At 59.2% G+C, this 57,671-nt stretch carries 45 protein-coding genes (2 of these 45 cut by a window edge); 19 read left to right on the top strand and 26 right to left on the bottom strand.

Going from position 1 to position 57,671, the window contains the following annotated elements:
* The 3 genes from ACQQ92_RS00735 to ACQQ92_RS00725 all read left to right on the top strand — a co-directional run.
* On the top strand, window positions 1-578 hold the 3' portion of the coding sequence (locus ACQQ92_RS00735) for an amino acid ABC transporter permease (RefSeq protein WP_373094275.1). 256 nt of this gene lie to the left of the window's left edge; the window shows 578 of its 834 coding nt (coding positions 257-834); its start codon lies off the left edge, out of view; its stop codon occupies window positions 576-578.
* A 36-nt stretch (window positions 579-614) separates the two neighbouring features.
* Window positions 615-1,379, top strand: a complete 765-nt coding sequence (locus tag ACQQ92_RS00730; protein WP_427795538.1) for an amino acid ABC transporter ATP-binding protein — start codon at window positions 615-617, stop codon at window positions 1,377-1,379.
* Window positions 1,380-1,466: 87 nt separating this feature from the next.
* Window positions 1,467-2,276, top strand: a complete 810-nt coding sequence (locus ACQQ92_RS00725; protein ID WP_427718223.1) for a gamma-glutamyl-gamma-aminobutyrate hydrolase family protein — start codon at window positions 1,467-1,469, stop codon at window positions 2,274-2,276.
* 70 nt (window positions 2,277-2,346) lie between these two features.
* Here the strand turns inward: ACQQ92_RS00725 and ACQQ92_RS00720 are convergent, their stop codons facing one another.
* Together ACQQ92_RS00720 and ACQQ92_RS00715 are read right to left on the bottom strand one after the other, a co-directional pair.
* Window positions 2,347-4,227, bottom strand: a complete 1,881-nt coding sequence (locus tag ACQQ92_RS00720; RefSeq protein WP_427795537.1) for a diguanylate cyclase — start codon at window positions 4,225-4,227, stop codon at window positions 2,347-2,349.
* 208 nt (window positions 4,228-4,435) lie between these two features.
* The gene (locus ACQQ92_RS00715) at window positions 4,436-5,233 is read right to left on the bottom strand and encodes an alpha/beta fold hydrolase (protein ID WP_427795536.1); all 798 of its coding nucleotides are present in this window, start codon (window positions 5,231-5,233) and stop codon (window positions 4,436-4,438) included.
* Window positions 5,234-5,469: 236 nt separating this feature from the next.
* Between ACQQ92_RS00715 and ACQQ92_RS00710 the strand changes: the two genes are divergently transcribed.
* From ACQQ92_RS00710 to ACQQ92_RS00700, 3 genes are all read left to right on the top strand, one after another.
* Window positions 5,470-6,246 (top strand): radical SAM protein, encoded by a 777-nt coding sequence (locus ACQQ92_RS00710; protein ID WP_427795535.1) that lies wholly within the window; start codon window positions 5,470-5,472, stop codon window positions 6,244-6,246.
* Between the two features lie 169 nt (window positions 6,247-6,415).
* On the top strand, window positions 6,416-7,303 hold the full coding sequence (gene map, locus ACQQ92_RS00705; protein WP_427795534.1) for a type I methionyl aminopeptidase: 888 nt from the start codon (window positions 6,416-6,418) through the stop codon (window positions 7,301-7,303).
* 123 nt (window positions 7,304-7,426) lie between these two features.
* Entirely contained in the window at window positions 7,427-8,368 is a 942-nt protein-coding gene (locus ACQQ92_RS00700; RefSeq protein ID WP_427795533.1) for a D-2-hydroxyacid dehydrogenase, read from the top strand.
* 285 nt (window positions 8,369-8,653) lie between these two features.
* Here the strand turns inward: ACQQ92_RS00700 and ACQQ92_RS00695 are convergent, their stop codons facing one another.
* On the bottom strand, window positions 8,654-10,039 hold the full coding sequence (locus ACQQ92_RS00695; protein ID WP_427793650.1) for a M18 family aminopeptidase: 1,386 nt from the start codon (window positions 10,037-10,039) through the stop codon (window positions 8,654-8,656).
* 161 nt (window positions 10,040-10,200) lie between these two features.
* Here ACQQ92_RS00695 and ACQQ92_RS00690 point away from each other — a divergent pair, with 161 nt between their 5' ends.
* Together ACQQ92_RS00690 and ACQQ92_RS00685 are read left to right on the top strand one after the other, a co-directional pair.
* Window positions 10,201-11,286, top strand: a complete 1,086-nt coding sequence (locus ACQQ92_RS00690; protein WP_427795532.1) for a carcinine hydrolase/isopenicillin-N N-acyltransferase family protein — start codon at window positions 10,201-10,203, stop codon at window positions 11,284-11,286.
* Between the two features lie 140 nt (window positions 11,287-11,426).
* Window positions 11,427-12,506 (top strand): 6-phosphofructokinase, encoded by a 1,080-nt coding sequence (locus tag ACQQ92_RS00685; protein WP_427795531.1) that lies wholly within the window; start codon window positions 11,427-11,429, stop codon window positions 12,504-12,506.
* 513 nt (window positions 12,507-13,019) lie between these two features.
* Here the strand turns inward: ACQQ92_RS00685 and ACQQ92_RS00680 are convergent.
* Both ACQQ92_RS00680 and ACQQ92_RS00675 read right to left on the bottom strand, forming a co-directional pair.
* Entirely contained in the window at window positions 13,020-15,785 is a 2,766-nt protein-coding gene (locus ACQQ92_RS00680) for an FtsX-like permease family protein (protein ID WP_427795530.1), read from the bottom strand.
* A gap of 5 nt (window positions 15,786-15,790) precedes the next feature.
* Window positions 15,791-16,492 carry an ABC transporter ATP-binding protein gene (locus tag ACQQ92_RS00675; protein ID WP_427718202.1) on the bottom strand — a complete coding sequence of 234 codons (702 nt, stop codon included), beginning with the start codon at window positions 16,490-16,492 and terminating at the stop codon, window positions 15,791-15,793.
* A 315-nt stretch (window positions 16,493-16,807) separates the two neighbouring features.
* On the opposite strand from ACQQ92_RS00675, the gene ACQQ92_RS00670 reads away from it, so the two are divergent.
* Window positions 16,808-18,043, top strand: a complete 1,236-nt coding sequence (locus ACQQ92_RS00670; protein ID WP_427795529.1) for a chloride channel protein — start codon at window positions 16,808-16,810, stop codon at window positions 18,041-18,043.
* A 206-nt stretch (window positions 18,044-18,249) separates the two neighbouring features.
* Here ACQQ92_RS00670 and ACQQ92_RS00665 read toward each other — a convergent pair whose 3' ends face one another.
* The 3 genes from ACQQ92_RS00665 to ACQQ92_RS00655 all read right to left on the bottom strand — a co-directional run bounded on the left by ACQQ92_RS00665 (window position 18,250) and on the right by ACQQ92_RS00655 (window position 22,160).
* Window positions 18,250-18,828, bottom strand: a complete 579-nt coding sequence (locus tag ACQQ92_RS00665) for a methylated-DNA--[protein]-cysteine S-methyltransferase (RefSeq protein WP_427795528.1) — start codon at window positions 18,826-18,828, stop codon at window positions 18,250-18,252.
* Between the two features lie 697 nt (window positions 18,829-19,525).
* A complete protein-coding gene (locus ACQQ92_RS00660) occupies window positions 19,526-20,551 on the bottom strand; it encodes an aspartate-semialdehyde dehydrogenase (RefSeq protein WP_154514908.1) in 1,026 nt (341 codons plus the stop codon).
* 220 nt (window positions 20,552-20,771) lie between these two features.
* Window positions 20,772-22,160: an aspartate kinase gene (locus tag ACQQ92_RS00655; RefSeq protein WP_427795527.1), complete on the bottom strand. Its 1,389-nt coding sequence runs from the start codon at window positions 22,158-22,160 to the stop codon at window positions 20,772-20,774.
* A 103-nt stretch (window positions 22,161-22,263) separates the two neighbouring features.
* Between ACQQ92_RS00655 and thrC the strand changes: the two genes are divergently transcribed.
* On the top strand, window positions 22,264-23,781 hold the full coding sequence (gene thrC / locus ACQQ92_RS00650; RefSeq protein WP_427795526.1) for a threonine synthase: 1,518 nt from the start codon (window positions 22,264-22,266) through the stop codon (window positions 23,779-23,781).
* Between the two features lie 203 nt (window positions 23,782-23,984).
* Window positions 23,985-24,866 (top strand): homoserine kinase, encoded by an 882-nt coding sequence (gene thrB, locus ACQQ92_RS00645; protein ID WP_154514914.1) that lies wholly within the window; start codon window positions 23,985-23,987, stop codon window positions 24,864-24,866.
* A 236-nt stretch (window positions 24,867-25,102) separates the two neighbouring features.
* On the opposite strand, the gene yihA is transcribed toward thrB, so the two are convergent.
* From yihA to ACQQ92_RS00600, 9 genes are all read right to left on the bottom strand, one after another.
* On the bottom strand, window positions 25,103-25,693 hold the full coding sequence (yihA, locus tag ACQQ92_RS00640) for a ribosome biogenesis GTP-binding protein YihA/YsxC (protein ID WP_427728102.1): 591 nt from the start codon (window positions 25,691-25,693) through the stop codon (window positions 25,103-25,105).
* A 42-nt stretch (window positions 25,694-25,735) separates the two neighbouring features.
* The gene (gene mtnN / locus ACQQ92_RS00635) at window positions 25,736-26,473 is read right to left on the bottom strand and encodes a 5'-methylthioadenosine/S-adenosylhomocysteine nucleosidase (protein ID WP_427794439.1); all 738 of its coding nucleotides are present in this window, start codon (window positions 26,471-26,473) and stop codon (window positions 25,736-25,738) included.
* 79 nt (window positions 26,474-26,552) lie between these two features.
* Entirely contained in the window at window positions 26,553-27,671 is a 1,119-nt protein-coding gene (locus ACQQ92_RS00630) for a serine hydrolase (protein WP_427795525.1), read from the bottom strand.
* A 227-nt stretch (window positions 27,672-27,898) separates the two neighbouring features.
* Window positions 27,899-28,717: a pyruvate formate-lyase-activating protein gene (pflA, locus tag ACQQ92_RS00625; protein ID WP_427795524.1), complete on the bottom strand. Its 819-nt coding sequence runs from the start codon at window positions 28,715-28,717 to the stop codon at window positions 27,899-27,901.
* 186 nt (window positions 28,718-28,903) lie between these two features.
* Complete coding sequence (locus ACQQ92_RS00620; RefSeq protein WP_427795523.1) at window positions 28,904-29,758, bottom strand: DegV family protein; 855 nt, start codon at window positions 29,756-29,758, stop codon at window positions 28,904-28,906.
* A 550-nt stretch (window positions 29,759-30,308) separates the two neighbouring features.
* Complete coding sequence (gene grcA3, locus ACQQ92_RS00615; protein ID WP_055252439.1) at window positions 30,309-30,560, bottom strand: autonomous glycyl radical cofactor GrcA3; 252 nt, start codon at window positions 30,558-30,560, stop codon at window positions 30,309-30,311.
* A gap of 85 nt (window positions 30,561-30,645) precedes the next feature.
* Window positions 30,646-32,697 (bottom strand): formate C-acetyltransferase, encoded by a 2,052-nt coding sequence (gene pflB, locus ACQQ92_RS00610; protein WP_427795522.1) that lies wholly within the window; start codon window positions 32,695-32,697, stop codon window positions 30,646-30,648.
* A 469-nt stretch (window positions 32,698-33,166) separates the two neighbouring features.
* The gene (locus tag ACQQ92_RS00605; protein WP_427795521.1) at window positions 33,167-34,189 is read right to left on the bottom strand and encodes a 2-keto-3-deoxygluconate permease; all 1,023 of its coding nucleotides are present in this window, start codon (window positions 34,187-34,189) and stop codon (window positions 33,167-33,169) included.
* A gap of 108 nt (window positions 34,190-34,297) precedes the next feature.
* Window positions 34,298-35,047, bottom strand: a complete 750-nt coding sequence (locus ACQQ92_RS00600) for an SDR family NAD(P)-dependent oxidoreductase (RefSeq protein ID WP_427728112.1) — start codon at window positions 35,045-35,047, stop codon at window positions 34,298-34,300.
* A 250-nt stretch (window positions 35,048-35,297) separates the two neighbouring features.
* Here ACQQ92_RS00600 and ACQQ92_RS00595 point away from each other — a divergent pair, with 250 nt between their 5' ends.
* The 4 genes from ACQQ92_RS00595 to ACQQ92_RS00580 all read left to right on the top strand — a co-directional run bounded on the left by ACQQ92_RS00595 (window position 35,298) and on the right by ACQQ92_RS00580 (window position 41,302).
* A complete protein-coding gene (locus tag ACQQ92_RS00595; RefSeq protein ID WP_154514934.1) occupies window positions 35,298-35,747 on the top strand; it encodes a MarR family winged helix-turn-helix transcriptional regulator in 450 nt (149 codons plus the stop codon).
* Window positions 35,744-38,110, top strand: a complete 2,367-nt coding sequence (locus ACQQ92_RS00590; RefSeq protein ID WP_427795520.1) for an ABC transporter ATP-binding protein — start codon at window positions 35,744-35,746, stop codon at window positions 38,108-38,110. The genes ACQQ92_RS00595 and ACQQ92_RS00590 overlap by 4 nt, the downstream gene beginning before the upstream one ends.
* A complete protein-coding gene (locus tag ACQQ92_RS00585; RefSeq protein ID WP_427718168.1) occupies window positions 38,110-39,966 on the top strand; it encodes an ABC transporter ATP-binding protein in 1,857 nt (618 codons plus the stop codon). Before ACQQ92_RS00590 ends, ACQQ92_RS00585 begins: the two co-directional genes overlap by 1 nt.
* Window positions 39,967-40,270: 304 nt before the next feature.
* Window positions 40,271-41,302: a 3-deoxy-7-phosphoheptulonate synthase gene (locus tag ACQQ92_RS00580; protein WP_427795519.1), complete on the top strand. Its 1,032-nt coding sequence runs from the start codon at window positions 40,271-40,273 to the stop codon at window positions 41,300-41,302.
* 412 nt (window positions 41,303-41,714) lie between these two features.
* Here the strand turns inward: ACQQ92_RS00580 and ACQQ92_RS00575 are convergent, their stop codons facing one another.
* Both ACQQ92_RS00575 and ACQQ92_RS00570 read right to left on the bottom strand, forming a co-directional pair.
* Window positions 41,715-43,517: an amidohydrolase gene (locus ACQQ92_RS00575; RefSeq protein WP_427795518.1), complete on the bottom strand. Its 1,803-nt coding sequence runs from the start codon at window positions 43,515-43,517 to the stop codon at window positions 41,715-41,717.
* A 138-nt stretch (window positions 43,518-43,655) separates the two neighbouring features.
* On the bottom strand, window positions 43,656-44,513 hold the full coding sequence (locus ACQQ92_RS00570; protein ID WP_427795517.1) for a LuxR C-terminal-related transcriptional regulator: 858 nt from the start codon (window positions 44,511-44,513) through the stop codon (window positions 43,656-43,658).
* Between the two features lie 574 nt (window positions 44,514-45,087).
* Here ACQQ92_RS00570 and ACQQ92_RS00565 point away from each other — a divergent pair.
* Entirely contained in the window at window positions 45,088-45,738 is a 651-nt protein-coding gene (locus ACQQ92_RS00565) for an N-acetyltransferase family protein (RefSeq protein ID WP_427795516.1), read from the top strand.
* 121 nt (window positions 45,739-45,859) lie between these two features.
* On the opposite strand, the gene aguA is transcribed toward ACQQ92_RS00565, so the two are convergent.
* The gene (aguA, locus tag ACQQ92_RS00560; RefSeq protein WP_154514946.1) at window positions 45,860-46,981 is read right to left on the bottom strand and encodes an agmatine deiminase; all 1,122 of its coding nucleotides are present in this window, start codon (window positions 46,979-46,981) and stop codon (window positions 45,860-45,862) included.
* A gap of 178 nt (window positions 46,982-47,159) precedes the next feature.
* Here aguA and ACQQ92_RS00555 point away from each other — a divergent pair, with 178 nt between their 5' ends.
* Window positions 47,160-47,963, top strand: a complete 804-nt coding sequence (locus tag ACQQ92_RS00555; protein ID WP_427795515.1) for a LuxR C-terminal-related transcriptional regulator — start codon at window positions 47,160-47,162, stop codon at window positions 47,961-47,963.
* A 375-nt stretch (window positions 47,964-48,338) separates the two neighbouring features.
* A complete protein-coding gene (locus ACQQ92_RS00550) occupies window positions 48,339-48,530 on the top strand; it encodes a hypothetical protein (protein ID WP_427794893.1) in 192 nt (63 codons plus the stop codon).
* A gap of 35 nt (window positions 48,531-48,565) precedes the next feature.
* On the opposite strand, the gene ACQQ92_RS00545 is transcribed toward ACQQ92_RS00550, so the two are convergent.
* From ACQQ92_RS00545 to ptcA, 5 genes are all read right to left on the bottom strand, one after another.
* Window positions 48,566-49,975 (bottom strand): APC family permease, encoded by a 1,410-nt coding sequence (locus ACQQ92_RS00545; RefSeq protein WP_427795514.1) that lies wholly within the window; start codon window positions 49,973-49,975, stop codon window positions 48,566-48,568.
* Window positions 49,965-50,147, bottom strand: a complete 183-nt coding sequence (locus tag ACQQ92_RS00540) for a hypothetical protein (RefSeq protein ID WP_427748340.1) — start codon at window positions 50,145-50,147, stop codon at window positions 49,965-49,967. The genes ACQQ92_RS00545 and ACQQ92_RS00540 overlap by 11 nt, the downstream gene beginning before the upstream one ends.
* Window positions 50,148-50,431: 284 nt before the next feature.
* A complete protein-coding gene (locus tag ACQQ92_RS00535; protein ID WP_427747536.1) occupies window positions 50,432-51,637 on the bottom strand; it encodes an agmatine deiminase family protein in 1,206 nt (401 codons plus the stop codon).
* Between the two features lie 305 nt (window positions 51,638-51,942).
* On the bottom strand, window positions 51,943-53,373 hold the full coding sequence (locus tag ACQQ92_RS00530; protein ID WP_427795513.1) for an APC family permease: 1,431 nt from the start codon (window positions 53,371-53,373) through the stop codon (window positions 51,943-51,945).
* Between the two features lie 132 nt (window positions 53,374-53,505).
* Window positions 53,506-54,579, bottom strand: coding sequence for a putrescine carbamoyltransferase (gene ptcA, locus ACQQ92_RS00525; RefSeq protein ID WP_427795512.1), 1,074 nt, complete (start codon window positions 54,577-54,579; stop codon window positions 53,506-53,508).
* A 330-nt stretch (window positions 54,580-54,909) separates the two neighbouring features.
* Between ptcA and ACQQ92_RS00520 the strand changes: the two genes are divergently transcribed.
* The gene (locus ACQQ92_RS00520; protein ID WP_427728556.1) at window positions 54,910-55,875 is read left to right on the top strand and encodes a response regulator transcription factor; all 966 of its coding nucleotides are present in this window, start codon (window positions 54,910-54,912) and stop codon (window positions 55,873-55,875) included.
* Between the two features lie 482 nt (window positions 55,876-56,357).
* Here the strand turns inward: ACQQ92_RS00520 and ACQQ92_RS00515 are convergent, their stop codons facing one another.
* Window positions 56,358-57,671, bottom strand: partial view of an FtsX-like permease family protein gene (locus ACQQ92_RS00515; protein WP_427795511.1) — the 3' portion only. It continues 888 nt past the right edge of the window; 1,314 of the gene's 2,202 nt are visible here — the last part of the coding sequence; its start codon lies off the right edge, out of view; its stop codon occupies window positions 56,358-56,360.

Raw genomic sequence — 57,671 nt, 5'->3', positions numbered from 1 at the left:
CTGGCGCCATCGCGCTGGTGTTGGGCCTAGCCCTTATGCTCGGCCGCACCAGCGACATTAAGCCGCTGCAGCTGGTCTGCCGCGTGCTCACCGATTTCTTCCGCGGCGTACCGAGCCTGCTGTTCATCTACTTCTTCTTTTTGGTGCTGCCTCAGTACAAAATTGCGCTGCCGTCGTTTTGGATGCTCACGCTCCCCGTCGCGCTCGCTGCAGCCGGCGTGCTGGCCGAGATCTTTCGCGCGGGCGTCAACGCCGTGCCGCGCGGGCAGGTCGAGGCAGCCCAAGCGCTCGGTCTCTCCAAAGCTAAAATCACCTTTAAAATCGTGCTGCCGCAGGCGATTCGGTTTATCATTCCCTCGTTGATTTCGCAGCTTGTGGTCGTAGTCAAAGACACCACCGTCGCTTACGTGGTGAGCTACCCCGACCTCATGCAAAATGCCCGCGTGCTCATTACCAACTACGACGCCCTCGTGTCGGTCTACCTGGTAATCGCGGTCATCTACATCCTCATCAACGTCGCGATCAACAAGGCCGCTGTCTACGTTTCGCACAAGACCGGCGCGACCATCATCCGCTAACGCTTTACCATTTCCAGTCATAAGGAGCCGAGCACCATGGCACAGAGCACCTCTTCCACCGGCAATCAGCCGCTGATCGAGCTCAGGCACGTCGATAAGCACTATGGCGATCTGCACGTCCTCAACGACATCAATCTCTCGGTCGACCGCGGCGAGGTCGTCGTCGTGATCGGCCCCTCGGGCTCGGGCAAGTCGACCATGTGCCGAACCATCAACCGCTTGGAAACCATCGACTCGGGCGAGATCCTCATCGAAGGCGAGCCCCTGCCGCAGGAAGGCAAGGACCTTGCCCGTATGCGTGCCGAGCTGGGCATGGTGTTTCAGCAGTTCAACCTGTTCGCACATATGACCGTGCTGCAGAACGTCATACTGGGACCGGTCGACGTGCTGGGCGTCTCCAAGGACGAGGCCCGCGAGCGCGCCATGGACCTGCTGGGCCGCGTGGGCGTTGCCGAACAGGCCGATAAGGTGCCCGCACAGCTCTCGGGCGGCCAGCAGCAGCGCGTAGCCATCGCCCGCTCGCTTGCCATGCAACCCAAGGCCATGCTTTTTGATGAGCCCACGAGCGCCCTTGACCCCGAGATGATCAACGAGGTGCTCGAGGTCATGGTCCGTCTGGCCCAGCAGGGCATGACGATGATCGTCATTACGCACGAGATGAACTTTGCCCGCCGCGTGGCCGACCGCGTCGTGTTTATGGCCGACGGCCAAATCGTGGAAACCGGCACGCCCGACGAGTTCTTCGACCACCCCCAGACCAAGCGCGCCCAGGACTTCCTCAACTCCATCAAGGGCCACTAACCAGCAACCCCGTGGGACAAATCCATTGAAAGTGTTGTCCCACGTCTCTCATGCGCCCTGTCACCTTCAGATTCGAAAGCAGCACCCATGATCGGAACACGTACTTCCTCGTCCTATACCCCGCACGTCGACGTTGCCCCCGCCGACCGCCCGCTCATCCTGGTGGCGCCGCGCTGGGAAGAGGCAAAGCCGTTTTTAAGCGAGACGCTCTCCCCCAACGAGGAAATCGCCAGTGTCTTTGTCGATGCCATCCTTGCCGCCGGCGGCCTGCCGCTGCAGATGTCCATCACCGAGGACATTGAGGTCATCCGTCATTACGTCGATATCGCCGACGGCATCGCCATTCCCGGCGGCCCCGATGTCAATCCCAAACGTTGGGGCGATGATCGACCCTACGACCCCACCCTCTGCTGCGAGATCCGCGATAGCTTTGAGTTTAAGCTGGTCGACGAGGTGCTCCGCGCCAAAAAGCCGCTCTTTACCACCTGCCGCGGCACGCAGCTGCTCAATGTCGCCACCGGCGGAACCCTGTGCATGGACGTACCGAGCCTGGGCGCGCGCGAGGGTCGCACGCAGTGGCGCCATACCCACGTGCTCAACGACCCCGTGCATCCCGTCGAGGTCGTGCCGGGCTCGCTTCTGGAGCGCGCGGTTGGCGGGCACAGGCTGATCCAGACCAACTCCGCACACCACTGCTGCGTCGAGCGTCTGGGTAAGAGCACGCGCTTGGTCGCCAAGGCAACCGACGGCGTTCCCGAGTGCATCGAGGTCGAAGGCCAGCCTTTCTGCCTGGGCGTGCAATGGCATCCCGAGTACACCTGGCAGACGCTCGAGACCGACTTTAACCTGTGGAAGTCGTTTGTCGAGGCGGCGGCCAAGGTAAAGCAGGCCCGCTAGTTCGCGAACCGCACAACAGATAAGGACGCCCCGCCGGCCACATGGTCCGACGGGGCTTCCCTTTGCCTAGCTAAACCGAAGGGAACGCGACAACGTCCGCAGGGCGCTCCAGCGTCTCGGCAATGCGATCGCGCACTTCGAGCAGACACTCGATAAGCAGCGGATTGAAAGCGCCGCACTCACCGTCCAAAATCATCCGAATCGCCTCTTCTTGCGAAATGGCGTCCTTGTACACACGTACGCTCGTCAACGCATCGTACACATCGGCCACCGAGACCACCTGAGCGGCAATGGGGATATCGTCGCCCTTAAGACCGTCAGGATAGCCCGTACCATCCCAACGTTCATGATGCCAGCGGGCGATTTGGTACGCATAGTCCAAAAGGGCACTTCCTTCATGGTTTCTGCCCAGATTGCGCAGCATGTCGGCACCAATGGTAGTATGCGTCTTCATTATTTCAAACTCTTCGGGCGTCAGACGTCCGGGCTTGTTGAGAATCGCATCGTCGATCGACATCTTGCCGATATCGTGCAGCGCCGACGCCAACGCAATCGAAGAACGCTCCTCGTTGCCAAGAGAGTACTTGTCGCTCCGTCGCGCCAAGTCGCCAAGCAGCAGCTCAGTCAACTTCTCGATATGCGTGACATGCCTGCCGCTTTCGCCATTACGGACTTCCATGACGCTCGCCATGATGTCGACGAGTATACGGCTGTTATTGACGCGCGCATTGTACTGCTGCGACAGCAGACTCGTCAGACGACGCTGTTTGGTATACAGTCGAATAATATTGTTGACGCGACGACGCACAATGCGGTCATCGAACGGGCGACTGATATAGTCCGAGGCGCCCAAATCGTAAGCACGTAACACCACGTCGTCGGTATCTTCGCTCGAGATCATAATTACAGGTAGGCTATCGAGGGCTGCCTGACGCGAAAGCTCGGCCAGCACCTCACAGCCGCTCATGTCCGACATGGCAATATCGAGCAGCACGAGGGACAGGTCGCCACCATAACGGTCAACCGCATCGAGCGTGGCGCGACCGCTATCGGCTTCTAGAATGCGATAGTCGTCCTTGAGCATCTCACCGAGGATGGACCGGCTCACTTTGGAATCGTCGGCAATCAGCACCAGGGGCTTTTGGTTCCTGATCGTCTCGCTTGCATCGGCATCCGTCACAACCGTGCCGCGTCTGATCTTCGCACGATTCAAGAGAGTGGCTGCGCGATGCACGCCTTCCTCGATCGTCTCACCGCTCACACGAACGCCGCTCGCACAGGCCGATAGGTCGATCTCCTCATTCCCCGGTACAACAGCAGAGCGAATGGCCTCCGACACATGGCGCAAGCGGCGGGCAAAATCATCGGGGGCAATATCGGGCATGACGACCACAAACTCGTCGCAATCATAGCGCACAAGCAGATCGGTCGAGTGAATGTTATCGCGTATAACGGCCGCGACGACGCCAAGCACCAAATCGCCGACATGATGGCCATAAGCGTCGTTGACCATCTTAAAATCATCGAGGTCAACGATCGCCACGCCACCGGATACATGGTGCGTGCGGAGTCTTTCATCAAAGTAGCGACGATTGCGAACGCCCGTCACCACATCGGTGTAGGCCGCCTCCTCATCTGCCACCTCTTGCTCATTGACCGGGCGTGCCACAAGTAAAACGCGTCGCTCGCCTTCAACCGTCACGGGACGCGCGGAAGCACAGTATTCGATACCGTCGCCCGTCAGTCGCTCAGACACTTCATCGGAACCCCCGAGCACCTTGCGACAATCCTGACGCAAGCAAGGGCACTGATCGCCAAAGAACAGGCAGTTATGCTCGTTATCAATCTGTTCGGCAGAAAGCAGGCGCACCACGGGGTAAATCTTCTCGACACGGGCGACCTCGGCGGCGGCCTCGCTGGCAGTAAGATTACCCCCATATTTATTGAGCATATGCGGCCCTTTCCGTCGTTGGCCTGGCAACGGTACGCCCGTTAAACGTTACTAGAGTAACATCTTGCAGAGCAGGCAGGTGCACAATTGTTGTAATATTTTTAATAGCAATAGAACGGGTCAATTACCTCTGCGAATATGCAGCTCAAGATTGATTTATTGCAAGACACCAATGTTTATTGATTCTCCTGTATGAGTCACCGACGCATCAGCGGCTTAGAATGGCGCGGACGGCGTTGGCGGCTGCGACCGGTCGATCTCGAAGACCGTTATGCGCACCCGGAATTGTTACAACGGGGCAGCCCAGTAACTCCGCAGCCGCTCGTGCACCTGCCGCGCGGGACGTATCGGCCGAAAGCTCTCCCAAGCAGACGGCGGCAACGGTTTTTGATGCGCGAACTCGATCCCAATCGGGACCATACGTCATGACAAGTCCATACTCGTTCGCCATAAAGCCACGTCCATTGCGCATAGCATGTTTGGCTTCCGCTTTGGTTATACCGGGAGCTTCAGGATCGGGGTCTCCAATAGCGCCCAAGAAGACCCTCAGCGCCCTCGAAACTTTCCCCGCCGCAACCATCTCGAGCAAAACCGGGGCTGCGCCCAAGCCAACGCCCTCGCCTGTCACGGCCGGCTCATGCAAAATCGCAGACGACACTGCCGCCGCATCCGCATGAAGGAGCTCAAGGGCAACGAGCGTGCCAGCGCTGTGCGCGAGGACATTTGCCGGGGCGCCGGCATGTTGGATAACAGCTCGCAGGTCGGCAGCCTGAACTGCCAGATCGTAGCGTCCGTCTGCCGCATCGTCGCTCTCGCCGCAACCACGGCGGTCATAGGCAATGACGCGATAGCCACAGGCGAGCTCGCGGGCGATGCCGTCAAAAAATGTGCCGTCGACGCACGCACCGTGCACGCACACCAAGGCGGGCGCATCGGACGATACATCCGGGCCGGCATACTCGCGGCAGGCAATCGTGGTGCCCGCATTTTCGACCGTAAAATCCATGTTGTGATCCTATCGTCAACGCCATCAGGCCGCACCGAGGTGTGACTTGGACAGTCTGGCGCCATGTTGCGCATACTTAAATGCGTTTACTGTACCCGACTCGCACCCTTTCATGACAGGGTTCCGAAAACTCACCAGGCTGCACAGTTTCGGCTTAGACAACAGTGTCCAGACCCGCGATTGGCACGGGGGCCAATGCTATGCTTAAGTACAACTGTCCCGAGGAGCATATGCCTATGTCTACGTTTTTGAATGCCAGCCCCATCTTTGGGCCCGTCCGCAGCCGACGCCTTGGACTCTCGCTCGGCGTCAACATGATGCCTGCCAGCGGCAAGATTTGCACCTTTGACTGCATTTACTGCGAAAACGGACTCAACGCCGAACGCCCCTGCCACGAGCCACACAACACGGCTGCCGTGGTGCTCGACGCACTCGAAGCCAAACTACGCGAGATGACGGTCGAGGGTGAGCTGCCCGATGTAATCACGTTTGCCGGCAACGGCGAGCCCACCGCCGCACCGGAGTTCCCGCAGGCTATCGCCGGCGCTGTCGCGCTTCGCGACCAGTTGGCCCCGAACACCAAGATTGCCGTGCTTTCCAACGGCACGCGCGCCGACCGTCCCCAGGTGCATGATGCGCTCATGATGGTCGACGACAACATCCTCAAGCTCGATACGGTCGATCCGGCATTTATCCAGCTGCTCGACCAGCCCGTTGGTCCCTACGACGTCGAGCACCAGATCGAGACGTTCGCGAGCTTTGAGGGCCACGTTATCATTCAGACGCTATTCCTCACCGGCGAGTACCAAGGCAAGTCTATTGACAACACGGGCGACGAATACGTCGGCCCTTGGCTTGCGGCGCTCGAGCGCATTCGTCCGCAGGAGGCGACCATCTACACGGTGGCGCGCGAGACACCAGTCGCCGGCCTTGCCAAAGCGGCGCCTGAGGTGCTCGACGCCATTGCCACACGCGTGCGCGCCCTCGGCATCCCCTGCCAGGTGAGTTACTAGCACCCGTCTGCCCAAGAGCAGCTAATTTGGGACGGGGCTTTTTTGACTGCTTTTGGGAGCGATATGGGCGGCGCAAGGCCGCGCGGACAAAAGCAGTCAAAAAAGCCCCGTCCCAAATTAGCTGCTCTGCGGGTGGGCTATACTAGCCTCGGATGAAAGGAAGTTAGCCATGTATGACAAAGGACCCGTACCCGGCCGCAACGACGATTGCTGGTGCGGCAGCGGCAAAAAATACAAGAAATGTCACAGCGCCTTTGATGAGCGCCTCGAGCGCCTGTGGGAAGAGGGCTGGAACGTCCTGCCCCGCACGCTCTATAAGACGCCTGCCGATATCGAGGGCATCAAGCGCTCGGCCGCCATCAACGTGGGCGTGCTCGATTATGTGGGTGAGCATATCACCGCGGGCATGACCACCAACCAGATCGACCAGATGATCTACGACTACACCGTCGAGCATGGTGGAACGCCGGCCGACCTCAACTACGAGGGCTACCCCAAGAGCGTGTGTACCTCGATCAATGACGTAGTCTGCCACGGTATCCCCTGCGATGCGGATGTGCTGCACGAGGGCGACATCATCAACGTGGACTGCTCAACGATCTTAGACGGCTATTTTAGCGACTCGAGCCGCATGTTCTGCATCGGCAAGGTCTCGGCCGAGCGCCAGCGCTTGGTCGACGTCACCCGCGCCAGCGTGGAGGCGGGTCTGGCAGCCGTCAAGCCATGGCTGCCGCTCTCCGTGATGGCCGAGGCCGTACAAAAGACGGTCGAGGACGCCGGCTTTAGCGTGGTGCGCGAGTACGGTGGCCACGGCATTGGCAAGGAGTTCCACGAGGACCCGTTTGTGGGCTTTACCACCGAGGCGCCCGACGTGGACACTATCATGGTTCCGGGCATGGTCTTTACTATCGAGCCCATGGTCAACGCCGGAACACCCGACATTAAGATTAGCAAGGGCGATGGGTGGTGCGTGCGCACCAAGGACGGCAGCGACTCGGCCCAGTGCGAGGTACAGCTCGTGGTGACCGAGGACGGCTACGATCTGCTGAGCTGGTAGCCGTAGATGCGCCGGATGCTGACGGGCACGCTCGTCTTGCCTCCGGCGTTTTATTTGAACGTTTTGCCTGATAAAACCTGCCAAAATAAACCTGTCCCTTTTTGGCAGGTTGAGCGGAGAGGAATGCTTGTGAACATCCTAGTTTTGCTGCCCGTCAACGACCGCCATCGTGCAATTCTTGAGTCGAGCGCTCCGGGCGAGAATTTTATCTACACGAGCGCCGGCGACATCACGCGCGAACAGGTCGCCGATGCCGACGTGATCCTGGGCAACATCGACCCTGACATGCTCACGGCATGCGACCATCTCCAGCTGTTGCAATTGCAGACCGCCGGCTATGACGACTACCTTGCCGCCGGCACCGTGCCGGCTGAAGCCAAGCTGTCTTGCTCGATCGGCGCCTACGGTCAGGCCGTGAGCGAGCACATGTTTGCCATGGTCCTTTCCATGATGAAGCGCCTGCCCGGCTATCACGACTTGCAGCGCGAGCATCGCTGGGAGGATTTGGGGCCGGTCACCTCGCTCAAAAACGCCAACGTGCTGGTGCTGGGCGCAGGCGATATCGGTGGCCACTTTGCCACGCTCTGCCGCAGCATGGGTGCGCACGTCCGAGGCATCAAGCGCCATCCGCTCGTCTACCCCATTGTGTTTGAGGACATGGACGGCATGGATGCCCTGTCTGAGCGCCTGGCAGAGGCCGACATCGTCGCATCCTTTATGCCCAGCACGCCCGAGACCCGCGGCCTGGCGAACGCCGAGTTCTTCGCCGCGATGAAACCGGGCGCGTTCTTTGCCAACGGCGGCCGCGGCGATCTTGTGGTCGCCGACGACCTGGTTGCCGCTCTGGAATCGGGACATCTCTCCGGCGCCGCGGTCGACGTCACCGATCCCGAGCCGCTGCCCGCCACAAGCCCGCTGTGGGATGCACCCAACATGCTCATCACACCGCACGTCTCGGGTTGGTTCCACCTGGCCGCCACGCTCAATAACGTGGTCGACATCGCCGCGGAGAATCTGCGTCACCTGCTGGCCGGCGAAACTTTACGTTGTTGGATTGAGCATTAGATTGTTCCGGCGTTTTACCAAACGCCGGAACCCCTCGACGCTGCGAGCCCGCCGTTTGGCCAATCTGCCGTTCAATTTCAAAGGCGCGACCAGAAGGTCAGCGCCTTTTCATTTCACGGCACCTTGGCTCAAACGGCGGGCTCTCGCTGACTTTTGCTCTACCTGCGGCGGTTTCGCTGGCGTCAGCTTCATCTGCAAGCCTTAGCAGCTCCGTCTTACCGTTGACATTGCGGCATTTGCCCAGATAAAACCTGCCAAAATAAACCCGTCCTTTTTTGGCAGGTTTTAGAGCTCCACACTTTCGGCACCGTTGATGTTTAGGTCGCGCTCGTAGAAAGCCGTGAGGGCGCGGATCGCGTACATCACGTCGCGCACGCCACCGGTCTCGTAGCTCGAGTGCATGGCCAGCTGCGGCAGGCCCACGTCCACGGCGTGCATGCTCGCCTGCATATTGGACAGATTGCCGAGCGTGGAGCCACCCGCCATATCGCTCTTGTTGGCAAAGGCTTGCGTGGGCACGTCTGCGTCATCGCAGATGGCCTGGAACACTGCGCGGCTAAAGGCATCGGTGCAATAGTGCTGGTTGGCGGCTTCCTTGATGACGATACCGCCGTTGAGCACGACCTGGTTGTGGGCATCGCACTTTTCGGCGTGGTTGGGATGCACGGCGTGCGCGTTGTCGCAGCTCACGAGCATCGAGGCGGCAAGCGCACGGTGGTACGACTCGTCATCAAAGCCCAGCGACCCGTTAATGCGACGCAACGCATCGGCCAAGAACGTCGACATAGCGCCCTGCTTGGTCTCGGAGCCAACCTCCTCGTTGTCGAAGCAGCAAAAGACCGAGATGTCATGCGCATTCTCGGCACCCAAAAATGCCTGCAGCGAGGTGTAGGCGCAGGCTAGGTCGTCGAGCTTGGGCGTCGAGATAAACTCGTCGGCCCAGCCCCAAATGCGCGCGTCCTGACGATTGACCAGGAACAGATCGCGACCCAGAATCTGTTCGGGCTCGACGTCCAGTTCGTCGGCGATCAGAGCATCAAAGTCGCCCTGCTTAAGCTCGCCGGCGCTGATGAGCGGGCACAGGTCGACAGCGCGGTTGGGTGCAAAGCCCTCATTGACGCCACGGTTCATATGGATAGCAAGGCTCGGAATGATAGCGACCTCGCGCTCGGTGGCAAGCAGGCGGCTCTCAATACGGTCGCCCTCGCGCACCAGCACGCGTCCAGCCAGCGCCAACGGGCGATCGAACCAGGTGTAGTCGATCATGCCGCCGTAGGCCTCGGTGTTCAGGCGCAGCGTCTCGCCCGCGCCGTCGAGCTCGGGCACGGCCTTGACCTTAAACGTCGGAGAATCGCTGTGCGACGCCGTGAGCTGAAAATGATAGTCGCCGGCAACTCCGTCCTCGCCCCACGTCGCGGCCAGGTCCTCGCCCACCTTAAAGGCGATAACGCTCGAGGTGTTGCGCTGCGTGTAATAACGCCCGCCCGGCTCGATGTCCCACGCCGCATTCTCGGGCAGGTAGGTAAAGCCCGCCTCGTCGAGCTCGGCCATAATGGTCGCCGCCGTATGGAACATGCTGGGGCACGCCTCGATAAAGTCGATAAGGTCGTTGGCGGCCTCGATATCGTCGGCCGTCACATGCGCGCGTTCGGGCGTTTCCTGATCCGTCATGCTCTCCCCTTTCGCTGGGTTGATGGTCCCCTCCAGCATACCCCGCCACGCCAGCGCCGCACTCTTCATTCCATGTTTAATCCCATGCCACTCACCAGGTTGAGCCATCATGCCCGCGCTCCTTTTGCGATAATTACGCTAACAGGACGAGAGGAGCCGTCATGAAGCCACGTAACATTGCCATCGTCTGCGGTGTCGCGGGAGTCGCCGTCGGCCTTGCCGCTGCCACCGGTATCGTTTACCGCAAGCAAATCAAGTCCGCCGCATCGCTCAAACGCTTGACCGGCTACGCGGATGGCTATGACCTGTACGCAATCGACATTGCCTACGACTACGATCTTGATCGCATCATCGCCGCTGGCGTGCGCGACGACCAGGCCTACATCGATGCCGTGGTGGCGCAGGTGCTGCCCGGTGTGCCGGCACATGTCCAGGCTCCCCAGTTTGCCTGCAGCGCTTTTGTCGCCGTAGATGCCGAAGGCCGCGTGCGCACCGGTCGCAATTACGACTTTAAGGACGACACCTCGGCGCTGCTGGTGCGCAATCACCCACGCGGCGGCTATGCCTCCATCGGGTTTGCCGCCCTTAACAACCTGGGCGATAACACTCCGCTTGACTCCGTCGCCGGACGCGCCGCCGCACTCATGGGTCCGTTTGCCCAGCTCGACGGTGTTAACGAATGCGGCGTGTCCGTTGCCGTGCTCACCCTTGATTCCAAGCCCTGTGACCAGGACACGCAACGCCCTGTCATCAATACCTCGCTCGCCATCCGTCTGGTGCTCGATCGTGCCGCCACCACACAAGAAGCTGTCGACCTGCTTTCCGCCTACGACATGCACGCCATGGCAGGACGCGATTATCACTTCTTTATCAACGACGCCACCGGTGACGCGCGCGTAGCAGAGTGGGATCCGCACGATCCGGACCGCGCTTTCAAAGCGACTCCTGTACGCCAGGTTACGAACTTCTACCCCTGCTATGGCGACGAAGTGCTGCCCAACCAAAAGAACGGCGAGCTGGGCCATGGTAAAGAGCGCGCCATCGCAATCGCCGATGTCCTTGACGCCCATGTCGGTGCCCAGGACGAAACGATTGCCTGGGAAGCCCTGCGCGCCGCAGCGCAAGAGCCCAATCCGGAAGACATCACCAGCAATACGCAATGGTCGGTCGTCTTTGACAATACCGAACCCGCCGCCGCTATTGCGCTGCGCCGCCACTGGGGCGACGTCGACGCCTTCGCACTGTAAGGAGCTAGGCCCGTCGACCTTACGCTCGCCTGACGTTGTTTACATTTCTATACGCTTGAGCTAACACGTTTTACCCCCGTATCAACAGTGTGCGGGGGTAAACTTATGCGCATGTTATAACTTGCCCGGAAGGATTCATCATGCTTAGGATCGGTCTTCTTACCAGTGGCGGCGACTGTCAGGCGCTCAACGCCACCATGCGCGGCATCGTCAAAACGCTTATGACCAATAGCGAAGAACCTATCGAGATTTATGGTTTTGAGGACGGCTACCAGGGCCTTATCTACAGCAGGTTCCGCGTCATGACGCCCGCCGATTTTAGCGGCATCCTCACCCGCGGCGGCACCATTTTGGGCACGAGCCGCACGCCGTTCAAGCGCCTGGACATTCCCGAGGCCGACGGTGTCGAGAAGGTGCCTGCGATGGTCCACACCTATCACAAGCTGCAACTCGACTGCCTGTTTATGCTGGGCGGCAACGGCTCCACCAAGACCGCCAACCGCCTGCGCGAAGAGGGCCTCAACGTTATCGCTCTGCCCAAGACCATCGATAACGACACCTGGGGCACCGAAATGACGTTTGGCTTTACGAGCGCCATCGACGTCGCCACCAAGTGCATCGACGACATCCACACCACCGCCTCGAGTCACGGCCGCGTGTTCGTTATCGAGATCATGGGCCACAAGGTTGGCTGGATCCCGCTGTACGCCGGCGTCGCGGGCGGCGCGGACGTCATCCTGATTCCCGAGATTCCCTACGACATGAGTAACGTCATCAAGACCATCGAGCATCGCATGGAGACCGGCAGCCGCTTTACGATCGTGGCCGTCGCCGAGGGCGCTATCTCCAAGGAGGACGCGGCGCTGCCCAAGAAGGAGTACAAGAAGAAGCTCGCCGAGCGCACGAGTCCGTCGATTGTCTACGACATTGCCAAGGAAATCGAGGCCAAGACCGGTCGCGAGACCCGCGTCGCCATCCCCGGCCACACGCAGCGCGGCGGTCAGCCCGACGCCCAGGACCGCATCTTTGCGACCCAGTGCGGCGTCGAGGCGGCACTGGGCTGCCTACGCGGCGAGTTTGGCTACATGATTGCCCTGCGTGACGGCAAGATGTGCCACATGCCGCTCGAGGAGGTCGCCGGCAAGCTCAAGTTTGTCGATCCCCAGAGCGACCTGGTACGCGAGGCCAAGGCGCTGGGCATCAGCTTCGGCGACGAATAGCCTCGGCCGAAATCCATCCCATCGGGCCCTCCGACCCCGCCCGACGTATTTCGATTTGGCTCCTCCCTTGACTCCGTCAAAGGTCGCTAATCGAAATCGTCGGTCGGGGTCGGAGGGCCCTGCGTTTACATACTCGCCGAGGCTATTCGTCTTCTTGCTGCGGGTGCCTAGGGCAGGAGGCGCCGTGCATTTTTGGGAGTTTTCAGCAGCCGAGGGTGCCTGCATACTGAATTTTGGGCGAAAGGCAGGCGCCATGGGCCGCATCTTGTAAAAACGAGCGGCTCTTGAGGCGTTGGGAGCTCAGAATCAGGGCTTTCAGCGCAGTTTTGTGCGCCCGCTCCCATACTCGTGGACTCCGGAATGCTGAATTCTCCGGAATTTGCACGCCGCCCCTGGGGGTACCTGCGGGTAAAAAGCAACCGCCCCGCCAAAATATGCATTCTGCGGGGCGGTTTATGCAATAAAGCGACTGCGGCACGTCACAGCTCGCTACAACTTGAATCCAAGAACAGGTTACTCGGCGCTCTTGAGGGCACCGACCATGTCAATCTTGTTGAGGGTACGGTTGGTGGCGAGGTTGACGATAAACGTAAAGCCAAACGAAAGCACCACAGCGAGCACGAAACTCAGCGGCTCGACCTCAACATCAAAGTACAGCGACGGCATCTGAAGAACGTACGTAAAGCTCTCGGCAAGCAGGCCACCCAGCGGCACGCCCAGTGCGGTGCCAATCGCCGTAAGGATCAACGTCTCCTTATTGACGTAGTGGTGCACCTCGCCACGGCGGAAGCCCAGCACCTTGATGGTCGCCAGCTCGCGTTCGCGCTCCGAAATATTCGTATTAGACAGCGTAAACACCACCACAAACGACAGGCACGCCGCCATAAAGGTCACAAGCACTACGACCGAATTGATAATCGTAAAGTTCGACTCATAGTTCTCCCAATGCTCGGCCGTACTCGAAATCGTAAGCCAACCGTCACTCTTAAGCTTCTTGCTAAACGCAATTTGGTCGGCCGACGAGCCCTTAAGCAGCACAAAGATGCCGTTAAGACGCGCGCTTCGGCCGAACGCGCGCTCATAGGTGCCCTGCGTCATATAAAGCGTGTTGCCCAAATAATTGAGCGAGATATCGCTAACCTTGACCTTGGTAACATTGAGCGACGAATCCTGGACCTGCGCCGTATCGCCCGGCTGAATCCCCAGCACCAGCTGTGAACTCTTGCTTAAATACACGTCCCCGTCACGCAGGGCGAGCGGTTCTTTGGACTCATCCTCCAGACGCACGTAATCGTCCAGATCATTCGTGCGGTCATCGGGCACCACGATGAGCTGTACGGTCTCGCTCTTACCGCCAAACGTAAAGGTGACGTTGTCGGTCATAATCGGCAGGATCGAGGTCACGCGCACGCCGGAGTCGCTGGCCGCGCTACGCTCTTCCAGCGCCGCACACGTCTGAGCATAGTCATCGGGATTGGCGACCGCCAGCAAGTCATAGCGCGTGATGTGCCCGTACTGTTTGGGCGAAAGCGCCACCGACGTATCGCGGATGCCCATACCGCAGATCACGAGCGCCGTGCAGCCGGCGATACCGAAGATGGTCATAAAGGCACGTTTTTTGTAGCGGAACAGGTTACGCGCTGCCACCTTGTTCAAAAAGCCCATGCGGCGCCAAATAAAGCCGATGCGCTCAAGCAAGATGCGCGAGCCGGCTCGCGGGGCCTTGGGACGCATAAGCGAGGCTGGGGTCTCGGCCATCTCGTGGCGGCAGGCGATAATCGTGGCACCCACCACGCCCACGGTAAACAGCGCCACCGAGACGATCGAGGACACGATGTCGTACGAAAGCAGCATCTGGGGCAGTGAGTACATGTCGTCGAACACCGTAAACAGGAACAGCGGCAACCCCACAAATCCGATGATGTTGCCGAGTACGCCGCCGAACAGACATGCCCACAGCGAGTAGTCCACGTATTTGGACAGGATTCGCCCGCGTGAATAGCCGAGCGCCTTGTACAGGCCAATGAGCGTGCGCTCCTCCTCGACCATACGAGTGGCGGTGGTAAGGCTGATGAGCACGGCTACGACAAAGAAAATAAATGGGAAAACCGTGGCGATGGCCTCAATCGAAGAGCTGTCGCTCTCGACGCTTGAGTAGCTTGCGATGTTACCGCGATCCTGGATGTACCAAGTGCATTCGCCCAGATCGGAAAGCTCGGCGCGTGCATCGGCAAACTGCTGGTCGGTGGCGGCGCGGCGCTGGTCCAAATCGGCCTGAGCCCGAGCACGCTCCTCACTGCCCTGGGGCATGCGGTTGATGTTGTCCTGCTCAATCCCAAAGAGCATATTCGCCTGGCGCTCGGAGGCATCCAAGCTTGCCGGCGCGTCGACCGTCAGCTCTTGGACGCGCACCTTCTCACGCTCGTCGCGAATCTTCTCGATATTACCCTTGACCTCGTTGATCTTTGTCGTGTAGGCATCTGAATAGGAGTTGAGGCTCTTGGCTCCCTCGACGATCACGTGGACCGCGGAGTAGGAAGAAGATGTCGCGGCATCCTCGCTCACATAGAACTTATAGTCCGCAGCCGAAGCAGCGCGAAAGGCGTTGACTGTCGAGTCGGAGCTCACATCAGTAGGATCGAGGACCTCGGCCGTAATGGTGTAATCACCCGCGGCAAACTGGTCCTTGGCGCTTTGGTTCGACGAGCTCGCGTCATTGGCGGCAAAACTCACCGTGTCGCCGAGCTTTTTGCCCGAAGCCTTCAGGAACTTCGAAGTCACCGCGACCTCGCCGGCGCTCTCGGGCAAATCGCCGCTCACCAGCACCGGTTGATCGATATTCTTCCTGGAAAGGCTCTGAACGACTACACGCTCGCGCGTGGTACCCACGGCGGTGTAGGCGGTCTCGGTGTAGATGCCCTCGGCCGTCTCGACGCCGTCGACCTCTTGAATGGCCGCAAGATCGTCGCGCGTAAGGCCATAGGTCGACTGCACGTTAATGTCATAGACATTCTGCTGGTCAAAATAGACGTCGACCGAATCGCGCAGATCCTCGCAGCCCGCCTTAAGACCGCACATCACGCTCACTCCGAGCGCGGTAATGACCACGATAGATAGGAAGCGCTTAAGACTGCCTCGGATTGTGCGGGAGATGCCACGGCGAAAAACCGTCGGCGCCATATCATTTGAGCTTTGAGCGGTACGGTAGGTCGCGAACTCCCGATCGTGACCCACGTGCTCCGTATCGTGGTTTTGGCTGTTTTGGCGATCTTGGTCCATGGGCGCTACCACTCGATCGTCTCGATAGGCACGGGATTTTGCTGGACCGTCTCGCTCTCCACACGACCGCTCTTAAAGCAGATCAGGCGATCGGCCATGGGCGCGAGCGCGGAGTTGTGCGTGATGATGATGACCGTAATGCCCTGCTTGCGACAGGTATCCTGCAGCAGCTGCAAGATCTGCTTGCCGGTTTTGTAGTCGAGCGCGCCCGTGGGCTCGTCGCACAGGAGCAGCTTGGGGTTCTTGGCCAGTGCGCGGGCGATGGACACGCGCTGCTGCTCGCCGCCCGAAAGCTGCGCGGGGAAGTTGGCGAGGCGCTCGCCCAGACCAACCTGGCGAAGTGTCTGTTCGGCATCGAACGAATCGGGGCAGATTTGCGCCGCAAGCTCAACGTTTTCGAGCGCCGTCAGGTTGGGAACCAGGTTATAGAACTGGAAGACAAAGCCGACGTCGGCGCGGCGGTATTCCACGAGCTGCGCCTCATTGGCGGAACTCACATCGCGCCCATCCACCGTTACGGTGCCGGAAGTCGCCGTATCCATGCCGCCCAGAATGTTGAGCGCCGTGGTCTTGCCGGCACCCGAAGCACCCAAAATGATGGCGAGCTCGCCACGCTCGACCGTAAAGCTCGCGCCGTCCAGCGCGTGAATGCGGGCGTCACCCTCGCCGTATGCTTTGACGACGTCCTTGAATTCGATATAAGCCATCGATTAATTCCCATCTGGTCGGATAACTCTTTAGTATTACCCATTTCGCACCGACCAAAAAGGGACAGGTTTATTTTGGCAGGTTTTATATGGGGAAACGAGGGGTGCGGGCAGGCACCAGGACTGTCCACGGCAACCATTTGACCCAAACCGTATCCACCGCTATGATGCCGCTACGGAATGAATGTCTCCGTTGGGTGCGCCAGCCAAGCTGCCGCGTTACCCTAAACCGCCTTGTTGCTGATGACTTCTGCTGTTACGTGATGCCCCTAGGCATCACGCCGCGGCAGGAGTCTTTTTTGTTTTGGAGGAGAAGTGTCGGAAAGCAGCGCATCGAGCAGAATCAAACGTCTGCTCAACACCTATAGCGGTCTTGTGCTTATGGGTGCCGTCGGAATCCCCGTCGGTATCATCGTTGGCGCCATCTGCGCGCTCTTTGGACGCGTGCTTTTGGCGATCGGCGCCTTCCGCGACGAACACATCACCCTGCTCATCCCCTTCCTCGCCCTTATGGGCCTTGCCATCGTGTTTGCCTACCGCGCTTGGGGCAAGGGCACCGACCGCGGCATGAGCCTGGTATTCGACGTAGGCCACGGGCGTGAGGACACCATCTCGCCGCGCTTGGTGCCGCTCATTATGCTGAGCACGTGGGGGACGCACCTCTTTGGCGGCAGTGCGGGACGCGAGGGCGTGGCCGTGCAGATCGGTGCAACCGTCTCACATTGGATCGGCCGACGTCTACCTTTCCGAGACCCCGGCAACACGTTTTTGCTTATCGGCATGGCCGCCGGCTTTGCCGGGCTCTTTCGAACGCCCCTTGCTGCCACGGTCTTTGCTATCGAAGTACTGGTCGCAGGACGCATGGAATACCGCGCGCTGTTTCCCGCGCTTACAGCCTCGCTCGCCGCAAGTATGACCTCCGGCGCTCTGGGACTCGATAAGTTCGAGGTCGCCGTTGTCGCCTCATGCGCGCTTGATCTCCCCGGTCTTGGACGGCTTGCGGTACTAGGCATCGCGTTTGGCATGGTAGGCGGTGCCTTTGCCTGGTGCCTTGCCCATGCCAAGACCCTTGCGGCGCGGCTGCTCCCCAACCCCTATGCGCGCATCGCCGCTATCGGCATCGCGCTATCGGCGATTCTGTTCGCACTGTGGCAGGGTCGATACTGCGGCCTTGGCACCAACCTGATATCGGCGGCGCTCAACGGTAACGGTAAGGTCGCCATCATGCCTTGGGACTGGGCGCTCAAATTCGTACTCACCATCGCCACACTTGCCGCAGGATATCAAGGTGGTGAGGTAACGCCGTTGTTCTCCATCGGAGCCAGCCTGGGCGTCGTACTCGCCGGGATTCTCGGCATGCCCGCCGAACTCTGCGCCGCGCTGGGCTACGCAGCCGTCTTTGGCAGCGCCACCAATACGCTGCTCGCACCCGTCCTTATTGGCTGCGAAGTCTTCGGCTTTGCTAATCTGCCGATGTTCTTTATTGTCTGCGTCGTGGCTTACCTGTTCAACATGGATAAGTCGATCTACGCCCTGCAAGAGCGAGCGTAGAAAGATGTCCAAGCAGGTGGTCTCAACCGGAAACGGCGTCCCACTCTGAGGCTGTATTCCGGGACACGGTTTCCGCTTGGGACGCCATTCGGAAAGCGCATCCCGCTTTAAAGCGGAATTCCGGGACGTGGTTTCCGTCTGAGTCTCCATTCGGAAAGCGTGTCCCGTTCTTTCACGGCATCTTGGCTATGCAAAGTGCTCGAACGTTATTCCTCGTACGCGCCCTCAAGCCGAAGCAGCCACTCCTTGCGATCGAGCCCGCCGGCATATCCGTTAAGCGAGCCGTCGGCGGCAACCACGCGATGGCACGGCACGATAATCGAAATAGGGTTGCGAGCGACCGCAGCCCCCACCGCACGAGGAGACACAACGGGGTCCTCGTTCCCCGGCACCCGATGGCGGGCGGCGACACGAGCCGCAATCTCGCCATACGTGGCGACCTCACCACGCGGAATAGAAAGCAGCTCAAACCAGACTTCACGCTGAAACACCGTGCCGATCATATGCAACGGCGGCGTGTACAGAGGCTCCTGCCCTGCAAAATAAGCATTCAGCCAAGCCCACGAACGCTCAAGCACCGAAGAAGCCGCACCATGAGCCGGACTCGCCGACGACATGCCACCAGCACCGGAAACCGCATCGGCCCCTTCAACATGTTCTGAGTCTTCCCGGAGAAGCGTGGAGCCAAAGTGCTCCTGCCCCTCAAACCAAAGCCCCGTCAGACCGCGGCCATCAGCGGCAAGCAGGATTTCGCCCAAAGGCGAAGCAAACGTCGTCGTGACCACCAGCGGCTCCTTTCAAAACTCCGCACCATAATACCGCGAATTGTGCAGACAACCTGTCTGATACGCCCGGGCAGGCTCGTAATTGTTTAAGCGAGGCAGCTTTCCCCAATCAAGAGAAGAAGACGCGGAGCTTCGACGCCAGGGCGGTACCCATGCCAGCTGAGCTCTAATACTTTTCCCGAGAAGTGAACGAGTAAAAATAGGACCCCAAAGCATCCACACTTTTTGATTACAAAACCGCAGGATTCGCGCAGCAAAGCCGCAGGAAATAGCGGTCAAAATATGCCAATGCTTCGGGGGTCCAAAATAGGTCGTTCACTTCTCGGGAAAAGTATTCAACTTCAATTCACCCCAACCCCAAAGTCACCTCAGGCAGCAGGCGCGAAGCGCCGCAGCTGCCGTCACGGACCCGCAGTCCCCAAAGGAGGCAGGCGCAAAGCGCCGAGGCCGCCGCCGGGACCAGGGCCCGCAACGGCCACGTGCCCTCACATCAGCCCAGCGGCCCCAACCAACAACGGCCCCATCGCAGGCCGCTCGCAGCCGAGTCACCGCAGGCGGGGGCCGGGCTCAGCTTTCAGAACACTCCGCAGACCAGTGCGGCGCCTTGTCCGCGGCTCCGAAGGAGCAGGACAAGGCGCCGCACATGGTCGAGGACGTTCTGAAAGCTAAGCCCGGCCCCCGCCGGACAGTTCCACCGCTACTCGCAGAGCAGCTTGGCGATCTGGACGGCGTTGGTTGCCGCGCCCTTACGGATTTGGTCGCCACAGCACCAGAAGGTGATGCCACGCGCGGCCTCGGGGTTCGAGATGTCGCGGCGCACGCGACCGACCCAAATCAGGTCCTGGTCGGAGGTGTCCATCGGCATGGGGAATCGGTCGTGCGCATCCTCGGCACCCAGGTCGTCGACCAGCTTGACACCCGGGGCAGAAGCCAGCGCAGCACGGGCTTCCTCGACCGTAATGTCGCGCTCAAACTCGAGCGTAATGCTCTCGGAGTGCGAGCGCAGCACAGGCACGCGCACACAAGTGCAGTTCACGCGCAGCTCGGGCAGGTGCATAATCTTGCGACCCTCGTTTTGCAACTTCATCTCCTCGGAGGTAAAGCCCTCCTCCTTGACGCCGCCAATCTGCGGAATCAGGTTGCTCGCCAACTGGGCGGCAAATGCGCGCGGCTCGGGAATCTCCTCGCCACGACCCAGGGCGGCCAGCTGGGCCTCGAGCTCGGCCATACCGGGAGCACCAGCGCCCGAAGCCGCCTGGTACGTCGAGACGATCATGCGCTTCACGCCGGCAAGCTTGTGCAGCGGCCAGGTGGGAACCAGTCCGATGATGGTTGCGCAGTTAGGGTTAGCGATAAGGCCGTGATGCCACTTGATGTCGTCGGCATTGATCTCGGGCACGACGAGCGGCACCTCGGGATCCATGCGGAAGGCGTGGCTGTTGTCGACCACGACGGCGCCACGCTTGACAGCCTCGGGCAGCAGCTCCTTGGCGATATCGTCGCCGGCAGCGCCGAGTACGATGTCGCAGCCCTCAAAGGCCTCGGGACAAGCCTCCTCAATAACAACCTGCTCGCCGCGGAACTCGACGGTCTTGCCCGCAGAGCGCGCGCTCGCCAGCAGCTTGAGCTTGCCAACCGGAAACTCCTGCTCGTTGAGGCACTCGAGCATCTGGGTGCCCACGGCCCCCGTCGCGCCCAAAATAGCAACCGTGTACTGTTTCATGCTTCCCCCTTTAAAGGTTGTGGCTTTTGCCCGCACGCCGAGCAGGCAGGATATTCTTGCCCAGTGTATACAAGAACGGGGCGGACACGAAACCCACCCCGTCGAAACGAAACCGAAACGAAACGCCCCGCGCTAGATTTTTTGGAACATGCCTCAAAACCCACTCATGCGCCAAAAGGTAGATTTCTAGACATATCCCAAAAATCTACCGGAATGGTCGCTATTTGTGGAGGGCAGCCAGGGCAGGTTCAATCGGTGCAGGAGCCTCCAGATCGGAGACCTTCACAATGCCGTTCTCGTCGGAGAAGGCACGGTAAATGGTCTGAATCGCCAGGTCGAAGTCCTTATCCTCGACACCGATAATGATGTTGATCTCGTCGCAGCTCTGCGAAATCATGCGCACGCTCACGCCAGCCTGGCCGAGCATGCCAAACAGGTGGCCGGAAATACCTGCGCGGCCGCGCAGGTTACGACCGACGGTCGCGATGAGCGCCAGGCCCTCGACAACCTCAATCTCGAGCGGCTCAACCTCCTGCTGGATGTCGCCCACGAGCGAGTACAGCGAATCGTGCACATCCTGCTCCTGCACCACGGCGCCAAAGCGGTCGACGCCGGTGGGCATGTGCTCGACGGAAACGTCATAGCGCTCGAAGACCGAAAGTGCACGGCGCATAAAGCCGACGCGGGGCTTGGTGCGATCGCGGGCCACGTTGATGGCGACAAAACCGCGCTTGCCGGTCACGCCGGTAATGATGGGCTCCGCCTCGCCCTCATCAGCCGTCTCGCTAATGATGGTGCCGGGGTCCTGCGGCGCATTGGTGTTCTTGATGACCAGCGGAATACCCGCCTCGCGCACGGGGAACACGGCCTCCTCGTGCAGGACGCTTGCGCCCATGTACGAAAGCTCGCGCAGCTCCTCGTAGGTAACGCGCGCAATGGGCTGAGCCTCGGGAACAATACGCGGATCGGCAGAGTAGAAGCCCGAGACGTCGGTCCAGTTCTCGTAAAGGTCGGCGTCCAGACACTTGGCCAGAATCGAGCCCGAGATATCGCCGCCGCCACGATCGAGCAGCTTAATCTGGCCCTCACGCGTCGCGCCGTAGAAACCAGGCATAACAAAGCCGCCCTGCTGACCGTACTCCTGCACCAGCTCGGAGGTGCGGTTCATGCTGAGCGTACCGTCGTGATGGAACGCCACAACCGTCGCGGCGTCCAGGAACGGCAGGCCCAGGTACTCGGCCATCAGGCGAGCGGTGAAGTACTCGCCGCGGCTCACAAGCTCCTCGGTGGAGTAGCCGCCCGAGCGGGCGCGCTCGGCAAAGGCCGCGAACTCCTCACGGATGGGATAGGTGAGCTCCAGCTCGTCAGCGATATCAAAATAGCGCTGGCCAATGTCCTCGAGCAGCTCCTCACACGACACGTGATACTTAACGTGCGCGTTAACCAGGTAGAGCAGGTCGGTCACCTTGGTGTCGCCCTTAAAGCGGCGACCGCAGGCGGAAACCACCACAAAACGGCGGGCCGGGTCGGCGTCGACGATGGCTTTGACCTTCTTAAAGTGTTCGGCGTCGGCGACCGACGAGCCGCCAAACTTGGCAATCTTAATCATGGGCTGGAGGTTACCTTTCTAAAAGCCTCTGCGAACCTGTTTTGCGCGCTCTGATACCATGGTTTCACCGATTGGGACCAAGGCATCCGAGGAGCAGTGTTATATGGGAACTTATCATAGTACACGAGGACGCACTTTATCGTGCTCAAGTAAGGTGGCAATCCGCACCGGCATCGCTCCCGACGGGGGTTTGTTTGTCTCGGACGAGCTCGGCACCCAGCAGGTCGATATCAGCTCGCTTGCAGATAAATCGTACTTTGAAATCGCTCAAGATGTGTTGGGAATGTTACTGAATGATTACACGGGCGAAGAAATTTCGGCCTGTGTGAATGAGGCATATCGCGGCACGTTCGCCAGTGAAGAGGTTACGCCGCTCGTCAAACTCGACGCTGCGCCGGGCGCTGACGCCCCTCAGACCTATGTGATGGAGCTCTTTGGCGGCCCCACGAGTGCCTTTAAGGACGTCGCCCTGCAGATGCTCCCCCGTCTCATGGCCCGCACTTCCGCCAAGGACGGCGGCGCCGAGCGCATCATGATTGTCACCGCCACGTCGGGCGACACCGGCAAGGCCGCACTTGCCGGTTTTGCCGACGCTCCGGGCACGGGCATCACCGTCTTTTATCCCGAAGGCAAGGTCAGCCGCGTGCAGAATCTGCAGATGTCCACACAGGAAGGCGATAACGTCGCCGTCTGCGGCATTCGCGGCAACTTCGACGATGCCCAGAGTGCCGTCAAGCGCATCTTTGCCGATAAGGAGCTTGCCGAGCGCTTGGAGGCCGCCGGAACGGTGCTTTCGAGTGCCAACTCCATCAACGTCGGCCGTCTGGTGCCGCAGGTCGTCTACTACTTTGCCGCCTATGCGCAGCTGTTGCGCGCCGGCGCCATCGAGGCCGGCGACGCCGTGGAGTTCTGCGTACCGACCGGCAACTTTGGCGATATCCTGGCCGGCTACTATGCCAAGCGCATGGGTTTGCCCGTCGCCAAGCTCATTGTCGCGAGCGACAAGAACAACGTGCTGGCTGACTTCCTGACCACCGGCGTCTACGACCGCAACCGTCCGTTCTTCACGACCATCTCGCCGTCGATGGACATCCTCATCAGCTCCAACCTGGAACGCATGCTCTACTTCCTGTCCGATGGCGACTGCGAGCTTGTTGCCGGCCTTATGGAGCTGCTGGCAAAGACTGGTCACTATGAGGTTCCCGCCGACCTGCTGGCAAAGATTCAGAGCGTCTTTGGCTGCGGCTGGGCCAGCGAGGACGAGGTGCGCGCTGCCATCAAGAGCTGCTGGGATGCGAACGGCTACGTGATCGACCCGCACACCGCTTGCGGCTATCACGTCTTTGAAAAGGTCGCTCCCGCCGAGGGGGCCAAGGCCCGTGTGCTGCTTTCGACCGCCAGCCCCTACAAGTTCCCGCGTGCCTGCTGCGATGCTCTGGGTCTCAACGTTCCCGAGGACGACTTTGAGGCCATGCGCGTGCTCGAGCAGGCCACCAATACGGCCGCACCGGCACAGCTCGCCGAGCTCGAGTCCAAACCCGTCCGCTTCGAAGACGTCTGTGACGTCGATGAGATGGCAAGCTACGTCGAGTCTGCAGCAAAAAAGATGGCTACCAACTAAAACCCTTATTAAGCGCCGGCGAAAGCCGGCGCACCTTCTTTTATCAGATAACCCCCGGGATGATGACGAACGCGCACAGCGTGCCTGGCTGTTTAGTTCGTCGCGAGTTCCGCACGCAAAGGAAAGCACTTAATGTGCTTTCCGTCTTGCGCAGGACTGCCCGAGCAGCGAACTAAACAGCCAGGCACGCCAGGAGGACCCACATGATCAAGATCACCGTCCCAGCAACCAGCGCCAACTTGGGCATCGGCTACGACACCCTCGGCATGGCCGTCAGCCTCTACTCGCACTTCACCTTCGAGCGCGCTGACAAGCTCACCATCACGGGCTGCCCCGAGGAGTTCCAAAACGAAAACAACCTGGTCTACGTCAGCTTTGTCGATGCGCTGGCCGCATGGGGCGAGCCGGCCTTCCCCGTCGCCATCGACATTCAAACCGATGTACCCGTCGCTCGCGGCCTGGGTTCCAGCTCCACTTGCGTCGTCGCTGGCATTATGGCCGCCGCCGCACTGACAGGCCACACCGTCGACCGCGCTGAGCTCGTCCGCATTGCCACCGAGGTCGAGGGCCATCCCGATAACGTCGCTCCCGCCATCCTGGGCGGCGCCGTCTGCTCCTTTACGCCGACCGATTCGCTCCCCCAGTGCCTGCGCTACGAGGTGAGCGATCGCTTGCGTTTTATTACCGTGATTCCGCCCTACGAGGTTCACACGAGCGAGGCGCGCAAGGTCGTGCCGCAGGAGATTCCGCTCTCCACCGCCGTATGGCAAATGGGCCGTATCGCCGGCATGACGCGAGGCCTGGAGGCCGGCGACCTCGACCTGATTGCCGCCGCCAATGACGACCGCATCCAGGAGCCCTATCGTCGTCGCCTGATTCCCGACTACAACGCTGTGCGCGACACCTGCCTTAACGGCGGCGCCAAGACCATCTGGATCAGCGGTTCGGGCTCTACCCTTATGGCTGTGACCGACGACACCATCGTGGCAAAATTCCTGCAGGTCAAGCTGCGTGAACAGTTCCCCAAGTGTGAGACGCATATTCTAACGTGCGACACGGAAGGCGCCCAGATCGAATACCTGTAGTCGCCGTACCTTATACCCGCCGGGGAGGCCAGGGGCTTTGCCCCCAAATCGTCCTCGGACATGGCAGGACCCCCGCTGCGCACTTCGTGCGGCGGGGGTCCTGCCGTCCTGCGGAAAGATTTGGGGGCAAAGCCCCTGGCCTCCCCTATGTTAACTTCGCCGGCGGCGGCTACAGGGACCTACACTCTGGAAAGTCGCCGGGCTGATGTTCTGCATTTTATTGATAGGGGCCCCTACTAGAGGCAGGCCTCGGCAATGCGGCGCTTGAGCTCGTCGATGCCGGTGCCGGTCTGGGAGCTTGTGATGATTACGTTTTCGGCCGGGACGTTGAGTTGCTTTTTGATGGCTGCCGCTTGGCGGGCCTGCTGGGTGCGGCTGAGTTTGTCGGCCTTGGTGAGGCAGACGATAAAGTTGAACTCGTTGCCCTGCAGGTAGTCGATCATGTCATGGTCGAGCTTGCTGGGGTCATGGCGAATGTCCACCAGCGACACAACCAGGTTAAAGCTGCGCTCGGAGTCGAAGAAGTCGCCGATGAGATCGGCCCAGCGGTCGCGCTCGGCCTTGGAACGACGGGCGAAACCGTAACCCGGCAGGTCCACAAAGTGCACGTCGTCGGCCTCGAAGAAATTGATATTGCTCGTCTTGCCCGGCGTGCTCGAAACCTTAACCAGGTTCTTGCGGCCAAAGAGCTTGTTCATGATGGACGACTTGCCCACATTGGAGCGGCCCACAAAGCTCACCTCGGGACAGGTGGACTCGGGGATCTGCGAAACCTTGCCGTAGCTGGCGACGAACTTGGCAAGCTGGTAGTTAATGGAATCGGCCATGGATACTCCTTGGTCGTAGGTTCTTACAATAGGGATGCACGATTACGCAGCGGCGATGCAGCGGACGATATCGAGTGTAATGCCGCTCGCGGTGCGGGCGTACTCGTCCAAATCGAACTCTCGCTCGCAAAACGCGTCATATGCCTCGTCACAATTATCGCTGATAGCACGCAGCACCAGACAATCGACACCGTTCTTGGCTGCAATATGGGCAATCGCAGCACCTTCCATCTCAACGCAATCGGCATGCGTCGCCTCGATGGCGGCGGTGCGCATGGCGTCGCCCGTTACAAAGCGGTCGCCTGTAGCGATAGTGCCAACCAGGAACTGTTTAGGGTCCTTCTCCGCAGCAGAATCAGAAGCGTAAGCATCGATAAACCCATGTTCGGCAAGCACGGTGGTGGCGATGTCAACCAAAGCCGGTGTCGAGGCAAACTCCTCAAGCTCCGGCGCCGACTCGGCGATGAGCGCCGTGTCGGTATCCAGATAGCGCAGGCACTTGCCAATAACCACGTCATTGATATGGAGTTTGGAGTTTAAGCCACCCGCAATGCCCGAAAACACAACGGCCTGCGGAGCATATCTGCTGATGAGATGCTGTGTTGCACCAGCGGCGTTTACGGTTCCCATGCCAGCGGTCGTGGCGACCACTGACAGACCGTTGAGCTCGCCGCTTACAACGCTCAAGCCTGCCTCTTGCGACACATGGGCACCGTACAGTTCTTCTTTAATCTGCGCAACCTCTTTTTCGAGCGCACCGATGATTGCGATGGTAGGCATACCATCCCCCAAACCTGTGAAAACTGTTTATCCACGGTATGGTACCAGCATTTTGACTCAACCGCGCAATACGAAGCCGTTAGGCCAGCGCAGCGCGGGTATCGTAGAGTGCCTTGGCGATGGCGGCCACGGCCTCACTCGAACGGTCACTCCACGGCATCGATGACATGATGCTCATAATGTAGGTGTCGCCATCGACATCGATGAGGCCAGCATCGCACGTCGCATTGCAACCTGCCTCGCTGATCCAACCGGCCTTGTTACGCACCATGGCATGGTCGTCCGCAATGCCGTCACGGATAAAGGACCGGGTCGTAGAGGCCAGAAGGCCCGACAGCCATTGCGACATCTCGCTCTCGCGGCTCAAATACTCGCTCATCTCGCGCCACAACTTGGCCGAGGTGCGCGGGCAGTAGGTTGGGAAATCGCTCATTGGATCGAGCGCGACCTCGTCTTCGACGCCGAGTGCGGCAATCCAATCCTCGTAGCCATCTTGATCAAACGTTGCACGCAACGCGATAAACGAGTCGTTATCCGAGTTGACGACCGAGGTCTCGATCAGGTCGCGAACCGTCAGCCAGCCCATACTGTAGCCGCCATAGGTGCCCAGAGTATCATCGAGCGATACTTGCCCTGTCTCGACCAGTAACTCGCAGACGTAGAGTACATAGAGCGCCTTGTAGCTGCTCGCACCGTACACCTCGGCGTCCGCGTTATACGTCACGCCCTTGCCGCTCGACAGATCGTAAAACACCACACCCACGTCGCCCAATTCCTGGGCCTGATCAAGGGTATCTTGGAGCGCGGCGAGGCTCTCATCCTCAAGGACGGGGATCTGGTCATCAACCAGTGAGAAGGTCTGCACGGTATCGCCTGAGGGAATATCGTTAAAGTCCGCCTTCGAAAGCCTCGTCTTGAGGCTCGCTGTCGACAGGGTTTGACTTGCGGTGGCTTTAGATTTAGAGACCTTTTTGTTTTGCGTCTGTACCGTTGACGCATCTGAGTGTGCCATTCGCTCCGACGCGTAGGTTTTAGCGGTAATTCCGAGGATAATAACCGCCAACGTTAGCATCCCGATGGCGACAATCTTCGTCACGCGGATGCGAGCGTCGGCAAGGCCACGCGAAGACGTGCCCTTCGTCTCATATCTGCTGCTATGCTGCGGCACATGCTCGTCCCGCGATGCGTTGTTTCGCACGTGGTCTCCTGATTGCTCCCGTTCATATACGAGCAGCATAATACCGAGCAGGCATTTCTTTCCAAAGATATTCAGAAGCGTTTAAGGTGTCTTTAAAGAAACCACAAGCGTATTTATCCAAATGGCACGATTCTGTTGCGCATCTCACCGCAACCCAGAGAGCAGTCTTTTTAGGACGGGGCTCTTTTAGCTACTTCTCCACCCTACCGGCCCCAAATGAGCTACCCCTAGCCGATGGCGTTTTTGAGTTCCGCGCGGCGCTTTTTCATGCCCGTCATGACGGCGTTGCGCAGCTCGGGGATGCGCGCGACATCCATCTGTGGAACGCCCTCGAGCTTATAGGGAATCCCCAACTGTTCATACTTGACGACGCCCATCGTGTGATACGGCAGCATTTCCAGGCCCACCACGTTATGCCACGGGGCAATCAGACGACCGAGTGCCTCGCACTCCTCTGCCGTGTCGGTAATGCCCGGTACTACCACGTGACGGATAACGACCTTGATCCTGCGACGCGCCAGCTCATCGCCAAACACCAGGATGCGCGCAGGATCGCAACCGGTCAGCTTTTTATGCTCGACGGGATCGGCGTGTTTAATGTCGAGCAGCACCATATCGGTCTCGTTGAGTACGGCATCGAACTTCTCGGGATGCGCGGGGTCGAACGCATAGCCGCAACTATCCAAGCAGGTATGTACGCGACCATCGGGGTTGTTGTGCATTGCGCGGAACAGGTCGGCCAAGAACTCAGGCTGCAGGAGCGGCTCGCCGCCGGATACCGTAATACCACCGCTGCGGTAAAACTCATGGTTGCTCTGGAACTCGTCTATCAGGTGCTCGACGGTCACCATGGTGCCGCCGTTAACCGACCAGGTATCGGGGTTGTGGCAATACGCACAGCGCATGGGGCAGCCCTGAACAAACACCACAAAGCGGATGCCGGGTCCATCGACCGTTCCCATCGTCTCGATCGAATGCACGCGGCCCAGGGCAAACGCGGAGTCCTCAGGACGAGCGTCCATGCCCTCGAGCTTCATCTCAGCCATTCCCGCTACCTTGCCTCTCATTGGTTTTAGCTACATAAATGCCAGAGTCATTCTAGCCTATATGCTTGATGGCGAAACGGTTTAGCGGTCAATTGGATTGTCCTATTTGGCCCCATGCAAAAGCGGCGGGAAGGTTGTCGCAACCCGCCCGCCGCCGAGGCAATAGAAATCGATAGACGCCAGGCGTTACGCCTTGAGCGTGAGCACCGCGCCGAAGGCGGTCGGGCCGCAATGGCTCGAGATGACGCCGCCGACCTGAGTCCAGGTAACGTCCTTAAAGCCCAGGTCGTGCGCATAGACTTCCATGTCGTCGCGCAGCTCCTCGGAAAGGCCTACCGAATACGCCAGGCCAATGTGCGAGTAGTCAATTTCGCCCTTCGCAACCATGTGGTCAATAAAGGCGCGGGCGCACTTGAGCATAGAGCCGCGGAACTTCTTGGTCGCCACGAACTTGCCACCCGTTACCTCAATGCAAGGCTTAATCTTGAGCAGATGGGCGCCTAGGAACGCGACGTTGGACAAGCGACCGCCCGCCTTAAGGAAGGCAAGGTCGGTAGGAACAAAGCCCAGCAACACGCGGTCCATAACGGAGCTCGCGAAGGCGAAGATCTCGTCGACGGTGGCATCGGGATGAGCCTCGATGTATTTGGCGGTCTCGACGACAACAAGCGACTGGCCCACCGAGACAAAACGCGTGTCCATGGAGAACACGTAGTCGCGCCCCTCTGCCGCGATCTTCGAGGACTGATGCGAACAGGTCGTGGCCTCGGAATACGCAAGATGCAAAATGGTCGCGTCGGGCTGTTCGGCGTGAATGCGGTCGTACACGCGAGAGAAATCTGCCGGCGCGCAGCCGCTGGTCTTGGGCATCACGCCAAACTCGTTGCAGCGCGAATAGATCTCGAGCGGATCGATCGAGCCGTCCTCGACGGTCTCGTCACCAATCGTGACATGCATGGGCACACGCACGATGCCGTAGCGTTCGCAGAGCTCTGGCGTCACATCCGAACCAGATTCAACCACGATTACGTACTTGCCCATTCTTATCACGACCCATCTCGACGTTGACTTTTTAATATGTGACGCACGTCCGCCGTCCTGCTACAGAACGGCCTCCAAGCGCCAAAGAGACGCCGTCCCTTGCACAAAACAAAGGACAGCGTCTCCCTGGAAAACTCCGTTCTTAACTGAGATTTTACACGGTTTATTACTAAGTGTTACTTACTCCGCAAACGGTAGCTATACGCGATAAACGGTAGCAAGTAAGTATCCAGAACGCTCAACCCATTAGGAGAGTTCCGCCTAAAGGGTGACTACACAGGACCCCCGCCGGGGCTGTTTGGGCTACCTCCCAAAACATTCCGTAGGACGCAAGAAGCCCTCGCCGCACGAAGTGCGCAGCGAGGGCTTCTTGCATGTCCGAGGACACCAATTTAATTTAGCGTGGTTCCCTAAAGTGCGATAACGCAGGAGACCCGGCAAGGCCGGGAGCACTTTGCCTCGCAAACATTCCGCAGCCGCGAAGCGGCGAGGACGTTTGAGAGGCAAAGTGCGTAGGCCTTACCGGGTCTCCGGTGGGAGTTGAGTCCCTTTAGAACTTGTTGTGGAAGGTACGCGAAATGACCTCGTCCTGCTGCTCCTTGGTGAGCGTGTGGAAGTTCACGGCATAGCCGGAAACGCGGATGGTCAGCTGCGGGTACTTCTCGGGGTGAGCCTGAGCGTCGAGCAGCGTCTCACGGTTGAAGACGTTGATGTTCAGGTGGTGGCCACCCTTCTCGGCGTAAGCGTCGAGCATGTGGACCAGGTTGTCGGCCTGAGTCTCGGAAACTTCAGAAACCTTCATAATGTGTCTCCTTCAATCGATAGGCGCCGGACGAAACCGGTGCACTAATCAGTAATCGTTATTGTTAGTATAGCACTAACAATAGTTACTCGCCCAGCTGATCAAGGTCGATATCACCAAAGAACACTTGGTCCTCCTTGCCGAGCGCGCCCGGGATGATGGAGAAGGTGTTGGAGATGCCGTCCTGGGCATCGCGGAACGGGAGCTTGGAAACCGAAGACAGCGAAGCGATGGCGCCGTGGCTATCGCGCTTGTGCATGGGGTTAGCACCCGGGGCGAACGGCTGGCCAGCCTTGCGGCCGTCGGGCGTGGAGCCGGTCTTCTTACCGTACACGACGTTGGAGGTAATGGTCAGAACCGAGGTCGTGGGCACGGAGTTGCGGTAGGTGTCGTTCATGCGGATGTACTCCATGAACTGGTGCACAACGTCGTGAGCGATCTGGTCGACGCGGTCGTCGTCGTTACCGTACTTGGGGAACTCGCCCTCGGTCTCGAAGTCGACGATGATGCCGTTCTCGTCACGGACGGGGTGAACCTTGGCGTACTTGATGGCGGACAGGGAGTCAGCCACGACGGAAAGGCCAGCGATGCCCGTAGCGAACCAGCGGTGCACGTGCTTGTCGTGCAGAGCCATCTGGATGCGCTCGTAGCAATACTTGTCGTGCATGTAGTGAATGATGTTCAGCGAGTTGACGTACACGCCAGCGAGCCACTTCATCATGTCGTTGTACTTAGCCATAACGTCATCGTAATCGAGCGTGTCGCCCTCGACGGCGCGATACTTGGGGCCGACCTGCTTCTTGGAGACCTCGTCAACACCGCCGTTGAGTGCGTACAGCAGGCACTTGGCCAGGTTGGCACGAGCGCCGAAGAACTGCATCTCCTTGCCAATGCGCATGGAGGACACGCAGCAGGCGATGCCGTAGTCGTCGCCGTGGTAAACGCGCATGAGGTCGTCGTTCTCGTACTGGACCGAGGAGCTGGCGACAGAAGTCTTGGCGCAGAACTTCTTGAAGTTCTCGGGAAGACGGGTCGACCACAGAACGGTCATGTTGGGCTCGGGGCTGGTGCCCATGTTCTCGAGCGTGTGCAGGTAGCGGAAGCTCATCTTGGTAACGAGCGTACGGCCGTCAACACCCATGCCGCCGATGGACTCGGTGACCCACTGCGGATCGCCGGTAAACAGGGCCTGGTACTCGGGGGTACGGGCAAACTTGACCATGCGGAGCTTCATGATGAAGTGATCCACGAACTCCTGGATCTGCTCCTCGGTAAAGGTGCCGTTGGCAAGGTCGCGCTCAGCGTAGATGTCGATGAACGTAGAGGTACGGCCGATGGACATAGCGGCGCCGTTCTGCTCCTTGACGGCAGCGAGGTAGGCGAAGTACATCCACTGGATGGCCTCCTGCGTGTTGGTAGCAGGTTTGGAAATATCGAAACCATAGGTCTCGGCCATCATCTTGAGCTCGCCGAGGGCGCGGATCTGCTCCTGCAGCTCCTCGCGATCGCGGATGTTGTCGGCGGTCATGACCGTCGGGGTGGAAGCCTTCTGGGCCTCCTTATCCTTGATCAGGTAGTCGACGCCGTACAGGGCGACACGACGGTAGTCGCCGATGATGCGGCCGCGGCCATAGCCATCGGGCAGACCGGTGATAATGTGAGCCGAGCGGCAAGCACGCATCTCGGGGGTGTAGACATCGAAGACGCCGGCGTTGTGGGTCTTGCGCTCGAAGGTGTAGCGCTCGACGACGTTCTCGTCGACCTTGTAGCCGTGCTGGCTGGCAGCCTGGCAAGCGATGCGGATACCACCGTTGACGTGCAGAGCGCGCTTGAGCGGCTTGTCAGTCTGAAGACCGACGATGGTCTCCTTCTCGCGGTGGGCGTTATCGATGTAGCCAGCGGGGTGGCTCACGATACCCGTGACAGTCTTGGTGTCCATATCGAGGACGCCGCCCTGCTCGCGCTCCTTGAGCAGCAGGTCGAGGACCTCGCCCCACAGCTCCTTGGTACGCTCGGTCGGACCGGCGAGGAACGATTCGTCGCCCTCGTAGGGGGTGTAGTTCTTCTGGATGAAGTCTCGGACGTCAACCTCTCCCGTCCAGATGCCTTCCTTGAAGCCTTCCCATGCCTCCTGCATTGTGTAACCACGCTCCTAGTTACGTATAATGCGGCGCTCTCTCACACCGCTGCTTATTGAATTCTTGAATGTTCGACCTGCACTACCGGCTTCTTCCGTTCTTCACCACACGTTGGTATAGGAAAAAAACGTTTGTCCACCTTGGAACTGCAACCCAAACCCAAGATTTCACCCGTCTGAGAAGGATAACATAGCCACCCCCTTCATCAGGGCTGTTATATGTTTCTTTTTTTATACCATTAGGGCGTTTTTAACAAATCCGCAGGAAATGCGAGCGCGAACAACTACCGTTCACCGATTTGTTTGGTATTTTTCCTTGCCTTTGTACGACGTTCACTCTAGCTGTTATGCCAGCTTTAGCAGGGTAAAGTGCCCCAGAGACCCACAGAAACTGCAGGGCGGCCCCGGGATTTCCCCCGGGGCCGCCCTGTGGCGTGGCTAGTTATTTAGCTTTGATTGCCGCTTGGCATTAGGCGGCTGCGGCGACCTTGTCGGCCGCGGCCTTTTTGCTGTCGCCGTGACCCTGGCCCTCAAAATGCTTGTAGCACCAGCTGGTGACCAGCGGGGTCAAAATGGCCGTCACGATGGCGCACGCTGCAACCTGCGCCGTAGCCGTCGCGAGCACGGCGCCACCGTACATGGCCTCGTTGACGCTTGCCATGGCGGCAGGCGTGGCCACATTGGCTCCGGCGCAGCTCGAAATGGCCGCACCTGCGACACCCGTACCGCCCGTGAACTTATCGACCGCGATGACGGGAATTGCAAAGACCACCGAGCAGATCACGCCGAGCAGGATGCCGGGAAGACCGCCGTTGATGAGCTGGCCAAAGGTCATGGTCGAGCCCATGGCAAAGAAGACAAGCACGATGATGGCGGAAAGTGCCGGAGTCATCATCTTCTTAAAGCTCGGGAAGAGGTTACCCAGAATAATGCCGACGACGATCGGCAGGATGGCGCCCACGAGCGACCAGCCGATCGGAGCCTGGCCAGCAGCGCCGAGCACGATCATTGTGACCGGAGGGCCGACAACGAGTGTGGTGATGGCGACGGCGCCACGTTCGGCCTCGTTGCCCATGGTGCCCATCAGACCAGCGTACATAGCGTTGTTGGCGCCGGTACAAGCCGCCAGCATCACCATGGCAGAGATGCCAAACAGGTTGTCGTTGAATACATAAAGGATGAGCAGCGACACGGCAACGACCACGATCTGCTTGACAGCGATGATGATGGCGCCGCGTGCAGCGGCGGCAGGAGCACTTTTAAACGAAATCGTCGTACCGACGATGAGCAAAAAAGCGCCCACGAGCGGGCTTGCACCCTGCTGGGTCATGCCAAGCGTAAAGCTGCCGAGCGTTTTGAACAGGTCGGGGAATAGCGTGTTGAGCAAGCAGCCCAGCAAAAGCGGCACCAAAATATTGGCGCCCGGGATGGAGGACATCTTAAAGAACGGCTCCTTTGCAGCCGGCGCCTCCACCGCAGTCGATTCACTCATATATATCTCCTTTGGATGCATGCGAATCGTAGCCGCACGCGCCTATGTCAGAAAGAAGGCGACAACCCCGATTCGCCAGGGTCGCCGCCAAACGATTACCGCGGGGTATTACCCGTCCAGGACGATGCCGCCGTCGCAGTCACCGATCTCGCCGTTCACGAAGCTGGCGAGGTCGGAAGCGAAGAACAGCACCATCTGCGCAGGCTCGCTGGCCTGGGCGGCGCGGCCCAGAGGAATACCGTTGATGATGCGCTGAGAGTTCTCGTCAGAAAGGATCGACGTCATGTCGGTAAGCGTGAGCGACGGGCACACAGCGTTGCAGCGGATGCCGAACTTACCGCCCTCCTTGGCGACCGCCTTGGTAAGGCCGTTGACACCGGCCTTGGAGCTCGCGTAGGCCGCGGTGCCGAGCAGGCCGCCGCCGATCTTGCCAGCAACGGAGCTCACGTTGACGATAGTGCCGGCATGTGCCGCCTTAAAGTGCGGGTACACGGCATTCATCATGGTAAAGGTGCCGTTGAGGTTGATGTCGATGGTGCGACGCCACTCGGTGTCGTCGATCTCGTCAAACTTCTTGGTGCTGATGACACCGGCGCAGTTGATCAGGATGTTGGTTTGCGGCAGGTCCGTAAAAATCTGCTCGACGGTCTCGCGCGCCTTGGGCGCATCGGCGACATCGAGCTGATAGAACTTGTTGCCCTCGCCAAGCTCGGCCACAGCCGCCTCGCCCTTAGCAGCGTTCCTTGCGATGAGCGCGACGTGTCCGCCGCCCGCAACGATACCCTTGGCAATCTCGAGGCCAATGCCCTGAGTGCCACCGGTAACGATCGCGGTTTTACCCGTGAAGTCAAATGCCATGACTCCAACCCCCTTGATTCAGATGTCTCCTTGCGGGAAGTTGGAGCATCGCACATGGCGATAAATGAGTCCCAGTCGTCATGGTGGTGACAACCCCTCGCCTAACCGCGGGCATGATAGTTCTTTGAAACGCTTCAGCAATTGAATTATTTTAAGTCTTTATGCGCTCTTAATATTGCCCACTGCATGAGGCCCGCATATGGGGGTATCATCTTCTACCAAAAATAGTTTCTAGTGTTAGGGGTTTTCGGTGAAAGATACCGATTTCCGTGAACTTGGGCGTCAGCTCCTTACCGAGTTCGGCAGTATGCATCAGCGCATTTCGCGCTTTGCGGACAAAGCCCTCAGTGGTGAGATGGCCGTCATGCGCGCCCTCATGCTCGCTGGCGGTTCGCTCACGCCAAGCGAACTCGCCGATCGTGCCTGGGTCTCGAGCGCCCGCATCGCCAATATCCTGCGCGCTCTCGAAGCCAAAGGCTGGGTCGAGCGCGAGCACTCAAAGACCGACCGTCGTCGCGTACACGTCACGGTGACCGACAAGGGATTCCATGATCTCGAAATCAAGCATCGGGAATTCGAGGACCGCACCGCGGCCTTCCTCGAGCAGCTCGGCGAAACAGATACCCAAGAGATGGTGCGCCTTCTTAGGCGTGCCAACGAAATTATCGACCGCAATCAAGAAAGGAGAGATGCCGAGTGAGGATTCTCAAGCTCTTTAAAAAGCATGTCCTGGCACTGTTCGCAGCTATCGTACTTATCGTAATCAGCTGCAACGCCGATCTGGCGCTGCCTACGTATATGAGCGACATCGTCGACGTGGGCGTGCAGCAAGGCGGTATCGCCTCGCCCGTACCTGACACCATTCGCACCGAATCGCTCGACGACCTCGAACTCTTTATGAGCGATAAGGACGCCAAAGCTGTGGAGGCCGTGTTTAGCAAGGCGGATAATAACGGCATTCGAACGTACAAGGGCACCGAGGAAGAGCGCGCCGACGGCGGCAAGATTGCCGACATCGTGAGCCTGCCCGAGACCGTCGTCCTTTCGTTCAACCAGGGCATTGACGCCAACTCCATGGATGACATGATGGGTTCGTCCAGCGAGAATAACAACAACGCCGCCCAGGCCATGCCCACCCCCGAGCAGATGGCGGCAATGACGCCCGAGCAGCTCGCCGAGATGCAGCAGAAGGCCGCGGCGGCGCAGAACATGCAAAAGCAGATTGATACCGACGGCGGTAAGATCACCATGAAGAGCCTGCGCCTAGGCGTTGAAGGCGGCCTAATCGACCAGGGCAAGCTCGTCGAGGGCGCCAACGATATGGCGGACAAAATGGGCTCCATGTCGGGTTCCATCGTGACCCAACGCGCCGTGAGCTATGTACAAGACGAGTACAAGGCGCAGGGCATCGACCCCGCCGACGTGCAGAACGCCTATCTGGGCCGCATGGCAACCACGATGTTTGGTCTGTGCCTGATCTCGCTCATCGCCACCATCCTGACCGGCGCCGTGGCCTCGCGCACCGCCTGTTCCATCGCACGCGACCTGCGCCGCGAGACCTTCAACAAGGTTATGCACTTCTCGCCGGCCGAGGTGGGCAAGTTTAGCCAGGCCTCGCTCATCACCCGCTGCACCAACGACATTCAGCAGATTCAGATGGCCGCAACCCTGTTTATCCGCATGTGCCTGATGGCCCCCGTCATGGGCATCGTCGCCGTCATGCGCGTCCTGGCCAACCACACCGGCCTGGAGTGGACCATCGCCGTGGCCATCATCGCGGTCTCGGCCGTCGTCGGCGTGCTTATGGGCCTCACCATGCCCAAGTTCAAAAAGATGCAGAGCTTTGTGGACCGCGTGAACCTCACCGCCCGCGAGCTGCTCGACGGCCTTATGCCCATCCGCTCGTTCAACCGCGAGGAGCATGAGCTCGAGCGTTTTGACAAGGCTTCGCTCGACCTAATGACCACGCAGCTCTACACCAATCGTGCCATGAGCTTTATGATGCCGCTCATGATGCTCGTCATGAACTGCATCACCGTGCTTATCGTCTGGTTTGGCGCGCAGGGCGTGTCCGATGGCGTGATGCAGGTCGGCAACATGATGGCGTTTATCTCCTATACCATGCAGATCGTCATGGCGTTTATGATCCTCACCATGGTTTCGGTCATCCTGCCCCGCGCCGAGGTCGCAGCCGAGCGCGTGGAAGAGGTCATCACCTGCCCCACGAGCATCAACGACCCCGCCTCGCCCAAACTGCCCGCCGCCAGCGCACCGCGCGGTGAGCTCACCTTCCGCGACGTGAGCTTCCAGTATCCCGATGCCCGCGCCGACGTCATTAGCGGCGTGAACTTCACCACGCATGCCGGTCAGATGCTCGGCATCATTGGTTCCACGGGCTCGGGCAAGTCCACGCTCGTACAGCTGATTCCGCGCTTATACGACGTCACGGGCGGCAGCATTTCACTCGACGGTATCGACGTGCGCGATATGACCCTTTCCGAGCTTCGCCGCCGCATTGGTTACATCCCGCAGCAGGGGCGTCTGTTCTCGGGCACCGTGGAGAGCAACCTTAAGTTTGCCGGCGACATGGTAAGCGACGAGAACATGCACGAGGCCGCGCGCATCGCCCAAGCCGAGGACTTTATCGCCGAGCGCGAGGGCGGCTACGACTCCCCCATCAGCCAGGGCGGCTCCAATGTCTCGGGCGGTCAGCGCCAGCGTCTGGCCATCGCCCGCGCGTTGGCAAAAAAGCCCGAGGTCCTGGTGTTCGATGACTCGTTTAGCGCCCTCGACTACAAGACCGACGCGCGCCTGCGCGAAGAGCTTGCCAAAAACGTTACCGACGCCGCGCTTGTTGTCGTAGCCCAGCGCATCGCGACCATCATGCACGCCGACCAGATCATCGTGCTCGACGACGGTCACGTGGTGGGCACTGGTACGCACGAGGAGCTGCTGCACAGCTGCCCGGCGTACCTGGAGATCGCACAGTCGCAGCTTTCCGCCGAGGAGCTGGGGCTCACTCAAGAAGAAATTGCAGCCGTTATGGAGGGAGGCGAGCACTAATGGCAGACGAGACCAAGACTCAGATTCCCAAGCCCACCCGCCAGCGCGGTCCCATGGGCCGCATGGGTGGCATGGGCCGCGGCGAGAAGGCCAAGGACTTTAAGGGCGCCATGCGGCAGTTGCTCGGCTATATCGGTCAACACAAGGTTGCCGTGCTTGCCGCCGTCGCCTTTGCCGTGTGCTCGGTCGTCTTTAACATTGTGGGACCCAAGGTGCTCGGCCAGGTTACGACCAAGCTGTTCGAAGGCCTGGTCGCCAAGGTCAACGGTACCGGCGATGTCGACTTTGCCTGGATCGCCAAGACGCTCGGCTTTTTGCTCTGCCTGTATCTGGCAAGCTCTGTTTGCAGCCTCATCCAGGGCTGGCTCATGACCGGCGTCACGCAAAAGATTTGCTACCGCATGCGCAAGGAGATAGCCGCCAAGATCGCTGTCGTGCCGATGAGCTACTTTAACGGACACAGCAAGGGCGATGTGCTCAGCCGCATCACCAACGACGTCGATACGCTGGGTCAGTCGCTCAACCAGAGCGTGACGCAGCTCATCACGTCGGTGACGCAGATTATCGGCGTGCTCGTCATGATGCTGTCGATCAGCCTGCCGCTTACCGGCGTCACCGTGCTCACACTGCCGGCTGCCGCGATTATCCTGACCGTGATGATTCATTTCTCGCAGCCGTACTTCCGCGAGCAGCAGCAGGTCCTGGGCACCGTCAACGGCATTATCGAGGAGGACTTTGCCGGCCAGAACGTCATTCAGGTGTTCGACCGCGCCGAGGCCTCAATCGAAGAGTTCGACCGTCAAAACGACCGCCTCTTTATTAGTGGCTGGCGCTCGCAGTTCCTGTCGGGCCTGATGATGCCGCTTATGAGCTTGGTGGGCAACATGGGCTACGTGGGCGTCGTCGTGGTGGGCGCACAGCTCGCGCTGACCGGCAATGCCACGCCCGGCGACATCCAGAGCTTTATCCAGTACGTTCGCAACTTTACGCAACCCGTGCAGCAGCTGGGCAACGTGAGCAACACGATGCAGTCTATGGCCGCTGCCACCGAGCGCGTCTTTGAGTTCCTGGCCGCGCCCGAGGAGGAGCAGAAGGCCGACGCGCAGATTCCCGAAAAGCGCCCTGGCCATGTGGAGTTTGACCACGTCAAGTTTGGCTACACGCCCGACAAGACCATCATCCACAACTTTAGCTGCGAGGCACAGCCCGGCCAGACCATCGCCATCGTCGGTCCCACCGGCGCGGGCAAGACCACGCTCATTAAGCTGCTACAGCGCTTCTACGACGTGGACGGCGGCTCGCTGCGCGTCGATGGCGTCGACGTACGCGATTGGGACCGCGCGGCACTGCGCGGCGAGTTTGCCATGGTGCTGCAGGATACGTGGCTGTTTAACGGCACCATCCGCGAGAACATCCGCTACGGACGCCCCGATGCAAGCGATGCCGAGGTCGAGGCCGCTGCACGCGCTGCACGCTGCGACCACTTTATCCATACGCTCGCCGGCGGTTACAACTTTATGATCAACGAGGAAGGCACCAACCTTTCGCAGGGCCAACGCCAGCTCGTGACCATTGCCCGCGCCATTTTGGCCGACCGCCCGGCGCTTATTTTGGACGAGGCGACATCCAACGTCGATACCCGCACCGAGGAGCTTATTCAGCGCGCCACGGATGCGCTGATGCAGGGCCGCACCAGCTTTGTTATCGCACACCGCCTGTCCACGATCCGCAACGCCGACGTGATCTTGGTAATTCGCGACGGCGACATCGTCGAGAAGGGCACGCACGACGAGCTGCTCGCCCAAGGCGGCTTCTACGCCGACCTGTACAACTCGCAGTTCGACGAAGCGGCGTAAATTCTGCCGCAGGGAACGAATAACACCCGAGAACGGGGGCGCAGGACAACCTGTGCCCCGTTTTTTGTTCTGCGACCCTCAAACCGCCTCCCCTGGGACCAAATCGACGGCCTCTTCCAAGCCGCGTGGCATCATTCCATTCCAGGGCCAGCCAACGTTTGCCCAGATAAAACCTGCCAAAATAAACCTGTCCCTTTTTGGCAGGTTTTGGGGTGACGAGGGCTTGCACTTTAGCGTGCGACAGCGGATAATGCCGAGCATTCGACAATGCACACTTTGTCTTATTTGATTGAGGAGGCCCCGTATGGCCATGGAATTCAAGCGCAGGTTGCCGATCCCCATGGAAATCCGCGAGGAAATGCCGCTTTCCGCCGATCTTACCGCCAAAAAACAGGCATTCGACGCCGAGGTCGCCAAGGTCTTTACCGGCGAGGACGCGCGCAAGGTGCTCATTATCGGCCCGTGCTCTGCCGACCGCGAGGACTCGGTGCTTGAGTACATGAACCGACTGGCCAAGGTCGCCGAAGAGGTCAAGGACAAGCTCATCATCATTCCGCGCGTCTATACCAACAAGCCGCGCACCAAGGGCACCGGCTACAAGGGCCTGCTGCACAACCCCGACCCCGAGGCTCCCGACGACCTGCTCGAGGGCGTCAAGGCCATCCGCCATATGCACCTGCGCGTCATCGAGGAGACCGGTTTCTTTACCGCCGATGAGATGCTCTACCCGTCCAACTACCAGTACCTCGTCGACCTGCTGAGCTACGTCGCCGTGGGCGCGCGCTCGGTCGAGAACCAGGAGCATCGTCTGGTGTCGAGCGGCATTTCGGTGCCTGTGGGCATGAAGAACCCCACCGCCGGTTCCACCACCGTTATGCTCAACTCCATCTACGCCGCCCAGGCACATCAAAGCTTCATCTTCCGCAACTGGGAGGTCGAGTGCGACGGCAATCCGCTCGCGCACGCCGTCATGCGTGGCTACATTGGTCTCGACGGTCGTACCTACCCCAATTACCACTACGAGCATCTGGAGCGTCTGGCTGAGCGCTATACCGAGCATGCCGGCTACGCCAACCCGGCGGCGATCATCGACTGCAACCACGACAACTCGGGCAAGCGCCCGCTGGAGCAGCACCGCATCTGCAAGGAGGTGCTCGACAGCTGCCGCCGCAACGAGTCCATCTCCAAGCTAGTCAAGGGCTTTATGATCGAATCCTACCTGGAGGACGGCAACCAGTCTGTCGACGGCGGCGTCTTTGGCAAGTCCATCACCGACCCGTGCCTGGGCTGGGAAAAGACCGACTACCTCATCCACGAGATCGCAGAGCGGGTTTAGTTACGCGGTTTTACTAAACCGCGTAACTACTCGACGCTGCGCGGGCCGCACCTGTACAATCTGACGCTCAACTTCAAGGGCGCGACCAGAAGGTCAGCGCCCTTTCGTTTCACGTCACCTTGTCTCAAATGCGGCCCGCTCGCTGTCCGTCCTCTACCTGCGGCGCCGTCTTGCTCCGGACGCGACAGTTAGGGACGTTCCTTTTCTGCCGGCAGTCTGGGACATTCCTTGGGGTAGTCGTTGGGGACGCTCTTGTTTGACTAGTCGTTTAAGAACGTCCCCCATGACCACCGCAAAAAAGCGCCGCCGCGGACGCTCACGCATCCGCGGCGGCCTGCACTAAATCGCGACGACTGCTGGCACCTTAGCGTTCTACCGAGCAGATCGCCCGCTCTTTACCTCGTTCGACCGATTATCCCTCGTATACGATACGGCCATCGGAGACAGTGAACAGAATCTTGGTATCGGAGATCTTCTTGGGATCGCAATGAAGAATGTCTTGGTCGAGCACCGTGATGTCGGCGAGCTTGCCCACCTCGAGCGTACCGATTTTATCCTCCATGTAGTTCTCGAAGGCAACGTTTTTGGTGTATGCCTCGAGCGCCTGATATGCCGTGATGGCCTGCTCGGGCCAACGGTACATATCGGTGTCCTCCTCCTCGGGATACGGGCTGTTGCGCGTAACGGCCACCTCGATCTCCTCGAGCGGCGCATAGCCGGTGACCGGGCCATCGCTCGCACCGGAGATAAAGCAGCCGGCCTCGAGCATATTCTTGACGGGGTAGAACTTCATGGCGCGATCCTCGCCCACAAAGGCGATCTCGAGGTCGCACAAAGGATCGTGATACATCCACAGGAACTGCAACGCGCACACGATGTCGAGATCGACGACGCGCTGAATGTCCTCGTCGGTGATTGCGCACACATGCGTCATGGTGTTGCGGCGATCATCGCGCTCACCGTTCTCCTTGACGCAGCGCTCGTAGGCATCGAGTGTATTGTGGACGGCGCCATCTCCGATCGCGTGAACATGAATCTGAACACCCTCTTTGTCGAGGGCGGCCACCATGTCGCTGAACTCCTGCTGATCCCAGACGGACTCGCCGTGCCAGTTATCGCCCTTACCGGCGGCGGAGGTATATGGCTCGAGCATCACGGCGCTGCCGCCCTCGGTAACGCCATCAGAGTAGATCTTAACCGTACCGGTAGAGATCATGTTGCTATCGAACTTCTTGAGGTCCTTCACGGTTTTAATGGCCTCTTCAGCCGTAATGCCGGGCCTAATGGTAGGAAGTACTCGCATGCGCAGGTTAAGCTTGCCATCTTTCTCAAGGTCAGTATAGAACTGGCAATCCTGTGCCGTAGAATCTCCCACGACGCTTATGTTGGTAATGCCGGTGATGCCGTATTTCGTAGCCACCTGCTGGTACTTGTCGATAGCGTTCTCAAGCTCCTTGTCCGTATGCTCGACGGAGACAACCTCCCTCACCATAGCTGCAGCAGAATCGATCAAGTAGCCAGTCGCCTCGCCGTTTGCATCGCGGGTGATGATGCCGCCCGTGGGATTGGGGGTATCGTTATCGATGCCCGCAAGCTCGAGCGCACGGCTGTTGACCCACACCGAATGATAGGAAACATCGGTCAGCATGATGGGCTTATCGGAGCAGATCTCATCGAGGATGGACTTGTTGGGGCCAGGATTGGTGCCATCCTCTTGCTCGAAGGCGTTGATCATGAACGAGCCGCCAACGTAAGCCTCATCATCGGGATGCTTGGTTACAAAATCACTGACCGCCTTCTTATACTCATCGATCGTGGTAGCCTTGGTAAGATCGATTTCGTACAGCGCGGTCACCCAGTTGCCCGGAGCGTGGATATGGCCGTCCATAAAGCCGGGGATCACCATACCGCCATCAAGATCGATGACGCGCGTGTTGTCATCGATGTACTCGTCAACACCGGAGTCTTCGCCTACATATACGATCTTGTTGCCCGAGACAGCCAGGGCGGCCGCGGTGTCGCCCTCTTTGACCATCGTCTGAATCGTGCCGTTACGAAAGACGATGGATGCCTTATCGGAACTCGCGCTGCCGGTGCTTCCGGCATTTGAAGAATTGTTGGCGCAACCGGCGGCACCCACCGCAACAGCCGCGGCGCCCAACGTGCTCAGGCCGAGAAAGCTTCTACGGGAAACGGGGGGGATAGAGGTCTTCATATAACCCACCTTTCTGTTGACATCGCCGCGCTTTCGCGACGCTTGCTATCACCTGAATAGCACCACCGGGTATAAACTTGTCTGCACAAACGGGGTTATTGCCGTAAGCGGAGGCTTATATCCCCTATAACCCTGCCTTTAACCTGCCCAAAAGCTCTGAAGAAGCTCGGACCGCGATGAGACACCGCATTTACGGAATATCGTGTGAACATGCGATTTGACCGTGCCGACAGAGATAAACAATTCATTCGCTATGGCGCGGTTATCCTGGCCATCGAGCAGAAGGTCGAGCACTTCGCGTTCACGCGCGGAGATATCGTGCTGGTCGCAGAATGCCGAGAAGCGGACCTCCGCAATCTGCTTGGCAGAGGTGCCAGACGTTGTGGGCGGAGCAGAAAAGCGCAACGACAAGATCCGCGACGCCGCACGAACGGTATATATCGCGGCCACCACGCTCATGATGTTCTCTGGGATGTTTCTGCCGTAGGCAAAATACAGGTAATCGGTGACTTCGATCCGCCCAATATTCAGCCCGAGAACGCGTACATCCTCTATCAGAACAAACGCCGTCAACACAGCCATCACAATAAGAAACCTGCCGTAGCGTGCATAGAAGCTCTTTCGCGCCAACGGCTTGCTTTTGCGGTAGCAGACGAAAATCATGCCAAACGCCACGAACATGAACAGGGAGCGCAACGCATAAAAGGCGAGTTGTTTGATTGAATCGGGCTGCAACACAAGCGACATGGCCTCGAAAGCAGAAAAGGCGATGCAGGGCACGAGCATGTGAAGCCGGCTCGTCTTGTTTACGATCGCCAATGCAAATGCCCACATGCTCGCCATGATTCCAATCGATAGGACGAGTTTCGCTATGGGGTGAGTCATGGGAAATTGTCTGCTGAGGATATCTGCCATCATCTTACGGCCCTGATACTCATCGAGGAATACGATGGCGCTTTCGAGCATGTCGAAGAAAAAGAAGGCCGAGACCGTCAAGTAGCTTGTTCGATGTGAGACGAGGTATGCGCATACCGATACGCACACCGCCACCATGCAAACCAAGACGAATGTGATTCCGTAGAAGAAGCAGAACGTACTCACTACCGGGCCTTTCGCTTATTGATATGTGCTAAGGATAAACTTTACGCCAAAGACATGCAGATCGCTGTCTTCAGCGCAAAATCCAGCCAAAGAAAGGAAGGGTGAAAGACGCATATCCCCCACCCCAGCGCATGGGCGAAACTAGCCAGTGATGCGGGTGCCGGAGAGGCCGGCCATGGTCTCGGCGATGGTAGTCGTTGGGGACGTTCTTGTTTGACTAGTCGTTTAAGAACGTCCCCAAAGACTACCCAGAATGAGAGTGGATAATCTCCCGTTTTTGGCCTATATCAGCGCTAAAAGTGGGAGATTATCCACTCTCGTCGAGCGGACGTCCGATAATCCGCTCTCATTCTCTCTTGGAACCCTCCGTCCCCGAGGAATCGAGGCTCGTCTACCGAATGGTCGATGCGGCCGTCCTGCGTCCATGTCACACTCATAGATGGCCTGACCCAACTTGGAAGGAGTCTCCATGAGCCTTGAGAACGTAGCCCTGCGCGCCGCCACGCTTGATGACCTGACCGGCATCGCCGCCATCTACAACCAGCTGTGGTGCAACACGCTGCGCAACCGCGGCGACGTCGAAGCCGCCGATTTCTGCGCACGCTTTAACATCGCCATGCAGCTGCAGCGTTCCCCCATCGCACTCGTCGCCGAGGCCGAGGGCCGCATTATCGCCGCCTGCTGCATCGGCATCTTCGAGGACGGCAAGGCGCGCACCAATCCCACCTGGGAGCCCTGTTACGACGAGCTGTTTATCCAGGCAACCGAGATGGCAAAGACCGCCGATGCCAAGCTCGAGGGCTCGCTCTTTGGCGACAGTCGTGAAAAGGCCACGGCCGACCGCTTTGCCGCCACGGGCAACGAGTATGCCCAGGGCCAGCTCAACCTGATCATCATTGTGCCCGAGTGGCAGGGCAAGGGACTCGGCCGCGAGCTCATCGACCTTGCACGCGCCGAGCTCGCCAAGGCAGGCTGCACCAAGTTCTTCCTGATGAGCGACTGCAACTCCGACTGGCAGTTCTACGAGCACCTCAACATGAAGCGCATCCTAGAAGATCACAGCCAGGACACCGGCGACGGCTTTATCGTCTACATGTACGGAGGCGACACGCAGGATTAGCCTGCACACCTAAGCCGCACGGCCCGCCGTTCAGCTGAAACCACCACACAAAAAGTCCGCCGACCATTAAGTCGGCGGACTTTCGCGTGCGGACAATCAAGCGCTGTTCACCATGGAACTGCTATTTACAGCGCGCCTTAGGCTGCTGCTGGGTGATGCAGTGGATGTTGCCGCCGCCGTAGATAACTTCACGGGTCATGATACCGATGACTTCGCGGTCCGGATAAGCAGCTTGGATATCTTTGAGCGCCTGGGCGTCATTGGGATCGCCGAACTGCGGTACAAGCACCGCACCGTTAATGGGCAGGAAATTGAGATAGCTCGGTTCGAAAGCATCCTCGGGAGTACGCGGCAGCACGCCTTCGACGGGATCGATCGTGCTGGCCTCTTCTTCGGTCATATATACCGATGTCGCAGGCATGATCACCTTGTGGATCTTGAGCTTGCGACCCTTGGCATCCGTGGCCTCGGAGAGCGTCTTGTACGCCTCCTGGCACTCCTTGTAGAACTTGTGGTTGGGATCGTCGGTCCACATGCAGCAAACTTCGCCGGGCGCACTAAAGCATGCGACGTCGTCCACATGGCCGTTCGTTTCGTACGGATCGATTCCGTCCTTGATCCAGATAACCTTCTCGATACCGAGATACTCAGAGAGCTTCTCCTCAATCTGCTCCTTGGTGTACTGCGGGTTGCGGTCCTCGTTGAGCAGACACATCTCGGTGGTCACGACGGTGCCTTGACCATCACAGTTGAACGAGCCGCCCTCGAGGATGTAATCCTCGGGACGATAACGGTTAACCTGCTCAAGCTGTGCCACTTGCAGGCCAATGGAAGCGTCCTTGTCCCACGGGAAATACAGGCCGTCAATGAAGCCGCCATAAGCATTAAAGTGGAAGTGCGAAAGGGCCACCTCACCATTGTCATTAACGAGGAATGCCGGGCCGGGGTCGCGAATCCAGCTGTCGTTGTACTCCATGTGGATAACGCGCACGTTCTCAACGCCGTCGAAGATCTCACACACCGCGGGGAAGTCTTCGGTGTTGACGCCCACAGTGATGGGCTGAAAGCGTGCAACGGTCTTGATGATCTCGGTGAAGACCTTCTGCGCCGGCTTGGCGCCGCAGCGCCACACGTCGGAGCGGTGCGGCCATAGAATCCAGGTGCGCTCCTGCTCCTCATACTCACCGGGCATATAGAACCCGTCCTTCTTAGGCGTGGATTCACTCTCGTAGATTGTCTTCATTTCAAGCTCCTAAATCTCGGTGCTTTTGCTTGACGAGACCATGATGCGGACGCACCGAGATGTTCTCAATGGTCCCTCGAGCCCCTTTCAGCGACCGACGGTATACCATTCGCTGACCTAAAGTTCTATTCAGGCCGAGAACATGACATACTGGGTTCCACAATGGAAAGGACGCCCTATGCCCCCATGCAATAAACAGCAGACTATTGAGTTGGACGGTACGACCTGGACTGCTCTCAACGAGCTCGCGCTTGCAATCCACGCATCACACGGTATTGATAAGCTGCAAAAGGAGACCCTCGAGGGAACGACAGGGCTCGTGCCCCATCGGATCGCCATGTTCGACCTGATCGAGGCGGCGGACAGTGATACCCCACGCTACGTCCATCCTGCAAGCAGCGGAATGGACGACCGCGCACTGAGCGACTACTACAACCGCTACGCCGCGATGGACTATACAACATGGAGCTTTGACCTACATAAGGTCGGCGTCTACCGCGACCTCGACCTGGTCGACGTCGAGCGACGCGATGCCACGCCCATCTATCGCAAATGGATGGAACCGCAGGGCGTCTACTTTGGCTGTACGGCCACGCTCGCGCACAACGACAGCCCACTAGGAAGCATCGCCCTGTTTCGCGAACGCACGGCCGGAGACTTTACCGACACCGAGCTCGCAATCCTGCTCGAAATCGCTCGGCACGCGAGCCTCGCGCTCGCCAACCTCTATCCTCGGGGCATTAAACTCACCCAGACCGAAGACACAAACCAGCTGAATGCTTTCATTGCAGAACATAATATCCAACCGCGCGAAGCCGAAGTCATGCGGCTCATGCTCGACGGCAAAACGAACAAACAAATGGCAAACGAGCTATTCATAAGCGAGTCGACCGTAAAGAAGCACGTCAACGCCATCTATCGCAAGCTCGGCGTCAGCAACCGACTGGGCCTTATGACTGCCGCGCAAAACATCCTGCGATAAAAAAGGCGCCCTCCATACGGAGAACGCCCTTTGATTTCGCCATTTGAATTAGTGTCGGCTCTGGCTCAAAGAGTAGACGGGGTCATTTTGGTAGGTTTTATCTGGGTAAACGCCAATACGACACCCAAACCTCTACAGAAGGAACAGGCACTTATGTGGTGGTTCAGAAGGAAACGGCCCGCTCCGGCGGTTTATCTCAATCTGTAACAAGTAGAGGCGATTTATTAAGCTAGACGTTACAGATTGAGACGTTGAAGATAGCGCAGTAATAGCCGTCACATTTGTGTTGGTTTTGAACTCTCCGCGACGGAATGCTAGACTGGCGACGTATACATTCGCGCCAGAACACGGGTCGCATGAAGAAAAGGAGATGCCATGGCGCCTATCGCACCGCTCAAGATGCTCGTCGCTCCTGCCGCCAAGGCCATCGCCCGCCTGAGCGACTCACTCACCTACGACGATGTCCCCTGTCTTGTCGACGAACGTACGGACAGCTGCCCTTACCTGGGACACGTCCCCTACTTTGCTCCTAAGCTCGCTTCTGACCCCGAGCACCGCGAGCGGTAATCCAAGATGCAGCAAGCGCCGCGCAGCTCGCGGCGTTACTGTTTTGGTGCAAAGAAACCTGTCCCCCTTGCACCAACGCCGGGATTATCGACGCTGCGGCCGCGGCGCGATATGAGGCGCGAAACCTCGCCCAACAACACACCGATTACCACGCCCACGAGAATCGGCAACTTTGCCATCTCGGCGGGTGAGCTGTTGAGCGGCACAATCGTGGCGACAATCGAAAGCACAAGCTCCACCACGGGAATCGCAAGTGCCACCGCGAGCACCTTGCCCTCGAAGGGCGCGCGGAACACGCGCGGGCGATCGTCGTATTTGCGCAGGCGCCAAAACGCCGGGAACATCGGAATATAGCTCATAAGCAGGAAGACGACGTTCATCGAGAAGAAAACCCAAAAGACGTCGGAGCCCTCGCCCAGCGGAATCTGAAGCAGTAGTACCAGGCTGGCAAAACAACCGTTAATGAGTGCCGAGCCATTGGGCATGCCGGTCTTCTTGGACACCAGCGCAAAGGGACGCGGCATATTGCCGTGACGCGCGGCATAGCTCGCCACGTTGTTGACGCCAAAGCTCCAGCAGATCATGTTGGCGAACAGCGTCACCAAAAAGGCCGCGCCCACGACCATCGTCAGCGGATGGCTGCGCCCCAACATGGCGGCGACCGCGTCCACAATGCCCGAATCGAGCGAAAGCCGCTCGGTGGGAACCGCGGCTCCAATGCCGATGCCGCAGATAATGTAGATTGCCGCAATGGCAACGCCACCGGCGATAACCGCCTTGGGGATATCACGCGACGGGTTTTTCATCGTGCTGGCAAAGGTCGCGACCACTTCGAAGCCCATAAAGTTGAACAGGATGATCGATAGGTACGTCAACGAATCGGTGTCGCCCAAATCTGGAATGAAGGTCTTAGACGACATGTCGTTGGCAAAGCCGTTATTGCAGGCAAACCAGATGCCGACGATTCCCACCACGGCGGTAATGAGCACCTTGATGACGGCACCGCCGTCCATGACCCAATCGGCCTCGGCCACCGGGTGCATCGCCATGACCGTGACGCCCCACACGAAGGCAAGCTCGATGGCAATTCGGGCCCCGAGCGAAAATTCGATGCCCCATACCGCATTGATGACACTGGGGAACATACAGGCGATACTTGCAACCCACAGCGGGAAGTTGACCCAGTAGCACCAGGAGCAGCAGGCACCCCAACGGTCGCCCAAGCCCAGGCGAACCCAATCGTACAGGCCGCCCTCGGAATCGAACGCCGTACCGAGCTCGGCCACCACCAGGCCATAGGGAAGCAAAAACGTAATGATGAGGAAGATCCACCAGAAGAACTGCACGTTGCCCATGGCAGATGCCGGAGCGGCCGCCTCGATGGTAAACACGACGCAGATAACCGAGAGGATGACCTCGAACAGGGAGAACTTTTTACCTGCCATGGCACGCTCCCCCTACAGCAAAAAAGATGGCATCTGCACCGAAGGCGCAGCCCAAGGTAGGGTTACAGGCCGCGTCACCGGTGCAGGTGCCATCCCAAGGAGAAGAAGGGATGCAATTGTTGGACCAACGCTCGCGGAACAGGCGCGTGTAGATGACGATACGCTGGTACATGGATACTCCGATCAAGACGGCCGCGTATACGACCGGGAACTTTCGGCAATTGGATACGCGCCTGACCTGGGATATCCAAGCGAACAATAGGCCTAACCCGCGATAGGTCCCAGGCCAGGCGGGTATTCAATCGAAGGGGAGGGGCGCTCCGGTGTGGAGGCAGCGGAGCGCCCGGGGAAAGCCCGGCCGGCCGGCCAGTCGGCCCCGTTCGCCTGGCCGGCGGGCCTCCGGGGTGCGGCGGACTCCCGCGAAAGAGGGGCGCCGCGCCCCGGCAAGCCGGGCTATTAGGCGGACGGCTCCTGCTGCGTGATGCAGTGGATGTTGCCGCCGCCGTAGACGACCTGGTCGGACTTGACGCCCACGCACTTGTAGACGCCCTCGCCCCAGACCTCGTCGTAGATCTCCTGGAGCGTGTCGACGGCCAGCTGGTCGTTCTCGTCGCCGTACTGCGGGACGATGACGCCGTGGTTGGTCACGAGGTAGTTCATGTAGGAGGCGATCAGCGGCTCGTCGGGGACGCGCGGCTCGGCGTTCTCGTCGGCGTCGATGGTGTCGCAGGAGGCCTGGTCCATGTACAGCGGCTTCACGGGCATGCAGAGCTTGTAGACCTTCAGCTTGCGGCCCTTGGCGTCAACCGCGTTGGAGAGGGTCTCGTAGGCGGCGTGGCACTGCTCGTAGAACGGGTACTCGGGGTCGTCGGTCCAGATGCAGACCATGACGCCCGGGGCGATGAAGGTGGCGACGTCGTCGATGTGGCCGTTGGTCTCCTCGGGGTCGATGCCCTCCTTGACCCAGATGACCTTCTCGACGCCGAGGTAGTCCTTGAGGTGCTCGGTCATGTACCCGCGAAGCTCCTCGCTCCAGGGCTCGAACTTCTTGCGGTACTTGGGCCAGAGGGACTCGGGGTCCTCCTCCTCCTCGAGCACCGCGGAGCAGGTGCGGCCGGGGGACAGGAGGCACTGGTCGGTGACGACGAGGGTGCCCTCGCCGTCGACGGTGATGGAGCCGCCCTCGAGGATCATGTCGTCGGGACGGTAGCGGCGGCAGCCGGAGAGCTCGGCCATCTTGAGGGCGATCTGCTCGTCCTTGTCCCACGGGAAGTAGAGGCCGTCGATGAGGCCGCCGTAGCCGTTGAAGTGCCAGTGGTTGGCGCGCTTATCGCCCTTGCCGTTGATGACGTAGGTGGCGCCGGTGTCGCGGAACCAGGCGTCGTCGGTGGTCATCTCGACGACGGTGACGTTCTCGTCGTTCTCGAAGACGGCCTTGCAGTTGGCGTAGTCGACCTGGTTGGCGCACATGTAGACCGGGGTGAACTCGGAGATGGCGCGGGCGATGGCGGCATACTGCTTCTGGGCGGGCTTGGCGCCGTGGGCCCAGGTGTCGGTGCGGTGGGGCCAGCCTATCCACACGCGGTCCTGGGGGGCGAACTCGGCGGGCATGAAGAAGCCGTCGGCCCTCGGGGTGGACTCGGACTCGGTGATCGTACGCATAAGATTTCCTCCAAACCGAACGATCGTCTGCCGCGGGCGGGCTGCCCGCGGCCTAGGACCAAGAGATGGCGGGCGCCCGTCCCCCGGCAGAGGTCGGGGCGCCCGGCGCCGGTTTTCACGGGGTCGCACCGGCGGGCGACGACGTAGCCAGGTGCGCGGAGACGGGACGCACGAGGGATACGGGAGAGGGGTCGGGGCGGTCGGCGGCTGCCGGAGCTATCGCCCGCACCCGCCCCGGGGAATGGTTGGCGGACCTGTCGCCCGGGCACGCCTCCGGAGAGGCCGGGGTGCCCGGAACCGGGGCCCTAGTTCTCCTCGGCCTCCTCGGCGAGGCGCTGGGCGGCCAGCTCGGGGGTGAGGCCCTTGTACTCGGTCTCGCGGCCCTTGGCGCTGACGACGCGGACGACCTCGCCGATGAGCATGAGCACGATGAAGATGATGATCATCGGGACCTTCTCGCCGATCTCGGCGGCGGAGAACGGTGCCAGCGTCGCGACGATGGCCAGGATCAGCTCGATGCAGGGGATGGCCAGCATGACCTTCATCATCGCGCCCTTGAACGGGAACGTGAAGATGCGCTCGCGGTTCGGGTCGTTCTTGCGGAGGTTGAGGAACGCCGGGAACATCGGGATGTAGGTGAGCAGCAGGAAGACGACGGAGGTGCCGAAGAGCATCCAGAAGACGCCGTTGGAGATGGCGTCGACGGGAACGAGCTGCAGGCAGAGGACCAGCGAGGCGACGACGGCGTTGACCAGGTTGGCGCCGTTGGGCATGTCGTCCTCGGAGACCATCGAGGCGAAGACCTTGGGCATGTTGCCGTGCTCGGCGGCGTAGCGGGCGACGGAGTTGACGCCGAAGGACCAGGCGGCCATGTTGGCGAACAGGGTGATCAGGAAGGCGATGCAGATGACCTTGAAGAGCACGGAATCGCCCACCATGGTCTGGACTGCGACGATCATGCCGTAGTCGGGGTCGATGGAGTCGGCCGGGATGGCGGCGCCGATGCCGAAGCCAGCGAACAGGTAGATGACGGCAATAGCCACGCCACCGACGACGATAGCCTTGGGGATATCGCGAGCGGGATCGGCCATGTCATCGGTCATGGTGCAGATAACCTCGAAGCCCATGAAGTTGAAGATGATGATGGACAGGTAGCCCAGGGCGTTGGTGTTGGTGAGCTCGGGCAGGAAGGTGGCGGCGGACATGTCGTTCGCGAAACCGTTCTCCATGGCATACCAGATGCCCAGGGCGCCGACGATAACGGCAACGGCGACCTTGATCAGGGCGCCACCGTTGAGGACCCACTCGGAGTCGGCCGCCTTGGAGCGGCCCATGAGGTAGACGATCCACACGAAGGCGAGCTCGATGCCCATCTTGGCGATCAGGTTGAACTCGACGCCAAAGACCATGCCCAGGATGTCGGGGAACATGGTCGCCAGCGAGGCGATCCACAGCGGGTAGTTGACCCAGTAGTAGTACGAAATGCGGGCGCCCCACTTGTCGCCCAGGCCATCGCGTACCCAGTCGTAAATGCCGCCCTCGCCGTCATAGGTGGTGCCGAGCTCGGCGACGACCATGCCGTAAGGGAGCAGGAAGGTCAGGATCAGGAAGATCCACCAGAAGAACTGCTGGTTGCCAATGGCAGCAGCAGGAGCGGCGGCCTCGCAAACGAAGACGACGCAGATGATGGTCGAAATGACCGTCAGGAAGGAAAGCTTTTTCTTTCCGTCACTCATATTTAATCCTTTGCTCAGTCTTGGACAGATTCGAGGCCCTAAGGTATTAAGGCAATTGCTTGGGCCTCGGTGAGCGGGCGACAGGAGACGAGCATCCACCGCCCGCAAACGTGCTTTTAGAAGCCTTGAGGCTTAGAGCTGCTCGAGAGCCTCGAGAGCGGCGTGGAGCTCAGCCTTGGCGGAGTACTCGACACCCTCGTCGTTGAGCGGAGTGCGCTTGCCCAGGGCGGCAAGGAGAGCACGGATGGAGTGCTTGCGGTTCTCGGCCTCGACCCAGCACAGGGAGCGCTCGGGATCGTCCATGACCTCGTCGACGACTTCCTCGCCACGGGTGGCCGGCAGGCAGTGCATGAACTTGGAGTTGGGGCCGGCGAAGTTCATCAGGTCCATGGTGACCTGATACTTGGGATAGAACACGTCCATGTAGTTCTCGCCCGAGACCTCCTCGTCGTACAGGCCATACCACACGTCGGTGTAGATGAAGTCGGCGCCCTTGATGCACTCGATGTCGTCAGAGATGACAACCGAGCCGCCGGAGACCTTGCAGTTCTCCTCGGCGATGGCCATCATCTGCTTGCCGAACTCGGCGCGCTCCTCGACGGTGCCAACGTGCAGGCCGCCGTCGGGGATCTGGTGGCCCTTAGGTCCAAACTGGACAAACTTCATGCCGACCTTGGAGGCGATGAACATGAGGGAGACGCAGACCTGGGTGGCATCGCCGATGAAGGCCAGGGTGCAGTCCTCGATCTTCTTGCCCTCGGGGAGGTTCTCGAGCATGGTCATGAGGTCGCCCATCTCCTGCGTGGGATGGTTGAACTCGGACATGCCGTTGATGACGGGCACAGCGGAGCCCTCGGCGAGGCCGACGACGTCCTTGTGACGGTCAACGCGAGCCATCATGATGTCGAGCAGCGAGCCCATAACGCGAGCGGTGTCGCCCAGGGACTCGTGACCGCCGAGCTGGATGGTGCCAGGGCCATAGAACTGAGCATGGCCACCGAGGTCGGTCATAGCGGTCTCGAAGGAAAGACGGGTGCGGGTGGAGACCTGCTGGAAGATCATGCCAAGGCTCTGGTTGCGGAGCAGGTGCGGATAATAACCGTCAACCTTGATGGCCTTCTTCATTGCCAGGCCAAGATCCTCGATAGCCAGGATCTGCTCTTTGGTGAAGTCGTTGGTGTCGATGAAATCCTTAGGCAGTGCCATATCGATTTCCTTTCCGCCGGTCTTGCCGACTTATTTACTGTGAGGCGCTCGTACATCACACCTCGTGTTGACAAGACCATCATTCACCCACGTGCAATTTTTACCTAGTTTATTCGGGATTAAAGACCGTTCACGGAGTTACACCCTCTATAAACCAATATAAACCCGCAGGCAGCGGGCTTGCAGGGGGTTTACCGTCTGGAACCGCGAACGGTATACAGCTATGCTATGTCTGGCGTCTAATCCGCAATGGAACGACCGGCTGAGACAAGTATACCCGTGGGATATAGCGGGCTCCATAAGAGTTCAAATGAGACAGGACGGTGACAAATGGACACGCTCATGTTCTTCTATACCTTAGCGATACTCGTAATCTGTATTGTGACGGCAGTGCTTTCGCTTGCCGCCTACGCCTCGTCCCATCGACGCTTCTTTATCTATGGCAGCGGCGTTTTTATTTGCTACGCCATCGAGATGACCGAGATCTTCTTTTTTGAATACACGTTGCAAAACGAGACTTTTCCGGCCAGCGACTATTACGCAATTACCATGCCTGCGTTTCGGACCCTTGTGGCGACCATTTCACAGGCTTTTATTTGGCTGATTGCCATGGACTTGCTCGATAAGCATTCAAAAAAGCAGTTCACTATCCCCGTCTTAATGTTTTTGCTGTTAGAGTCGCTGACTATCGTCGCTGTCCCCTCCGGCCCCATGCGTCAGTGGCTCTACTACACGATGCGTCAGGTATTCCTTCTCTTTGTGGGACTGTATATCTTTTGGACGGCTCATAAAAGTACGGAGGTTGAGCTGAAGGCACGCGTTAACAACCAGCGAAAGCACCTGATTATCGGCGCTATTCTGGTCGGTTGCATCGTTGCCGAAGATTTCTACAACATCCTTGTCATCCCCATGAGTCTGGCACCCTCTTGGCTGCAGCTTTATCTATCTGAGCGCAACTTTAGCGAGAACGTCTTTGCGTGCTACTTTGCGATTCTGCTGATCATCTACTCATACCACGTGCTTTCAATTCGCATGGAGAAGGCGCCCGAGGAAAAGAACGTCAACGATCTTGATCGACACATCGAAGAGCAAATGCCCTTCTATCGCAACGCCTACAGGCTCTCCAACCGCGAGGCCGAGGTTTTGCGTCTGGTTGTGCTGGGCAAGTCGAACCAAGAGATTGCTGACGAGCTATTCCTTGCCGTGGGCACCGTCAAGACCCACATCCACAACATCCTGGTCAAAACCGAGCAGCAAAACCGAACCACGCTCATCCTCCACTTTTGGAAGCGTTAACCTGCCAAAAAGGGACAGGTTTATTTAACCTGCCAAAAAGGGACAGGTTTATTTTGGTAGGTTTTATCTGGGCAAACGCCAGCCGCCGCAAGAGAGCTGCTTTCCCTTGCGGCGGTCTTCTAGCAGTAAGACCAAGTGAGTAGACTTTTTGCAGGAGGTCGAGCACAGCCCAAAACGCCGCGGCTCTGACCTGCGATTTTATTGAACATTTATCGCGATGTGCTCGGCATATCTAAATAAGTCTACTCACTTGCATCCGAGACGCACCAGATAGGCAAATAACCGCCGCGAAGGAAGGGTTACGCGGTTTTACCAAACCGCGTAACGGCTCGACGCTGCAAGCGCCCCTGAGCGAGCAATCTGACGTTCAATCGTCGGTCGCGTACAAAAGTACGCTTCCCTCCTCTTTCACGTCACCTTGCTCGCTTAGGGGCGCTTTCGCTGACTTATGCTCAACCTACAATGATTCCAAACTGGATGAGTTACTCGCTGTAGCGGGTGGCTATGGCAGCTCGCACCATTCCGGTGCTCATGAGGTAGGTCACCAGGAAGTAGCCACCGTATGCTGCCAGGAAGATCGCGCAGGTGAGGCCCACAGTGCCGCCGATGCTCATATTTCCGAATATGCTCACCAGCTCGATAATCACCTTAAGTGCCACAAAGGAGTGCGCCAGGCCCACTGCCAGCGGGAACAGGAAGAATACCGCCTGCTGCGCCATCACCGAATGGCGAATCTGGCGGTCGTCGCAGCCGATCTGTGCCAGCACACGATAGCTGCGGCTGCCGTCGGCCACGTTGGAGAGTTGCTGGATCGACAGAATCGCCGCGCATGCAACGACCAATACAAAGCCGATGTAGATGGCTAGGTAGCTAATAAGACCGTTCATTTGCGCTGCTTGCGTGTACATCTCGGAGCGTGTGATGAAGGTTCCCCAAAACCCCGGCTCTTTGCCGTCAACGAGCAGATTGTCGAGCAGAGTGTATTTAATGCTCTCGTCTGCCTCGGTCGTATCCATCCCCTGTTTGTAGTTAACGAGCAGGCTACTGGAATACGGCTGCAGATTAAGTTGGGACAACAGTTCGTCGGCAACGACGACGGTACCCGGATTACTGCCCATCGCCGAGTTGGCGATGGCCGCCGTATCTTCGTCCGACTTATCGGTTGCGGGTTTGAGCGTATGCCCGCCCAAGGTAAGGGCATGGCCGCCAGCCATATACTTGGTGTACAGGTCGACCAGCTCACCGCCCATATCACACGTAAGCAAGTACTGGTCGCGGCCAATGCTCACCGGCTCCTCGCCCATCATCTGACGCAGCTTGTTGTACTGGCTCGCCGGCGTCACAAACAGACCTATCGCATCGGGCTTGCTACCCCCGAACGCCTTGGGAAGCTTTTCGCCCATGGTCTTGCACATCTCACCCGCAGACACCGAAGGGCTCGAACCGCCAAACGGGTAACTTAGATACGAATCGATCTGCACATGCTCACCGGCAACATCGGCGATATTGACCTTCTTGCCGGTCTCGTCGTTGTTGTCCGCCGACTTGTCCTTACCGTGCCATGCGGGGTACAAATCGACCGTTGTATCGGCCAGCACCATGCGATCGGCCTCAGACGGTTTGACATACTCCTTGTAGTAGCCGAGCGTATCGGGCGTGTAATAGACATACGTCTGCGACATATCGGCCGGCGTATAGCGCTCCAGATTCTCGTTCATCACATTGGCAATCGACATACCGCACGTCACCGAGGTGATGGCCAAAAACAGGAGCATCGCGATGACGCCCATCGAAAA

It is taken from the genome of Collinsella sp. SGI.241, from assembly GCF_050312955.1.
GTDB lineage: Bacteria > Actinomycetota > Coriobacteriia > Coriobacteriales > Coriobacteriaceae > Collinsella.
This window is presented reverse-complemented; position numbering and strand designations above follow the sequence as displayed.

What these genes read in the sequence shown, in the direction of transcription:
- ptcA (WP_427795512.1), bottom strand. Translation starts at nt 54,579, where the DNA reads ATGGCACTGCCTAAGGATTTCATCGACACCAACGACTTCACCAAAGAG.
- ACQQ92_RS00680 (WP_427795530.1), bottom strand. Translation starts at nt 15,785, where the DNA reads ATGGACCAAGATCGCCAAAACAGCCAAAACCACGATACGGAGCACGTG.
- ACQQ92_RS00715 (WP_427795536.1), bottom strand. Translation starts at nt 5,233, where the DNA reads ATGGATTTTACGGTCGAAAATGCGGGCACCACGATTGCCTGCCGCGAG.
- aguA (WP_154514946.1), bottom strand. Translation starts at nt 46,981, where the DNA reads ATGAAGACAATCTACGAGAGTGAATCCACGCCTAAGAAGGACGGGTTC.
- ACQQ92_RS00530 (WP_427795513.1), bottom strand. Translation starts at nt 53,373, where the DNA reads ATGAGTGACGGAAAGAAAAAGCTTTCCTTCCTGACGGTCATTTCGACC.
- ACQQ92_RS00605 (WP_427795521.1), bottom strand. Translation starts at nt 34,189, where the DNA reads ATGAGTGAATCGACTGCGGTGGAGGCGCCGGCTGCAAAGGAGCCGTTC.
- ACQQ92_RS00520 (WP_427728556.1), top strand. Translation starts at nt 54,910, where the DNA reads ATGGACACGCTCATGTTCTTCTATACCTTAGCGATACTCGTAATCTGT.
- ACQQ92_RS00690 (WP_427795532.1), top strand. Translation starts at nt 10,201, where the DNA reads ATGAAGCCACGTAACATTGCCATCGTCTGCGGTGTCGCGGGAGTCGCC.
- ACQQ92_RS00725 (WP_427718223.1), top strand. Translation starts at nt 1,467, where the DNA reads ATGATCGGAACACGTACTTCCTCGTCCTATACCCCGCACGTCGACGTT.
- ACQQ92_RS00720 (WP_427795537.1), bottom strand. Translation starts at nt 4,227, where the DNA reads ATGCTCAATAAATATGGGGGTAATCTTACTGCCAGCGAGGCCGCCGCC.
- ACQQ92_RS00620 (WP_427795523.1), bottom strand. Translation starts at nt 29,758, where the DNA reads ATGGGCAAGTACGTAATCGTGGTTGAATCTGGTTCGGATGTGACGCCA.
- ACQQ92_RS00675 (WP_427718202.1), bottom strand. Translation starts at nt 16,492, where the DNA reads ATGGCTTATATCGAATTCAAGGACGTCGTCAAAGCATACGGCGAGGGT.
- thrC (WP_427795526.1), top strand. Translation starts at nt 22,264, where the DNA reads ATGGGAACTTATCATAGTACACGAGGACGCACTTTATCGTGCTCAAGT.
- ACQQ92_RS00730 (WP_427795538.1), top strand. Translation starts at nt 615, where the DNA reads ATGGCACAGAGCACCTCTTCCACCGGCAATCAGCCGCTGATCGAGCTC.
- grcA3 (WP_055252439.1), bottom strand. Translation starts at nt 30,560, where the DNA reads ATGAAGGTTTCTGAAGTTTCCGAGACTCAGGCCGACAACCTGGTCCAC.
- ACQQ92_RS00580 (WP_427795519.1), top strand. Translation starts at nt 40,271, where the DNA reads ATGGCCATGGAATTCAAGCGCAGGTTGCCGATCCCCATGGAAATCCGC.
- map (WP_427795534.1), top strand. Translation starts at nt 6,416, where the DNA reads ATGTATGACAAAGGACCCGTACCCGGCCGCAACGACGATTGCTGGTGC.
- ACQQ92_RS00655 (WP_427795527.1), bottom strand. Translation starts at nt 22,160, where the DNA reads ATGATTAAGATTGCCAAGTTTGGCGGCTCGTCGGTCGCCGACGCCGAA.
- ACQQ92_RS00575 (WP_427795518.1), bottom strand. Translation starts at nt 43,517, where the DNA reads ATGAAGACCTCTATCCCCCCCGTTTCCCGTAGAAGCTTTCTCGGCCTG.
- ACQQ92_RS00545 (WP_427795514.1), bottom strand. Translation starts at nt 49,975, where the DNA reads ATGGCAGGTAAAAAGTTCTCCCTGTTCGAGGTCATCCTCTCGGTTATC.
- ACQQ92_RS00540 (WP_427748340.1), bottom strand. Translation starts at nt 50,147, where the DNA reads ATGTACCAGCGTATCGTCATCTACACGCGCCTGTTCCGCGAGCGTTGG.
- ACQQ92_RS00685 (WP_427795531.1), top strand. Translation starts at nt 11,427, where the DNA reads ATGCTTAGGATCGGTCTTCTTACCAGTGGCGGCGACTGTCAGGCGCTC.
- ACQQ92_RS00535 (WP_427747536.1), bottom strand. Translation starts at nt 51,637, where the DNA reads ATGCGTACGATCACCGAGTCCGAGTCCACCCCGAGGGCCGACGGCTTC.
- thrB (WP_154514914.1), top strand. Translation starts at nt 23,985, where the DNA reads ATGATCAAGATCACCGTCCCAGCAACCAGCGCCAACTTGGGCATCGGC.
- ACQQ92_RS00710 (WP_427795535.1), top strand. Translation starts at nt 5,470, where the DNA reads ATGTCTACGTTTTTGAATGCCAGCCCCATCTTTGGGCCCGTCCGCAGC.
- yihA (WP_427728102.1), bottom strand. Translation starts at nt 25,693, where the DNA reads ATGGCCGATTCCATTAACTACCAGCTTGCCAAGTTCGTCGCCAGCTAC.
- mtnN (WP_427794439.1), bottom strand. Translation starts at nt 26,473, where the DNA reads ATGCCTACCATCGCAATCATCGGTGCGCTCGAAAAAGAGGTTGCGCAG.
- ACQQ92_RS00555 (WP_427795515.1), top strand. Translation starts at nt 47,160, where the DNA reads ATGCCCCCATGCAATAAACAGCAGACTATTGAGTTGGACGGTACGACC.
- ACQQ92_RS00550 (WP_427794893.1), top strand. Translation starts at nt 48,339, where the DNA reads ATGGCGCCTATCGCACCGCTCAAGATGCTCGTCGCTCCTGCCGCCAAG.
- ACQQ92_RS00585 (WP_427718168.1), top strand. Translation starts at nt 38,110, where the DNA reads ATGGCAGACGAGACCAAGACTCAGATTCCCAAGCCCACCCGCCAGCGC.
- ACQQ92_RS00695 (WP_427793650.1), bottom strand. Translation starts at nt 10,039, where the DNA reads ATGACGGATCAGGAAACGCCCGAACGCGCGCATGTGACGGCCGACGAT.
- ACQQ92_RS00700 (WP_427795533.1), top strand. Translation starts at nt 7,427, where the DNA reads ATGCTTGTGAACATCCTAGTTTTGCTGCCCGTCAACGACCGCCATCGT.
- ACQQ92_RS00660 (WP_154514908.1), bottom strand. Translation starts at nt 20,551, where the DNA reads ATGAAACAGTACACGGTTGCTATTTTGGGCGCGACGGGGGCCGTGGGC.
- pflB (WP_427795522.1), bottom strand. Translation starts at nt 32,697, where the DNA reads ATGCAGGAGGCATGGGAAGGCTTCAAGGAAGGCATCTGGACGGGAGAG.
- ACQQ92_RS00565 (WP_427795516.1), top strand. Translation starts at nt 45,088, where the DNA reads ATGAGCCTTGAGAACGTAGCCCTGCGCGCCGCCACGCTTGATGACCTG.
- ACQQ92_RS00600 (WP_427728112.1), bottom strand. Translation starts at nt 35,047, where the DNA reads ATGGCATTTGACTTCACGGGTAAAACCGCGATCGTTACCGGTGGCACT.
- pflA (WP_427795524.1), bottom strand. Translation starts at nt 28,717, where the DNA reads ATGGCTGAGATGAAGCTCGAGGGCATGGACGCTCGTCCTGAGGACTCC.